Below are 57,671 nucleotides of genomic sequence, written 5' to 3'. Positions count from 1 at the left end.
TTCGATTGTTTTATCCGTGTTCGTCTCGTATGCCGGAATCTGTTTCATTTGGTTTTCGATTTGAGCTGGGCGTTCTTCCTGCTGATGATCTTCACCAAACAGCTGAGCAAAAGATGCTTCATGTTTGTCCGCAAAAAAGTCGATTAGCTCTTGAATAGTCGGATACTCAAAAAACAGAGTCGGATTTAATTCGATCTTTGTCTCTGCTTCCATCTCCCTTGTCAGTGCAACCAATTGAGAAGAATCGATTCCAAAATCCATGATATGCGCTTTTGCAAGAGACAATTTTGACGGATCGGCCATGTTTACTGCCAGTTTATCTGTTACATAGCTTCTGATACGATCTTTCAGATTGCTGGCTTTGATGGCCTTATTTTGATTTCCTCTTTGATTCGAAATACGAAGCTGTTTAAGCGAGTAGCCCGAGTAGTGCAGCACTGTTTCTGACGACTCATTGATCACATCTACATCAAACAGCAGCATGTCACCTGTATTCTTAACCAATGTAATCAAAAGCCAGCAATCCCCTTTTATCGTTTGCTTTGTAAACTGGATATCATTGATTCCAAACGGCAGGAAGCCGCCTGTCATGTCAAACTGCTCTAAGAAACTGAGGATAGCCAAGTACGCGCTGTTTGTCATCAATGGGCTTACAATGTAATGGTGCCCGTTTGCCAGCCCGCTTTGGGGCAGGCGAATTTTTGCCAGTATAGACTTGTGATCTCTGTAGAGATGAGTAATTGTCTTAAATAACTCTCCCCATTCAGGACCGTTTCCGGTTTTATACATCTGATCGATGTGATGAAGCTTAGTTAATGAATGCTTAACGTTCTCGATATTGACTTTTTTTGGCTCAAAAGAACCGATTCCGCATTGTCCGATTGCGGCAGGCTTCCACAAACCAGAGGACGGCTCGCGATACATGATTTGCAGTTCTATGACTTGATCTTTTTGCAGCGGCTTTGCCTGAAGTTCAATGGTCTCGCCTTGTTTGATGACAATTGGACTGATATAACTTAATTTGCTGATACGGCCGCTGTTTTCCTCAGGGAACAGGTTAAAAAATGCTTCAATGGCCAGACTGCCATATGTGGCACCGACAAGCACCCGTTCATTGTTGAAGACGTGTCCTTGAACGTAAGGCTCATCATAAGTGAATTGATCTTGAATGACCGGCTGATTAATATTGTCTTCAACATCTGACGATTTCTCATTGATAGACGATACATCGAAATGAAATGATGTATTATGGTCAAATGCATAGTGAGGCAGATGAACCCAGCCTGTTCGGTTCCCTATATCAGCTTCTTTAAAAGCAATCGATGCCCCTTGTACCCATTGCTCTGCTGCGTTTATTTCTCTATCCCTAGATGCTGATTCCGCACATGGCTGTAAATCGAATGATGTATAGATGCCTTGCTGGAGTGAGCTTTCTCTTGATGTTCGGAACACCTTTAGTTTTTCGAACAGCTCTTGAGTCGATGTCACTGTAAATGCAGCCCTATGCTCTAAATTATGGTTTCTCCTGTGTAAAGCCTGTACAACGGGTTCAATATCCAGAGAAGCTTCCTTCTCTAAAAACAATTGCATATTTTCTAGATAGCTAAGCAGGCTCCATTTTGTTTTGGCTGAAAAAACGGCAGTGAATTCCTGCTGGCGGGGAGCGATATGTTCTTTCTCAGGGGCCGTCTCCATATATTCTTCTATAATAAGATTGGCATAGGCTCCCCCCGCTCCGAAGGAATTGATCATGCTTCTGCGCGGCAATTGTTTTCCAGTTTCAGGATCATTCAAGCGATGCCATGGCTCTGTTTCTTCCTGAAGATAGAAAGCCGTGTGTTCCAGCTTAATATTTGGATTGACAGGCATCGCATTAATTGTCGGCACCAGCGTCCCTTTCTTCATCTGCAGCAGCACTTTTGTCAGCTGAGAAATACCGGAAGCCGCCTCTAAATGCCCCAGATTGGATTTGACAGAGCCTATCGCACAAAACTGTTTCTTGTTTGTATATTGTTGAAACGCGTTTGTTAAGGCAATTACTTCAATAGGATCGCCCAGCGCCGAACCATTTGCCGCCGATTCAATATAGCCGATAGTCTCTGGATCAATGCCCGACTTCTGAATCGACTTGACAATTAACTTTGCTTGCTGTTTCGGGTCCGGAGCTGTATACATCTGTCTTCCGCCGCTATGGTTGGCAAAACTGCTTTTGATCACAGCGTAAATATGATCCTGATCTTCCATTGCCTTCGAAAGCGGTTTTAACAGGACAGCTCCAATGCCTTCCCCGGGAATAAGCCCGTTTCCTGTGCCAAAACTTTTGCTTTGATTGCCGCTTCCCAGCAGATTGGCACGCTCCAAAGAATCATATTTAGAAAGATCGAGTGTTAAATTGACACCCCCAGCAATCGCCATTGAGCAGTTTTTCAATTTCAGGCTTTCACACGCAAGATGTATGGCGTTTAATGAACTAGAGCATGCTGAGCTGACAGCGATACTCGGTCCGGTCAGGTTAAAAAAGTGGGAAACGCGATTTGCAATGTGCCAGTCTCCCCCATTTGAGCTGAGGACTGCCTGCTCTAAAGATGGGATATTCCAAAAATACTGGTTATACATATTCCCTATAAAAACACCTACTCCGTCATCATCCCGCAATTTATCCAGCCGGGTTCGCGTATAGCCGCCGTCCTCAAACGTTTCCCAGACGGTTTCTAAACATAAACGGAGTTCCGGTGTCATTTCCATCACCCGGTTTTGCTCCACCTCAAAAAGCTGATGGTCAAATGCCTCTATATCTTGTAAAAATCCGCCATAGCGTTTCTTATTTGCCGGCTTTTTTGGATCTTTTGATAATGTTTTCAATAAAGATGTGCGCCATCTTGATTCCGGTGCCTCTGTAATACAATTGTCTCCGGCGATTAAATGCCCCCAAAGCTCTTCTAAACTGTTAGACATCGGATAGCGCCCGCTTACCCCGATTATTGCGATATCTTCTGTACTAGAATCATTAAAATGTGTTCCTTGCAAATTACTTGTCTTTTCTTTTTTTGGTGGTTCGGTATTTGCTAGCTGAGTTTCAGTGACTTCCTGCTCTGTAACAAAGCGGCGTGTATGAAAAGTAAATGGCTTATTAGGATCTGTACGCTCTGTTTGAAGTGGAGCTTCATTTTTTGCAGGCTTCGTTTTTTCCTTTAACAATGCTGTCCGGAGCTTATTTTCATGCCCCTTTACTAAATATTCGACGAGTTCTTTTGTGTTGTTATGTTCAAATAAAATGGTTTTTGGAAGCTCTCCCGTCACTTTTTCTAATTCACGAATGAAATTCACCTGCAAAATCGAATCAATTCCATACTTCTCAAATGTCGTATCTTCGTGAATACGTTCTGGTGATAGTTTGATTGATTTTGCCAGCGTATGCTTCACAAATTGTGCCGTTTGTTCGATGAGAGAATCGCTTTCCTGTGAATGATCGATTTCAGCATTCATTTGTATATGGCTTGGATCTTCTTCTGCCCCCGTTCTCTTCTTTTGACGGACGACTCCGTTACTTTCAGCGGCAATGATCTGCTGGCCGAGCTGATGCGATTGTTCAGCCATAAAGGAAACATAGCGAAATCCTTCACTCTCAAGCACCGTTTTCCAAGTATCCGGATACAGGCCCGGGCAGCCCGGAATGCGGAGATCAGGATCCTCATACAGCCACCAGCCCTCTAAAAGGCCGAACGTCAAATGCGAATATATATTATGATCACTTATTTCATTTAAAAGGAGCAGCCCGTTTTTTTTCAAAACTGCTTTTGCATTTCGCAATGTCTGCCGGATATTTTTTGTGGCATGAAGCACATTTGCCGCGATGACCGCGTCGTAGCCTCCCGCATCAATATGCTGTTCAGACGCCGGCTCCTCGACATTAAATCGTTTATATGTCAAATATGGATTGTCAGGACCATACTTATTTTCTGCATGCATTAAAAAAGCTTTAGACAGATCTGTATAACAATATTCTTTTATATGTGTCTGCCATGCTTTCAATTTTTGAAAAACAGCCGCGCTTGTCCCGCCGGTCCCGGCTCCGATTTCTAATATTCGAATCTTCGCCTCAGGCTCTTGCTTCAGACGTTCTTGCAGATAGGCTGTTAACGTATCTGCAAGAACATCATTAAAATAGTCTGCGATTTGATTGTTTTTATAGACCCCTTCTACTAAATCCATAGATGAATTCGGAAACAGGATATCGGTGGCTGACGCCTTGCCGGTCAGAATCTCCGGCAAGGCTTTAAGTGCTGTCTCCACCAATGTCACCATGGCTTTCATATTATTGTCTTGAAGCAGGTCAAATTTTTGTTCATTCCATTCTTTCCACAGCTCGCTCATGGTGCCTATTGAGCGTGTTGGAACATATCCGTTCTCCGTTCGCTTGAGAAATTGATGCCGTTCTAAAATCGATTGGCTTTCTTCAAACCATCTGCCATAGAAATTCTCCAATACCGGCTGGGATTTACTTTCTGTGAAAAACCCTATGGACTGTAATTGTGCGAAAAGCATTTTACAGAGAATGTCTTCTGTGTTCAGCATTGGCGCTTCCCCTCCTATAACAGTTGTTGAATCTTTGTGCTGTCACCCGGATGATAGCTTCGCAGCTTTTGAATGGCGGAGCCGTGAGTTTCCGGGTACACTTCAATCGTTTCTTCTGCCTGTTCCGCTTCATCATTCGTTTCGTTTGCCATTTTCATCATTACTAGCTGCTTCAGCGGTCCCCCGAGCAGCAATTCCAAAGCTTCCATTGCTTCAGGGGCTTCAATTGAGCCTATGCCTGCCTGAGACATTCTCTTCTGGTAATCCTGTGATGAAACAACACCAATGCTTCCCCAATAACTCCAATTCATCACGGCTACTGTACAAGGCCATACGTGAGATAGCCGCTGTGCAAAAGCATCCTTAAAACTGCAGCCCGCAGCGTAATTGCTTTGTCCGGAAGCTCTTGCAAACGATTGTACGGAAGAGAAAAACAAAACAAAATCCAGTGGTTCATGCCGGAAAACTTGAGCCATTCGCACGCTTACATCAACCTTTGCAGCAAGAACGTTTCTGAAACATTCCTCACTCATATTCATCAGGCTTCGGTCTTGTAAGACAATCGCAGAATGGATGATGCCGTTGATTTCTCGATGCGTTTGTTTCATTGTTTCATACGCTCGTTCTAATTCCTCTCGGTTAGCCGCATCAGCTTGAATGTAATACGGAGCTGGCCCTAGACGCGCAAGTCTGTCCAGCTTGCTTTGAATGGCTGCATCCTTTTTCCTTCTGCCAATCCAAACGATCTGCGCCCGATATGTTCTGATCATATATTCACTCCACGCCTCACCAATACCGCCAGCTCCGCCTATGACAACATAAACACCTCCGTGCTTATACTTCGTGTGCACCGGTTGATTGTTGTGTACTGGAATTAGACGAAGCTTATGCCAAATCTTGTTTCGATAGGCCCACGTATTCCCTTCTTGATCGGCAGGCAAGGAAAGGAGTTGAGATAACGGCAGGTCTTCGTATTTTTTAACATCGATCAGCTTTGTCTGCCAATTTGGATATTCTTTTGACATTGAACCGATCAGGCCGTGCACCCCGGCATCGACCGGGTCGACAATATCATGCTGATCAACATATTGTGTATTCACCGTCACGACCGTCCAGCTTATCTCCTTCTGTCCATAGCCTAAAGAAAGCATTGCCTTAATGAGCCTATACATTTGAATGACGCCTTGATCTTGGGCTTCAATCATTTCATCGCCGACTTCGCACTCTGTCACACGAGAAGGAGACATCCACACGATGTGGTCAAACGATCCGAGTGCTTCAAGCTGGCCTGTAATTCTATGAATTGATGCGTTCGGCTCAATGTACAGCTCCTTGGCAAACGGAAACTCCCTTTGAACAGCTTTTCTGCTGTTGTCATCCCCTCCGAGGATGACAACACGCTCATCAGCAGGCGAAATGCTCCTCTTCTCCAGCTGCACTCGATCCCATATCGGCGCCATAAGAAGCGCTCCGTTAAGAGTTGCTTTGGAGTTTCCTAGTGATGTCGGCCCGTCTGGCGGTTGTATGCCTTCTTCCAGCAGCCTTGAGGTAATCCCCTTGATTCTTACACACACTCGGCCTTGTTCATCACACAAATCAATATCCAGTCTCTGTATTTTGTCCTCATTAGGACGAGATGTCACAGACACCCACATTTTATTTGTACACGGGCTGAATATTTCTAGCTCTTGCAGTGCAAAAGGCAGAGAAAGCTGCTCGTCACCGGAATTCAGCTTTAGCCCGATCGACGCTTGTAAAGCAGAGTCGGCCATACTTGGATGAAGAACGAATTCATTCAGTGTGTGAGTTACACCAGCAGGCAGAGAAAGCTCTGCCAAGGCTTGATTGCGGCCGATGTAAAGCCGATCTATCCCTTGAAAACCAGGTCCGTAGTCAATGCCGATCGCCTTAAACAATTCATAACACTGGTCGTGTGAGAGTGTGCTTAAACTGCATTGGTCTTGAAGCGCGCTGATATCCTGGACTGGAATGTCTCCTGCCCCGCGGATTGAAGCACTGCCTTGACAATGTATCTTTCGATCATTGTGTGCAGCCTCTGTATAGACGTTAAAAGCAATCTCGCCGTCCTGCTGGGGATTTAGACTGATATCCACTTGCACAGGCTGGCCGTCCGCCACAATCGGCTGCACCCACACAACATTTTTGATGTGAATAACAGATTGTTGATCTTCGGTTCTTCTCACTGCTCTTGTAACGGCAGCATGAACCATCTCAAGATATGCCACGCCCGGCATAACCGGTTTCCCCTTCACCTTATGATCGGCGAAAAAGAACTCAGCACCTGTAAAGGCCGAGCTGAAACGCTGCTCTGACAAATCAGATGTGTTGACATGTATCAATGGATGCAAAGCTGCTGATTCGACTGTTTTTAAAGCTGTTTGATGGGCGGCTGCCTCCTCTTTCGTATCCGTTATCCAGTAGCGTTCTTTCGCAAATGGATAGGTAGGGAGGCTGATGCGTTTCGGCTGTTTGCCGTCATACAGTTTACTCCAGCCTATTTCCATGCCTTTTACCCATAAATCAAGCAGTCTTTCATATATGTGAGGCTCCCAGCTATTGTTGAGCGTTTTCTGTACTTCGTCATCTGATCTCAATGTTTGTGCGATACCTTTTTCTGCTCTGCCTCTGTACATGTACTTCGCATTGGTGCCCCCTTCTATAAAGAGGTTCAGTTTTTCCAGCAAGTCCCCAGTCGAGACAGCGATGATCCCTAATCTCTCCTCCATTGCATCACGCCCCTCTTGGAGTGTATAAGCAATATCAGTGAGGTCACGAGCAGTGATAGATCGCTTGCTGATAAAGTCTGCTAATTGCCGGGCTTGGTCTTTCAGACGATCTTCATCCTTTGCCGACAAAATAAAGATGCCCGGGTGCTGCGCTGTCACAGCTGGTGCTGTTGCAGGATGGGTTGTTTCTTTCGGAATATATTCCTCAATGACCACGTGGGCATTGACGCCGCCTATCCCGAACGAACTGATGCCTGCGCGGCGCGGCAGCTCTCGGCCGGCTTCATCCCGAAGCGCCTGCCACTCTCTCGATTCCTGCACAATATAAAACGGGCTGTCATCCAGTCTGATATATGGATTAACAGTTTCACTGTACAGACTTTTGACAAGCGTTTTATGCTTGAGCTGCAATAACACTTTAATGACACCCGCCACACCGGCCGCCAGCGATAAGTGACCGATGTTTGTTTTCGCTGATCCAAGTCCGCAATGGCTGCCATGAACAGCCGGGTCCCCCGTTTTTTCATACAGCTCTTTAAATGCCGCTTTTAAGCCGTTGATTTCTACTGGATCGCCCAGCTCGGTTCCAGTCCCATGCGCTTCAATATAAGTTACGGTTCTTGGATCAATTCCCGCTTTTTCATATGCTGTTTTTACGACATCCGCCTGAGCTTTCGGATTAGGAGTCGTTAGAGAATTTGCGCGGCCACCGTGGTTTACCGCACTTCCTTTAATGACACCGTAAATATGATCACCGTCTCGTTCAGCCGCTGTCAGCTTTTTCAGAAAGAGAATGCCGGCACCTTCACTGACTGCGAATCCATCGGCTTTGTCAGAAAATGTTTTGCATCTTCCTTCTTTGCTCAGCGCCCCGGCCTTATCATAGGCGATATGGCCTTGCGGAGTTACGACCGTGTTGACCCCTCCCGCAATCGCCATTTCACAGTTTCCATTTTCAATGGCGCAAACCGCATGATGAATGGCGACCAAAGAGCTTGAGCACGCAGTGTCGATCGGTTCACTCGGTCCATGAATGTTCAGGAAATAACTGACTCTATTCGGTCCTGCAGAAGGACTCATATTCGCAGCCGCTGAGCCTTCGATGTCTACATTTGACAGAAGTGAACTGTACCCTGTGTTTCCTGTCCCGATGAAGATGCCCGTTTTGGTTCCTGCCAGGCTTCTCGCTGAGTGTCCCGCTTCTTCTACCGCCTTCCACGCATAGGTCATTAACAGGCGCTGCTGAGGCTCCATCTGCTCAGCCTCCAGCGGAGATATGCCGAAGAACAATGGATCAAAGTCAGCTACTTCATCAATAAAACCGCCCCATTTGACGTTTGTTTTATTCGCTTCTTTCAGAGGGTCTCCGTAATACTCCTGCCAATCCCAGCGATCTTTTGGAACCTCTGTAATACAATCTGCGCCCGATGACAGGTTCTTCCAATATTCCTCAACGTCTTTTGCCTTTGGGAAAACGCCGCTCATCCCCACAATCGCAATAGGCTCAGGCTTGTGATCAGCTTCCTTTTGCATTGGTGTTGCCGAAGGTTTTACAAAGCGGTTTTCGGTCGAAAACATCATATTTTTTATATTCTGTTCGACAGGCTGCATCAGCACCTCAGCTTTGGCAGGCGTTTGAGCTGTAAAAGCATTTGGATATTCTTCTGACAGATACCCTGCAAATGCATAAACAGTTGCGTGCTCAAAGAAGATCGTAGGCGTAAGATCCAGCTTGTACTTCTCATTCAGTGTATTTGCGAATTCAGTTAACGTAATCGAATCAAATCCATATTGATTAAACTCCATGTCCGGGTCAATCTCTTCAGGTTTGATTTTGAGCAATTGAGAGATTGTTTGCTTTAAAACTTCTTGAATGTGATCGAACATATTCCCTTGATCCATTCTTGCTTCAGATGTCACGGGTACTTGCACTGTTTTCATTGGCACTTCATCAGAAGACGGCTTTTGAGTCAGCTTTTCCCTCATCATGTCTTTGATTCCTTCCATGACGATGACTTGATCTTTGCCAAATGCCAAAGCTTTATACAGCGCTTGAATGCCGGTCTCGGTCCGCATTGGAGTCACACCTGTGTTTTTCAACGTCATGTTTTCAATTTCTTTATTCGCGCGCATGCCGCCTTCTTTCCAGAGCGGCCAATTGATTGACAACGTTTGTCCGTGCCTGTACATGGCGGTTACAAGCGCATTCCGATAAGCAGCATAACTGTCCATAAATGCATTAGCCATTGCATAATCGGCCTGTCCCGCGCTGCCGGCAACACTTGATATTGAAGAAAAGAGGATAAAGAAATCTAACGCAAGATGCTCGGTTGCCTCATCCACATTCACAAGCCCTTTCACCTTAGGAGCGAGAACTTGTGTCAGCTCTTCATTGGTTTTGCTCATAAGATAGTTATCTTTAATCAGCCCAGCGCTGTGAATGACACCATTCAAGTCTTCGTAATCAGACGTAATGCTTGTGATAAGCTCGGAGGCTGCTTCCGTTTGTGTCACGTCAATCTGCCTGTATTCTGCGCGAGCCCCTAATTGCTGAAGTTCGTTAAGCTCCGCCTGCTGATCCGCATTCAACGCGGATCTGCCTGTCAAAATGAGCACAGGCTGTTCGGCTTGGCGAGCAATCTCTTTTGCAAAAATAAACCCAAGTCCTCCTGCGCCACCCGTGATGAGGTATACACCTTTATCTCTCCACGGCATGCTTATTTCCCGATCATCTATTTGCATTTCATCCAGATCATTGATGTACCGTTTGCCTTTTTCATATTTGATGTGCTGATCTTCTGTGTGCCTTTTATTCTCTTTCAGTTTTTCTATCACACTTTCAATATTTTCATGTGAATCGATTTCAATCGTCTGGCCGATTAGTTTTTTATTCTCCATACCGGCGGTTTTAAGGAGCGCCGATAGCCCTGAGAATGAGTACTGCTTTCTTTGTGCAGAGGTAAGCAACTGGATCAGAACATTGCCCTGAGGTCTGCTTTTGAGAAGACCCTGGACCGTCTCAAGCGCTTGTTCGGCATAATCTTGGAACCTCTCTGCAAGTCCTTCGCGGAATGACTCCAAAACGATGCATTCCGCTCCTGTCATTCTTGATTCAATGCGATCTTTTGAGAGGCCATTCATGTCGCAAAGCATGACAATGTGCCGTTCGTAATGAGGCTCCGGACTTTCTTTTTTAAAATCCTTAGGCACCCATTTTTCTTCAAACATCAGGGTTTCCAGCGTTTGATCAGATTCCGCCGATCCAGAGCCGCCTTCCGCTGCTCTGAAAGATAATCCTTTCATCCGTACGCAAACATTGCCGCTCTCATCTAAAACATCAATATCGCGCTTTTGCACCTTATCAGTTGCCTTGCTGCCTTGGCTGTATCTTGCGTAGACCCACATTTCTGACGAACATGCTCCGAAGACTTCAAGCTCCTGGACCGCAAAAGGCAGTGTCAGCTGGTTATCCCCGGCGCCTGTCAAAATGCTTGACGCCTGCAAAGCAGAATCCATCAGCCCAGGGTGCATTTTGTATTGGCTGAGCGTATCTGCAGCTGACGGATGCAATGACAATTTTGCCAAAACAAATTGTTCAGCTGTATAGATTTTTTTCACTCCGCGATAAGCAGGACCATATTCAAATCCAATCATTCGATAGGTGTCGTATACTTCGTTTACGCTGAAATGACTTTCCTGACACTGCTCCCGCATAGATTGCAAATCAACCGCCGGCAGACTTTCAGCAGGATTCAATACCGCGCTGCCTTGACTGTAGACGATTGACTGTTCGCCAGTAACGTCTGAATGACCATAGATTTCATAAGAGATCTCACCATTTTCTCCCGGTAAAAGCCTAATGTGTACTTGCTGTGGCTGATCCTCTACAACAATAGGCCGCACCCACACCGCATTCTTTAGCTTCATGGTGCACGGTACACCTTCTACCTCTGCGGCCTGCTCAACAGCTGCCCGCGCCAATTCAAGATGAGCCACTCCCGGCAAAATCCGTTGGCCTTTCACAACATGATCAGCAAGGAAAAACTCTTCTCCCGTATAAATAGAGCTAAACCTTTGTTCCGAGAGATTCGATGTGTTTTGATGCATTAATGGATGCAGCATGGCTCCGCCAAGGCGGGAGGCTGCTTGATTAGCATCAGTGCTGCTGCTTTTTTTAATATGATCAGAGATCCAATAACGGTCTTTTGCGAAAGGATACGTCGGCAAGCTGATGCGCTTTGGCAGATTCTCGCCATACAATTTCGTCCAGTCTACATCAAGCCCCTTTACCCATAATTCAAGCAATTTTGCATACTTTCCCCGTTCCATCCATTTCTCGATGGCTTCTTGAATCTCTTCGTCCTTTGTCAGCATTTGGAGTGTGCCTTTATCAATCCTGCCTTTAAATACATCCTCCACACCGCTTTTGCCTGCTGCAAAGTCTTTTAACTTTTGCTGTACATCCTCAATGGAACCGGAAATAATCCCGAGACGTTCTTCCATCGCATCCCGTCCGGCTTGCAGTGTATAAGCGATTCGGGCGAGATTTACGTCACTATATGTTTGCTTATCAAGCGCATCTGCCAGCTGCTGTGCATGTTCTTTTAGCCGCGCTTCATTTTTAGCCGATAAAACGAAGATACCCGGATGTTCCGGCGTGATGGATGGTATATTCTCATCGGATGCTTCCGGAATATATTCCTCGATAATCACGTGGGCGTTTACCCCGCCGATTCCAAATGAACTGACACCTGCCCGTCGAGGAAGCTCTTCTCCCCGTTCATTTTTCAGCGCTTTCCATTCTTCCGTTTCCCGTACGATATAGAACGGACTGTTTTTCAGCTGAATGTATGGATTCACGTTTTCGCAATGCAGACTTTTCACTAAGGTTTTATGCTTAAGCTGCAATAATATTTTAATAACTCCTGCTGCACCGGCTGCCAGCGATAAGTGGCCGATGTTTGTCTTTACAGACCCTAATCCGCAGTAAGGATTGGCTGATGTGTCTCCTTCATTTACATCTAATGCTTTAAAAGCTGATTTCAAACCGTTAATTTCAACCGGGTCTCCAAGCTCCGTCCCGGTTCCGTGGGCTTCAATGTAGGTCACGGTTTTCGGATCGATTCCCGCTTTTTGATATGCCGACTGAATAACATCTGCCTGCGCCTTCGGATTGGGAGTCGTTAAAGAGGCTGCACGGCCGCCGTGATTGATTGCACTGCCTTTTATGACTCCGTAAATGTGGTCTCCCGCTTCTTCAGCCGCTTTTAATTTTTTCAGGAACAGTATGCCGGCACCTTCCCCATGTGCAAAACCATCGGCTTGATCTGAAAACGTCTTGCATTTTCCTTCTTTGCTCAGTGCTCCCGCCTTATCAAAGCTGATATACACCTCAGGAAGGATAATCGTATTTACACCGCCGGCTAATGCCATGTCACAAGTGCCTTCCTCAATTGAAGAGATGGCATGGTGGATCGCCACTAGTGAACTTGAGCACGCTGTATCAATCGGTTCGCTCGGCCCGTGCAGATTAAGGAAATAACTGACCCGGTTCGGACCGACCGATGGGCTCGTATTGGCTGCCGCTGATCCTTCTATTGCCGAATTCGCTTTAGATAGAAGAGAGCTGTATCCTGTATTTCCCGTTCCGATGAAGACGCCGGTCTTTGTGCCTGACAACCTTTTCGCCGAATATCCTGCATCTTCGATCGCTTTCCAGGCGTAAGTCAGCAGTAAGCGCTGCTGAGGTTCCATTTGTTCAGCTTCACGCGGGGAAATGCCAAAGAATAATGGATCAAAATCTGCAATACCATCAATAAAACCGCCCCATTTCACGTTCGTTTTATTGACTTCCTTCGCCGGATCACCTTCATATTCACGCCAATCCCAGCGATCTTTCGGGATTTCCGTCATGCAGTCTTTGCCCTCTTTTAAGATGTTCCAGTACGCCTCAACATCTTTCGCCATAGGGAAAATCCCGCTTATGCCCACAATGGCAATTGGCTCAGGCCCAGCATCGCTCTGTATGGCGTTTGGCAGCATGACTTGCTGCTTTCTGCGTCTTTTAGCTTTGGCACGCATGGCTTGTTCCTGTTTCGCAGCAGGCTGAAGCTGAGCCGATGCAGCGCGCACAGCAAATGTCTTCGCAAATACCGATTGATATTCTTCTGACAAATGCTTGCCAAACGCATGAATCGTCGGGTGGTCAAAAAATACGGTTGGCGTCAGCTCTAACTGATAGGCGCGATTGATATGGTTGGTGAATTCAGTCATGGAGATAGAATCAAAACCATACACCGTCATCTCAGCATGATCATCAATCGTTTCAAGCTTGACCTTTAACAGCTTAGCGATCTCTCTCTTTAACATCGCCTTTACTTTATCCAGCAAACTGTCTGTATCAATGCTATTTATTTGTTCAGTCATGTGTTCTGCTTCCTTCTTTTCCATAGGTGCTGAGGCGTTTTTGGCCAGCATGTTTAGTTTTATTTTCTGCACATCGCCTTCGATCACCATTACTTGGTTTGCCTCTGAATGAAGTGCTTGATATAATGCCTGAATTCCTTTTTCCGCCCTCATAGGAACAATGCCGGCCAGTTGCACAAGCCTTTTCTCAGTTTCTTGATCGACCTGCATGCCTCCATCTCTCCATAAAGGCCAGTTTACAGAAAGCGTCTTCCCATGCCGCTGGCTGAGGCCGGCAAGCCTATTTCGATAGCCTGCATACATATCCATAAATACATTGGCTGCCGCATAGTCAGACTGGCCAATGCTCCCTAAACTTCCTGAAAGAGATGAAAAGAGAACAAAGAAGTCTAAAGGCAAATCCTTGCTCGCTTCGTCTAGATAAACAAGCCCTTTTACTTTAGGCGCCAGTACATCGTGCAGATCTTTTGCCTGTTTATTAACCAGGTAGCTGTCCTTGATGATTCCGGCACTATGAAGAATACCGTTCAGACGGCCATATCTTTTTTGAATGTCGTCAATGAGCTGATAGACTTCAATTTTATTGGTAACATCTGTTTGCCGGTAGGTGATGTCAGCCCCCTTGCTATGAAGCTCTTCCAGCTTTTTGCTTTTGCTTTCGCTAAGAAGTGAGCGGCCTGCCAGAATGACTGTCGCATTTTTCGTTTGTTCCGCAATTTCCTTTGCAAAAATATGACCTAGTCCGCCGGCACCTCCTGTAATGAGATAAACGCCATTGTCTTTCCACGGTTTGCTGCCGTCTCCTTTTGCCTGTTTGATTTCACGCCAATCAGCAATATACCGTGTCCCGTTTTGATATTTGACATATGAATCGCTGCTCATTTGATTTTCTAACAGTTTGCCAGCAATGCTTTCTCCACTTTCTTCACTGCTGACTTCAATCATTTGGCCGGTTAGTTTGGCATTTTCCTGACAAGCTGTTTTCAGCAGTCCTGTCAACCCTGAAAACAATTGCTGTTCTCCCTCTGCAGAGGTTACGATCTGAACGAGAATGCCGTCCTTCGGTTTCGTACGAATGATCTCTTTTACCTTTTTAAACACTTGTTCTGTATAAGAATGGAAACGCCCATCTACTGAAGAAGGCCTTGCTTCCAGGCTGTATACATGGACATCCTCGATGGCTGCTTCAATCTGTTCTCTCGTCACATGATCATATTCACATAGGAACACGAGATGCTCTGCATATTTTTTTGCTGCCGCGCCTTCAGCTGCCTTTTGTTCTTGCCAAACGGGCTGAAGCAATAAAGTTTCAGCGTTGATTTTTGATGGTTCGGTTTGTATATCTGCCTCCATCACTCTCGTCGAAAATCCTTTCAGCCGCACGCAGATCATGCCATGCTCATCACATAGGTGAATATCGACTTTCTGTATCAAATCTCCTGGTTTGTTTTTCGAGTTGAATTGAACATAAACCCACATGTCAGAAACGCACTGACGAAAGACCTCAAGTTCCTCCAGGGCAAATGGCAGTGCTGCCTTAAAGTCTTCAGTGTCTGAAAGTTCCGCTCTGACGACATTTTGCAAATATTCAGCCGCCTGTAACGCCCCGTCCATTACACTTGGATGAAGAACATAATCGCCCAACGTATGTGCAACAGATTCTGGCAGTGATAATTTGGCAAGCAGCTGGCCGTCGCCTTTATATACGGCCTCTACACTCTTGTAACCTGGACCGTAATCGGCGCCGATCATCCCTTCATAAAACGAGGCAGCATCCATTCTGCTTTGATCACATTGTTTCTTGATCTTAGAAAGATCCAGTGCTTTTTCTCGCTTTAACTGAATCAATTCCGCTATACCTTGGTTATATACAACTGGTTCTGCATCAGCGGATTCCGGCTCACCATACATCCGATAAGCAATGTGTCCGCCATCTTCATCGTAAAGTCCGATATTTACCTGAACCGGCTCACTTCCTGCTACAACCGGGCGAATCCACACGACATTTTTCAGCCTGATTCCAGTTTCATGATCCTCCAATCCGCCAATTCCTTGTTCTATAGCGGCTCTTGCCATTTCAAGCGTGACCGCCGCCGGCAAAATCGCCATGCCTTTAATGATATGCTCGGCAATAAAATACTCTTGTCCTGTGAAAATAGAGCTGAAACGCTGCTCTGACAGAACCGATGTATTATGGTGCACCAAAGGATGCAAACGAGATGGTTCAATTGTTGTGATAGCGCCGGTGCTGCTTTCAGGCCAGTATCGTTCTTTGGCAAAAGGGTATGTCGGCAAGCTGATGCGGCGTGGCTTTGTATTTGGATAGAGCCTGCGCCATTCAACGTGAAAGCCATTTGCCCACATCTCGGCAAGCTTTCTCAATTCTTCTTTTGATATCCGTGATGAAGCCATATCATCTGCTTCAGCATTTCCAAGCAGCTGTTCAGCGGATGTCATTCTCGTTTTTTCTCCTTGGATACAGCCTTCTGCGAGCGGCTTTCCAGTCACAAAAGCTTCCAGCTGATGTTTCCACTCTTCCAGATCGTTCACTATAAAAACGATCCTGTTATCCATTGCTTCACGGCCGACTTGGAAGGTATATGCAATATCTCTTAAAGAGAAATGCCTTTGCTCGTCTTGACTGATATAGGACAGCATTTCCTTCGCGTATACTTGGAGCCGTTCACTATTTTTTGCTGATATAGGAATGATGTAAGGCTGATTGCCTTCGTTTTCGGTACCTGCATCAGAAATGTTTTCATATTGCTCAAATATTGCATGGGCGTTAGTTCCGCCAAGGCCGAATGAGCTCAGAGCCGCCCGATGGACACCTGCGTGTTTCTCTAACGATTTTCGTTCACGGACAACATAAAAAGGAGAGCTTTCAAACTTTATATCCGGATTCGGCTCCGTACAGTTGATGGTCGGTGCAAGTTCATTATGGTATAAACTCATCGCAACTTTAATGCATCCGGCTAACCCCGCAGCTGTATCCAAATGGCCAATATTCGTTTTCACTGAACCAATTCCGCAAAATTGTGTTTTGTCGGTGTATTGCTTGTACACTTTATTTAGAGCAGACATTTCAATAGGATCGCCTAATTTCGTTCCCGTACCGTGTGCTTCAATATAACTGACCGTTTCAGGATGGATCTTGGTTGTATCCAATACATGCTGTATCACTTCTGTTTGGCCTTTTACACTAGGCGCATAGAAGCCGGCCTTCTCTGCCCCATCATTATTGATGCCTATTCCGCGCATAATGGCATAAATATGGTCTCCGTCTTTTACGGCATCCACAGCTTTTTTCAGCAGGATGACTGCTACGCCTTCACCTCCGGCCATTCCGTCAGCCGAAGCATCGAACGCCTTTACATGCCCGTCGCTTGAAAAATTCAACCCGTTTTGGTGCACGTAGCCGATCGCTGATTGTGCGTGCAATGTTGCGCCTCCGACAAGCGCATATTGTGATTCGCCCGATGTCAGGCTTTTGTATGCTTGATATAAACCGACTAGTGATGAAGAACAGTTAGAATGAACAAAATAGCTTGGCCCTTTTAATCCGAGCTTATGTGAGATCATTGTGGGAATGGTTCCGCTTTGGGCTAAAACCCATGAGACATAGCCATCCGGTGATTCATGTCCTTCTGTTGTCTCCTTCGGCAATAACGTTCTATATGAATTGCTGCTTGCAGACATATATACACTTGTTGCCGGAATCTCCTTAGCCACATATCCTGCATCTTCAATCGCTTTCCAGGAGTGCAGCAATAAGAGGCGGAGCTGAGGGTCCATATACTCAGCATCTTTTGGCGAAATTTGAAAGAAACCGGGATCGAATAAGTCTTTCCCTTCGATCACAGATTGCACCGGCACATAGTCAGGATGCTGTATCAATTCTTCGGGAACTCCATTTGCGCGAAGCTCTTCTTCAGAAAAGAATCGTATGCTTTCTTTGCCTTCTTTGATGTGGTTCCAGAAGTCATGATGATTTTTCGCACCCGGGAACTGGCAAGATATCCCCACAATCGCAACACTGTCGTCAAAATAAGGAGGAATCTTCTGTTCTAGGTGTTTTCTATCTTTTTTGATATCATAATGATCTACATTTTGTGTCCCGGCTAGATCTGAGTTTTTCATCTCCAAAATGTATTCACTGATTGCACGGATCGTGGAATACTCAAACAGCTCAGTAACATGAAACTCACAATCGAATTCTTTTTTGATTCGTTCAGCCACAGCTACAGCCAGAAGCGAATCGCCGCCCGCATCGAAAAATCCGTCTTCCGGCCCAAATCCGCTGACCTTGAGCGTTTCCTCCCAAATGCGCAACACCTGATCCTCTATTTCCGTTAATTGCAAGTGATTTGGTTTCCTTCTGTTGAACACGATCTCGCGTTTTTCTAATTCTTTACGGTTCACTTTTCCGCTGGGCGATAATGGAAGCTCATCTAAGCGGATAAAGTGTGAAGGTATCATATATTCGGGCAGACTCGATTTTAGATGAAGGCGCAGATCTTTTGGATTGGCAGAGGCATGTCCGCTTTCCTCTGTATAATAAGCAGCGAGCTGTTGATGGCCCTCCAGCTGCTTCACCACTACCGCCTGATCTAAAATGCCCGGAAATTCACTCAGCTTTGTTTCTATTGCGCCCAGCTCTACGCGAAAACCGCGTATTTTGACTTGGCTGTCAATCCGTCCCAAGTATTCTATGTTGCCGTCAGGAAGCCACCTTGCTGAATCACCCGATTGATATAGCTTCGTCCCTGATTCAAAGGGATTATCAATAAATTTTTCAGCCGTAAGCCCCGGCTTTTTAAAGTAGCCTCTTGCTAAGCCGGCTCCAGCGATGCAAAGCTCACCAGGCTTTCCGATCGGGACAGGCTTCAAATGCTGGTCCACAATGTAAATTTTCGTGTTGGAGACAGGCTTTCCAATCGGTGTATGGTGACTCGCGATATCTCCTTTTCCGCATCCGAAATACGCAGCGTAAATGGAGGCTTCCGTCGGTCCGTATATATTTTCAACACGGCAGTTTGTAAAGAGTGATACCGCCTTTTTCACTAATTCTTTAGGGAAGGCTTCACCTGCAACCATCATATACTTCAGCGGACCATCCTCTGTGAATCGCTTGTTGTCTTTCGCTATTTCTAAAAAAACATGCAGCATGGCCGGCACAAAATTAATGTGAGTCACTTTATATGTTTCAATATAATCCATGCAAAGCTGCGGTGATTTCTCCCCATTAGGCGGAAGAATCACTAGACGGCCGTCTCCAATAAACCATCCGAATAATTCTGAGATCGATACATCAAACACATAGTTCGTCTTCAATAAATATGCATCCTCAGCCGTTACAGGATAGTGAGATTCAAGAAAATTCAGGGTATTCATAATGCTCCGATGCTCTACCATAACCCCTTTAGGCTCTCCAGTGCTTCCCGATGTATAAATAATATAAGCGAGGTGTTCCGGTTTTACTTCCCGCTTTAAACCGCTGCTTTGCTGGTCTGTATAACCGTTTCGGCAAGCTAACTCGATATTGATCGCTTTTACATGGCTGCCAGTTAATCCGATGATCCTATCATGAACGTTAGGTTGGGTGAGGACAATGGATGCCTGACTGTCTTTGAGCATGTACTCTAATCGTTCTTGCGGAAAACTTGGATCTAACGGCACATACGCTCCGCCAGCTTTCAGTATTCCTAAAATTCCGATGATCATATCAAACGAACGCTCTGCACAAATGCCAACGGGCTGTTCAGGTCCAACACCCTGATGTTGAAGGTAGACTGCCACAGATGTGCTTTTTTCATCTACTTCTTTATATGTAAGTGATCTGTCTTCAAACATCACAGCAACCGCATCGGGGGTTTGTTTCGCTTTTTCCTCAAACACCTCATGTATACACTTGTCATTTGCGATGTTTGTCCCTGTCGCATTCCATTGTTCCAGCAAACTAGTTTGTTCTTGATTTAATTGCAAAGAGTAGGCTTCAAGCGGCAAAGACGGGTCCTCCATCATGTGCTGCGCGAGCTTCATATAGTTCTCCATCATGCTTTCAATGGAGGACAGTTCATACAAATCAGGGTTGTACAGAAGATGAAGCACTGTTTCATTTTCTTGCTCATATATTTCGAGCGCCAGCTCAAATTCACCCTCTTGCCGAATGTCTTCAATATATTCGATGCCAAGCGTTTGATACGGTTCGAGCACTTTTTGCAAGCCTGTTGCCTGAAAAAAGTTTTGGTACAGAAAAGCTGTTTGAAAAACCGGAGAATCCGCGGCAGAGCGGTCTACATTCAGCTCTCTTACCAATGCAGGGAACGGAAACGCCGCATGATCCAGGCCGTCAGCCACTGTCAGCTGCAGTTCCCGAATAAATGCTGTTAATGGCTGAGATCCGATATTCTTGCTCCGAACAGCCATCATATTGATAAAATAACCGATTAGGGTTTCAAATCTGTCTTCTTGCCGACCCATTGTCGGAACGCCAACAATGATATCCTTTTGTTTTGTATAATGATGCAGCAGTACTTTGTAAATGGAGAGAAACACAACCGATTCATTCACATGATTGGTGCGGGCAAACGATTTAATTTGATTTTTCAGGTGATGAGGGAGCAAGCTTTTATAAGCTTGCCCCTTGAATTTTCGTACTGAAGACCGCGGACGGTCAGCAGGCAAATCAAGAACTGGCAGACTCCCAGACAACTGTTCTTTCCAGTAAGAGAGATGCTCTTCCCCTTCTCTGCCAGTCAGCATCCGTTTTTCCCAATCGACAAAATCGTAATAATCAGCTGTTGATGGCTGCTGCAAGGGTTCAATCCCATTCAGCAATTGTTGATACGCTTCGAATAGCGCCGATATCAATGTCAGCATCGACACACCATCAAATATGATATGGTGAATTATTATAAGAACAATGCATTCTTCTAACCGATGAAAAAGGTGTGTGCGCCATAACGGACCAGCTTCCAACTGGAAAGGTTCTTTTGCTTTTTCTTTTAGAAAAGGAAAGATATCTGCTGATTTCATTGCTGATATATCCTCTTCCACAAAATAAAGATCCTTTGATAACTGAACCGATTGAAATGGAATGCCATTCTCTTCTTGAATCACACTGGTTAAAACCGGATATTGTCTCTGTACAAACAGAAGGGCTTTCTTGAACGTCTCTGCATGTATTGGTTTGCTGAAGCGAAAGCATAAAGGAATGTTATATGCACTCATCCCAGGAGACATTTTTTGAAGCATCCACAGCCCTTTTTGCCCTTCTGAAAGCGGGCTTTTCAACTGCCGCTTCATGCCTTTAAGATGTTCTTCCACCTCAGAAATGGTTAATTCTCCTGATCTGAAGGCATCGAGAATTTCTTTATGATTCATACGATTTACTCCCTTCTATGATGTTTTGCACACTCTTAAAATCCAATTTCCCTAGCGCCACCTCTTGCATTAATCCGATGATTTGCTCGTCTGTATACGTGCCCTTTATGTGATGTGCTGCTGCGCTATGATTTTGTTTTTCCGCTTTTAAGGCCAAATGGTCAGATAGAGCTTGGACTGTCTGACATTCAAGGATTTCCCGGCCGGCCATCTTCAGCTGCGTGGTTTTTTCGATATGCCGCATCAATTTTCGGCCAAGAATTGAATCCATCCCATAATCCAGAAAGTTTCTTTTGAAATTGATTCGATCCTCAGATATGCCCAATTCTCGTGCTAAAAATTGAACAATGATCTTTTGAATATGGGTTTTTCCATTCGGCTCGTCAATCTCTGTTTTCATATCTTGTGAATGCTGTTTAACGGCCTCTGATTGCTGAGTGCCTGACGAAATCCAATACCGTTCCCTTGCAAATGGATAACCAGGTAAAGAAACCATCCGAACGTGATCGCCATCATGAAGGAGTTCCCAAGGAATCTGATATCCTTTCACCCAGCATTCCGCGATGTTTTCCAAATTTCTTTCTTTTGCGAGAGCTTGCAGAACTGCTTCATCTTGTTCTTCTAAAATCCCTTCTGTATATCCTGTATAAAGGGATCTCTGTTGGCCTGATACCCCACCATTCTTCATTGCTTCCACATATTCCTTCAATTTTCGCACCAATTGCTTCTGATTGTTTGCAACGATCGCGAGCCTTGCTTCCATGGCTTTTCTCCCAACCTGAAGCGTATATGCCACATGAGGTAAAGAAAGGTTATGATTCTGCTCCAGATACGCAATCATGCGGCAGGCAGCATCCTGAAGCCGATCGTCATTTTGGGCTGAAAGCACAATGATCTGCGGTGACCCTTGATGCCGCTGTGTGGACGGCTGATCATCCGGAATGTATTCTTCAATGACTGCATGTGCATTGGTGCCGCTGATTCCAGTCGTGCTGATCGTTCCCATCCTCGGCTTCTGATTTTTCCTGATCCACGAACGGTTTTCTTTGCAAAGCACAAATGGGCTTTCTTTAAACGGAATATACTGGTTTTCCGATTCACAGTGATGAGTGGCCGGAATGATCTGGTTTTTCATAGCCATCAGCATACTGATTAAAGCAACCGTTCCTGACGCTGCAAATGTATGTCCGATTAAAGGTTTAATTGAGCTGATCATACAGAATTGCTTCTGCTTCGTATATTTGCTGAACACGCTCGTTAACGCTTGGACCTCAAGTGGATCACCAAGATTCGAGCCGGTACTGTGCGCCATCACATATTGAATATCGAGCGGATTGATTTCATTTTTTTCATAAATGTTTTCGATCAATTCTGCCTGGCTAAAAGGATTTGGCGCAGTAATGCCGTTGGTTTTGCCATCGTAATTCACGCCGCTGGCTTTGATGCAGCCATAAATATGATCTTTATCTTCAATTGCCTTTGATAATGGTTTCAAGAGAACAGCAGCCACCGCTTCACCTGGCACAAGACCATTGGCATCCTGGTCAAACACTTTGCATTGTCCGTTCGGAGACAGCATTTCGGCCCTTGTCAGCGCCTCAAAAGACATGTGAGAAATATTCAAGCTGACGCCGCCGGCTAAAGCCATTTCACAATCCCCCTGACGCAGAGCTGAACATGCCTGGTGAATCGCCACCAGTCCAGATGAACATGCTGCTGTCAAAGCCATATTAGGCCCTTTTAAATCCAATGCGTATGCGATTCTCGCAGACAATGTGGCGTTTTGTGTTCCGTTAATGTAATCCGTATCTCCGGTTAGATGCGCATATTCCCCTTCTTCCACACCTACATAAACACCGCAGGATTTTCCTTTTATCCGATCTCCCATATAGCCGGCGTCTTCAAACGTGTGCCATGCTTCCTCTAGAAAAATGCGCTGGCGCGGGTCCATGCTTTCGGCTTCTTTAGGCGATATTTGAAAAAACAGCGGATCAAACCGGTCTATGTCCTTCAAAAATGCACCCCACCTTGGCACTGCTTTTTCTGGATCTCTGTTAGCTCTCCCCCAGTCCCGGCGTTCGCCCGGGATGTCAGAGATACACGATTTACCGTTTTTCAGATTATCCCACAGCTCATGGACCGAATCAGCTTGAGGGAACCTGCCGCTCATGCCGATAATGGCAATAGGCTCATCGTGAACCTGCCGAATGCTTTTTTTACTGGTTTCTGGTTCTAAAGCTACAGGAATTGCTGCATAAGCTTCAGGGGGCTTTTGCGCTTCTGATGCATCATCCCGGTAAAATGCTTCAATCAGCTCTTTATGATCGGTTAAGAAAAAGCCGATCAATTCTTGTAAAGTCGAATAGCCGAAAAATAAAGCCGGTGTCACTTCGATGTTGAAATGCTTTGATAACACATTCGAAAATTTAGCCAAATAGATTGAATCAAATCCGAAGTCGGCCCAATTTTTGTTCAAATTCAGCTTGTCCTTTGAAATCTTAAGCAATGTGTGAATATGCTCTTTCAAGTCGTGTTCTAAACGCTTTTCAACGCTTAACTTTTTTACCTCATCCTTGTTTTCTTGCGCTAGAGGGGCTTGAGTGGCCGGTTCTGGAATAGCTGGTTCAGTCATTCCTAAAAATCGGCTGACACGGCTGGGCTGACCGGCTATGACGAGATGCTGAGCATCCTGCTGAGCTAGGATGTGCTCAAACATACGGATGCCTTCCTCGGCTTCTAGGAAGCGTTGGCCGCTTGATTTCAGGTACATATCCGTTGTTTCCTCATCACCGATCTTCATTCCGCCATCCTTCCATACAGGCCAGTTGATGACAAACGTTTTACCGTTATGCAGCTCATTTCTGTATTGTGCGTAAGCCATCTGAAACCTGTTGCCAATCGCATAATCACAACATCCAAAATCCCCTAAAACCGCAGAAGAAGAAGAAAAATAACACATAAAATCAAGGACTTCATTTTTAAGCCATTCATCAAGCGCTATCGTGCCGTTGATTTTCGGTTCAATGATGCGCTGGAAGCTTTCGATCTTTTTGTCAAAAATAGCAGAGTCGCTTTCGATTCCGGCTGCATGAATGACACCGTTGATGGCACCGAATCGGTCTTTCCCTCTCTTTACGCAGTCTCCCATTGCGATAGGATCAGACACATCGGCTTCTGCATACATCGCTTCGCCGCCTAGATCCTTTAATTCTTTTATTTGCTTTTGCTTCTCATCATTAAAAGGCGACCGCCCTGTCAAAATCAGGTTTGCGGCATAGTTTTTGGCCAAATGCTTGGCAAATAAATAACCAAGCCCTCCTACACCGCCTGTAATCAGGTAAGTACCGCCAGACTTCAATTTGCTGTCGTCCGGTTGTAACGTTGTCTGTTCAATGTGATTTACATATCGTTTCGCATTCTGATACAAAACCGTTTGTTCAGCTGAAGCCTGTAATTCTGCCCATATATTACGTGTCCAATCATCCATCGATCCTTGTTCCGCCGGCTGAAAGATTCCAGTCACTTTTGTGTGCGGAAGGACAAGCCCGAGTGAACGTTCGAAGCCAATCCATGATTCCAGATAGCTTCTGTCAAGACCATCTTCAAAACATCCTGCCAGCAGCAGCCGTGAAGGATGAAGCTTTGCTGCGGACATACCTTGTAATAGGTAAACAATACAGGAATGGTCCTTTATACAGCGCTTGTCTTCCATAGGCCACATATAGAGGATTGCATCTGGTTCTCCAAGTTCTTCTTTAATGCTCTGGAAGGCCTTTTCTAAAGTAACGGGTTCTTGCCGCACAATCTGGTAGCTATATTCAGACTGTTTGCTGTACACTTCGCCCTGTGATATAAAAATGACCTTAGTGTCTTGATCAACGTTTTTCAGGGCTGAAGCAAATACGTTTTGCTTTTCTCTTTCAGTCAGAAAACAGATGAGCGTTTTGATACGTTTCGATGTGAGAGTAGCCGACTCTTCTTTCCACACTTCTTGAAAAGTCATAACCTTGAAAGGTTCTTCTGTTTGCTGATCATGATCCTGTTCTATAGACGCAGGAGCCTTTGCCGCGCCTGGTGCCCAGTAACGTTCTTTTGCAAATGGATATGCCGGAAGACTGATCCGGACAGGCGTTTGGGTGCCGTACAGCATGCCCCAGTCGAAAGACAAGCCTTTCACCCAAAGATCCAGCAGTTTCGTGTATTTCCCTTTGCTCATCCATGCTTCTATGATTTTTTCCGTATCCTCATCCGCTAATAAGACTGCTAACGCTTTTTTGTTATCATCGATGCGATCCAGATACAGGCTGTCTGCTTTGTTTTCGATAAAATCGTTCAGCTTTCTCTCAAGATCCTCTAGTGATTCCGCTATAAAGGCCAGCCGTTCCTCCATTGCTTCACGGCCTGTTTGCAAGGTATAGGCAATCCTGATCAGGTCTGTTTCGCGGTACCTTTTTTGTTTGATGGCTGTAAGCAGCTGTTTCGCTTTTTCTTGCAAGCGTTCCATGTTTTTGGCCGACAGCACAATCAGCGCTGGAGGATGGTCTTTCGGCGTTTGCGTCCCCGTTCTTGGAATATATTCTTCCAGGATGATATGGGCATTGGACCCTCCGGCGCCAAAACTGCTCAAGCCAGCGCGCCTAGGCACCTCTTGCTCGCCAATCACCGGGCGTTTCCATTCACCAAGTTGCTGCTGAACGACAAATGGCGTATGGCTGAACTCGATGTTCGGATTCAACCGCTGAGCATGCAATGATGGCGCAATTTGGCCATATTTAAACTGAAAAAGTATTTTTGTCAGCCCTGCAATTCCGGCTGCACTTTCACAATGACCGATATTTGATTTGCTGGAGCCGATCGCACAAAACTGTTTCTCCTGCGTATCTTTCTCAAATGCTTTTGTTAACCCCGCTATCTCAATCGGATCTCCTAATGCAGTGCCTGTTCCATGCGCCTCTAAATAACTGATGGTTCGGGCAGGAATGTCGGCGCGCTCCATTGCTTCTTTAATTACCTGTGCCTGTGCATGAGGATTTGGAACCGTGTATCCATTTGTTTTTCCTCCGCTATTAATGGCACTTGCCTTTATCACACCGTAAATATGGTCACCGTCTGCTATTGCTTGCTGCAGCGGCTTTAACACAATGGCGCCTACGCCTTCACCGTCGACAAATCCATCTGCATCATCGCCGAATGATTTACATGTATCACTAGCAGAGAGCATATTCATGACAGATAAATTCTGATAGTGAACCGGGTCGACAACTAAATTGACACCGCCGGCAATGGCACAATCACTCGATCCGCTATAGATGCTTTCCAGCGCTAAATGAATCGCTGTCAGGGAGGATGAGCAGGCTGTATCGACTGCAAGACTCGGGCCTTGGAAATTCAGTAAATAGGATATTCTGTTGGCGATAGACCAATAGCCGTAGCCGGTCGAATAATTTTTGTTCATGACTCCGGCAAAGACGCCGATTTTTCTGCTTGAACAGAGCGAGTCAGGCGTGTATCCCGCGTCTTCAATACTTGCATAAGCGGTTTGCAGAAATAATCGCTCCTGAGGGTCCATTCTTTCTGCCTCAAGCGGAGAAATCTGAAAGAATAATGGGTCAAACTTGTCCATATCCTTGATAAATCCGCCCCATTTCGTATAAATTGATCCTTCTTTTCCTTTTTCTTTATCGTAATAAGCTTTCCAATCCCAGCGATCTTTCGGAATTTCCTCAATACAATTTCTTCCTTCTTTTAGGTTGTTCCAAAAGTCTTCTGCTGTTTCCGCCTGAGGATAGCGTCCAGAAATGCCGATAATGGCAACGTCACGGCTTGCAAGAGTGTTTGTCGGTGTTTCTTTCTCCCCGCTGAAGCCAAGCTTGCGATAGCGCCGTGTTCTTTTAGCGGCCTGATCAGGTTTCTGTGAAGATTGGGTTCTGCTTTCGGCCGGTGTCTGTTGTAGAACTTGACGGTCAAGACCTGTTAATTTCATCAGCGCTTCTGTTTTTGTTTTGATGAAATGCTCCACTAATGCGTCAATGGTCTGGTACTCGAAAAATAAAGTGCTGCTTACATGGTCAAATTCTTTACGCAATGTATTCGTCAGCTGGACAACAACGATAGAATCAATACCGTACTTTTCAAGCGGTTCAGATGCCTCAATCTTTCCAGCAGGAATTTTCAACGTTTCCCCGATTAGTTTTTTCATATATTCTGTGCTTTTTTCTCTTAGGAGAGCATGTTTTGATTGTCCAGCTTCCTCTGAATCTATGGTATGAATGTAGGCTGGCTCCTGATTAGACGCTTGTGAAACAACCTTCTCCGGCAAGATCACATTTTTCATCATACGGCGAACCAGCCCGTTGCTTGAGGCTGCGACGATTTGGTGACTCAGATCATGTGCCGCCTCGGCCGGGAAAAAGACAGATTCAAAGCCTTCGCTTTCAAGTGCCGCTTTCCAGCTGTCAGGATGTAAGCCTGGACAGCCGGGAATCCGCACTGCAGGATCTTCATACAGCCACCAGCCTTCCAAAAGACCAAAGGTGATGTGAGGGAACAGGCTGTTTCCCGCCATTTCATTCAGCAGCAGCATTCCGTTGTTTTTCATTACTGCTTTTGTATGCCGCAGTGTTTGACGGATATTTTTTGTTGCGTGAAGGACATTAGCGGCAATGACGACATCATAGCCTCCCGCTTCAAATTCCTGCTGATCAATCGGTTTTTCCACATCAAAAAGCTGATATGTCAGGTACGGATTTTCCGCCCCATATTCCTTTTCTGCATGCAGCAAAAATGCTTTAGACAGATCTGTATAGCAATATTCATTGATGTGCTTTTGATATGGTTTCAGTTTTTCAAAGATTCCGGCACTCGTGCCGCCTGTGCCTGCGCCTATTTCCATAATGCGAATCGATGCCTCAGGGTCGTGCTTCAGACGTTCATCCAGATAAGCTAATAATGTATCGGCAAGCACTTTATTAAAATAGTCTGCCACTTGGTTATGCTTATAAATGCCTTCCACCAGTTCCATCGAGGAATGCGGGAACATGATATCTGTTGCAGGGACTTTCCCTGTCAAAATATCCGGTAATGCTTGCAGCATGGTCTCTGCTAATACAACCATCGCCTTTGTCTCGCTGTCTTTAAGCCACTTTTCTTTTTTCGCGTTCCATTCTAGCCAAAGCAGCTCGATATCCTCTGCTTGGTCCTTCCTCACCAATGAATCTCCAACTTTCTTAAGATAGCCATGCTGCAAGAGAAATTCGCTGCTTTGCCGAATCCATTTTCCATAAAATTCACGAGTCTTATATTGTTGAAGACGTTCAACCGATAATGTATAACCATCAAACAGCCCGGCTGTTTGCAGCTGTCCTAACAACAGCCTGTAAAGAAGATCATCAAGCTCTTCATGTGTCACTCTTTGAAATCGTCCCGTAGTCGGCAGACGCTCCATCAGGCTCTCTGCATCTGCTGAAGGTTGCTCTGGATAAAGAGTGATGAATTCATTCTGATTCACGCCTTCGACTGCTACAGGCTTTGTCGTATGAATGAAAGCTGTTTGGCTGACTGGCCCAGAAAGCAGGGCTTCCAGCGCCTTCATAGCCTCCGCAGGCTCAATTAAACCTAAGCCGATTTGATTCATGAGCTGTACATAATGTTCATCCTCAGCCGCTTCACTATTCCCCCAATATCCCCAGTTCATGACTTTTACAGGGCATGCCCAGCTCTGAGAAAGCCGGTGAGCAAAAGCATCTGCAAATGTACAGCCAGAGGCATAATGGCTTTGCTTCACATTTTTGATATGGGCTACAAGCGAAGAGAAGAATAAAACAAAATCTACATTCTCCTGGCGGAACACTTGGGCCATCCGAATACTGACATCGATCTTCGCCGCCAGTCCAGCGGTGAATTCTTCCGGCTTCATTTTTTCCAGGCTTTGCTCAAATAAAACCATCGCAGAGTGAACAATCCCGTGAATATGAGGATGGCGCATTTTCACTTGATCATAAGCCTGCTGCAATGAATGCTTATCGGCTGCATCGGCTGCAATGTAGAAAGGCTCAGGGCCAAGCGCCGAAAGTCGGTCTATTTTTGACTGGATGGCAGCATTAAGTTGACTTCGCCCAATCCAAACGATTTGCGCTTGGTAGCGGCGGATCATGTACTCACTCCACGCCTCTCCGATATACCCGGCTCCTCCGATGACCACATAGACTCCGCCTTTCCGATACAGCGTGTCGCCTGACAGTGAGTGCCGATATGGGATCAATTGCTGCTGATGCCATTGCTGATTACGATAGGCCCAAGCATGGCCAAGGCGGTCAGCTGGGAGCGCAAACATGTGATTTATCGGCCATGTGCAGCCTTTTTCAAGATCGAGAAGACGGATTTTCCAGTGTGGATATTCCTTTGCCATTGTGCCGGCAAGCCCATGAATGCTTGCATGAGCGGGTTGTACTGCTTCATGTTGCGTAACCGGCTGCGCTTGGACGGTCACAAGAGACCATTCAAGTTGTTTCTCGCCATAGCCTAATTGCAGGCATGCTTTCACAAGCTTAAATAAGTGAAGAACAGCTTCTTCTTGTCCATCACTACCTATACTTCCCCGGTGTGACGGGGCAATCCACAAAACATGGTCAATGCTTCCGTACGCTTGCAGTTTGTCCGCTATTCCCTCAATGTCATCTGCAGGCCGGATATCGATAAAGGATACTTGCGGATAATGATGCTTTATTAATGCCCGATCAGCTTCAGCAGCACCGCATAAAACAACTCGTGTACCAGCAAACGAAGCATTATCCTCCGTATCTGAAGAGACTGGTTCCCAGACAGGGATCATCATCGTATGCCCGGTCAGCTGAGAATCAGTTAATAGTTGCGGCTTTGAATGCTGCTCTCCATCAAGTGCCCGCATCGAGGCACCCTTCATTCGCACACAAACATGTCCGTTCTCATCACATAAATCAATATCATACTTTCTGACTTTGTCCTCCGCTTTACTGTCTGAACTGTATCGAATATAAGACCATATCTTCTCTGGACATGGGCTGAAAATATCAACCTCCTGTAACGCAAATGGAAGAGACAGCGTCTGAGCTTGTCCAGCGGCATTGACTGAGCTAACGATAAAACCGACTGTGGCATGGAACGCGGAATCCATCAAACTCGGGTGGAGCGCAAAATGCTGCTTGTCGTTTTTTAGAAAAGCGGGTAACGAGATTTTTGCAAGCAATTGATCTTTGCCGACATAGACTTTTTCAATCCCTTGATAGCCCTCTCCATAGTCAAGCCCAATCTTTCGAAACGCTGCATAGCATTGTTCTGACGTCACTGTGTCCAGGCTGCATTCTGTCTGTATTGATGAAAGGTTTAAAATGGAAGTGTCCGCTTCATCTGAAATGACAGCGCGGCCTTGGCAGTGTATCGTCAGGGCTTCTTCTTTATGTTCAGAGCTGCTATAAATGTCAAAGGAAATGTCCCCGTTATCCTCAGGAAAAAGGCCAATATGTATTTCTTTTGGTTCACTTTCTATCGTGATAGGCCGCACCCACACAATGTCTTTAAGCGACACCACTCTTTGTTCGCCGTCCAGATCGCCTGCAGCTTTTTCCGCTGCTTCCCTTGCCATTTCTAAATAGGCAACGCCCGGCAAAATCTTCTGTCCCTGTACAACATGATCTGAAAGGAAAAATTCCGTGCCTGTAAATACAGAGCTAAAGCGCTGCTCAGTAAAGTCTGATGTATTGCGGTGCACCAGCGGATGTAAGATATGATTCACAGTGCTGGTTTTCATTTCAGGAACCGGGATCCAGTAGCGCTCCCTTGCAAACGGATAGGTCGGAACACTGATCTTAAGCGGCTTGCGATCTCCGTATAGATCGTCCCAGGTGACCCGCTTTCCTTGAACCCATGCTTTCGCCATTTCCATCATTTCGCTGTCTTTTATCAAATGGTTATTCAGCGCATTTACCGATGTCGGCCCAGCCGCCTCCTGATTCTCCTTGGCTTGTCCGGTCCAGCAGCCCTCGATCTCTTCTTCTCCATTGGCAAACGCCCGAAGTTTAGCCGTTAAATCTTTTATGTCTTTTACGATGAAGGCCGCACGCTCCTCCATTTCAACCCGCCCTGCCTGCATGGTATAAGCTAACGCTAAAAGATTGACGTCCTCGCTAAGAAAATCAAGAAGTTTAAGAGCGTAAGCCTGCAGACGATCTTTGTTTCTCGCAGACAAAGGTATCACTATTTCTTCATTTTTCGTTAAAATCGTCTCTGAATGGCTCTCTGCCGGAATATATTCTTCCAAAATAAGATGCGCATTTGATCCTGAAGCGCCAAACGAACTTAAACCGGCACGGCGGGGATATGTGACGTCCACCCCGTTTTCTGTAAAAGATGGCTGCTCCCATTCCTTTGTTTCATGCTGGACAAAAAATGGGGTTTGATCAAGCTTCAAATAAGGATTCAGCTCTTCTGAATGTAATGAGGGCACCAAGGTTTTATGATGCAGCTGCAGGACAGTCTTCGTTAAGCCGCTAATGCCGGCTGCAGCTTCAGCATGGCCAATATTTGATTTCACAGAACCGATTGAACAGAATTGCTTGTCCTGCGTATTGCGGCTGAAAGCTTTTACTAACCCCTGTATTTCAATCGGATCTCCCAATGAGGTGCCAGTGCCATGGGCTTCAACATAGCTGATGGTGCGCGGATCAATTCCTGTTTTTTCTAGACATGCTTCGATTACATCAGCTTGAGCTACCGGGCTCGGTACTGTAATCCCGCTTACTTTCCCTACATGATTTATCGCACTGCCTTTGATGACAGCATAGATTCGGTCACCGTCCTGTTCAGCTTTTCGCAGCGGTTTTAGCAATACTGTGCCGACACCTTCTCCAGATACGTAGCCATCCCCGCCTTTGCCGAAAGTATGGCAATAGCCGTCACTTGAGTGCATCCCTACACTGCCATAGCTGATATATTTAGCCGGATGCAGTGACAAATTGACGCCTCCGGCAAGCGCGGCCTCGCATTCTCCATTCCGGATGCTCTCTATTGCCAGATGAACCGCAGTTAATGAGGAAGAGCAGACCGTGTCCACCGCCATGCTTGGGCCGTGGAAATTACAATAGTAAGAGACCCTGTTGGCGATTTGCGCATAATTCAGCGATAAAGGAAATGGATTGTGTTCTGATAGAGCTTCAGCTCCTATAAGGGAATAGTCCTTATGCATAACGCCGGCAAACACACCGACATGCTGTCTTTTATTTTCTCCCTGCGGTGAAGCAATTGTCTCTGGTGTATAACCCGCATCTTCAATAGCTTCCCAGCACGTCTCTAAAAATAACCGTTCCTGAGGGTCCATCATTTCCGCTTCACGCGGAGAGATTCTGAAAAATTGAGGATCAAAACAATCAGCATCCTCGATAAACCCGCCCCATTTTGACAATGGCTTGCCCGAAGGTGAATCCAGTCCATTGTTTTCTTTCCATTCCCAGCGTGAGTTTGGAATCTCTGTGATGCAGTCGGTACCCGCTTTAAGCTGTTCCCAAAATTCCTGTATATTTTTCGCCTTAGGATAGCGTCCCGCCATTCCGATAATGGCTATGTCCTCCCCGATCTCTGGTGAAGAGGTAACACCATCAATTGGTAAAGGAGATTGGCGGACAGCATCGTCCGCCTCTCCAATTGAATAGTGATCAGCAAGATGAGCAGCTAGTTCTGCAATTGTTGTAAATTCAAACAGCAGTGTCGGAGCAAGATCCGCTCCAACCTTATCTCCAATTTCCTGAACCACGGTAAGCAATGACGGAGAATCCAGACCAAGCTCATAGTACCCAGCGTGGATATCCATTTGTTCTGCCGGCCTTTCAAGCTGCTTAGCAAGCAGCTGACGCAAATACATTTCAAATGCGGGATAGTCCCGACTGATGTTCTGAGAGATAGCAGCTCTTTCTTCTTGAATTTCTTGTGCGGAATGAAAGTCTGACATATTCCGTACAGACTTGCCTGCAAATTGTTTCAGCTCGGCCACTTTTTGTCCTGCTGAATTAAAATATTCAATCGTCATATAAATGAGCTCTTTCTTTTGGCGCACAGATGAGGAGAAGATCCGTGCTGTACATCCTTTTTGCAATCGTTCTGAAGCAGAAAACGATTCATAATACAATGGCAGGTACATCGTTTGATCTGGGAGCAGGCAGCTTGACCCTATGCCGCTCCCGTCAATAAGCGTCGGATGAAACAGAAAAGCTTCAGAATGGCGCAGGGCTTCCTGTCCAACTGCTAAATCAATTAAAGCACCCTCTTTGGTTTCATAAATCTGTCCTTCCGCCTTCATCATGCCGGTATGCACTAACTCTTGAGAGCGGCATTGTTCATATATTTCATCTAAATTCAGAATCCTGTCAGCTGTATTTTTCCAATGATTAAGGTCTATTGATTCGGCAAAAGAAGCTTGCTCTTTACGATGCATGTCAGCAGTCACATATTGTCTCTTGTCAGATAGCGACTCTCCATGCTGTTTTTGTCCGTCGATGATGATGGACCATGTCCCTTCCTTTCTTTCAGACACGTGAATGGTCAGGGCAATGTCATATGACTCATCTGCGATCAAAGGGTAAAAAATGGTCAGGTTTTTTAATTCAAGCTCTTGGTATGCATAACCATGTTCCTGGAATACTTGGTAGATTAAATCTATATAAGCAAGGCCGGGTAATAACGCTTGTCCATATACCTTGTGGTTGGACATGATTGGATTATTTAATGAAATATGCAGTTGTTCAGTTATCATTTTCCCACTCCTCTCTTATTTGAAAGTTTTCCAAAACATATCTTTAGAAGCCCCTGTGTCTGAATGCACTTTTTCCTGCACGTTTTGAGCTGATGGTTTGATTAAAACGGGCTGCCTATTTAATTCCGGCAAAGGCAGAGGTTTTCTTCTAATTGGACGAGCAACCGATTCATTCCAGGCTTCTATAATGAGATGGGCGTTCGTTCCGCCATCTGCAAAACAATTAATTGCCGCAGCCGGCGTTGTCTCCTTCCACTCGGCTTGCGATCTGCTGAAATACAAATCTGTCTTTTCTATATCAAAATACGGCATATTTTCATTACCTGACAGGAATGGAACCAATTGTCTATTCTTCAGCATTAAAGCTACTTTAATCAGGCTCGCAATCCCCTCTGCACATAATGGATGGCCGATGTTAGGTTTCACCGATCCCAGCCCTAACGGAGCATTTGATTCAGAACGGTAAATGGACTGGATTGCCTTTAATTCAAGTAAATCTGTTACTGCCGACCCCGATCCGTTCGCTTCGAGATAGCTGATCTCTTCAGTCTTTTTGCCGCTTTTTTCAAGCGCTGACAGCATGACGTCCTTTTGTGCCTCGAGATTCGGAGATGATGGGCCAGCCGTTCTTCCATCATTATTAATTGCTGCAGCCTTAATGACTGCATATATGGAATCTCCGTCTTCAAGCGCTTGGCTGACGGTTTTGACGAGAACCATGCCCACGCCTTCTCCTAAAATGACACCGTCTGCCCGCTTATCAAAAATATGGAATGACGGTTTGTCACATAAAAGTCCGCGCTCATAAAACATTCGATGCGCATCAGCATCAAGCAAACTGACGCCGCCTACAACCGCTGCCTCAATATCTCCGCTTCGCAGAGCCTGAATGGCCATATTCAGCCCCACCAGCGCAGAGGAACAAGCTGTATCCAGGACAATACTCGGTCCCTTCAAGTCAAAAAATTGTGAAATGTTAGCTGCTAAATAGTTTTGTCCGCCAGCGACTATCGGATTTCTTGCTTTTGAAAGACTGACCGGATCAGGCTTGTGCTGGCTGCGGCCTCCTATATAAACACCAGCCCTCATGCCTTTCACTTCTTTCTCTGTATAACCGGCGTGATACCACAGCTTCAAGCTTTCCTCCAATACAGCCAAAGCTTGAGGGTCCATCGCTCTGACATCGTTTTCGGACATCATGAAGAAATCATGATCAAATTGGTTCATTTCATCAATGAGGCCCGCGTAATTTGAGCTGGAGTTCCCGAATCGTTCAGGCGGAACAGGCACAATCGCAGACCGTCCATCACGTATTAGTTCCCAGTATTCCTCTAGGGTTTCTGCTCCTGGGAACCTGCAACTAAGACCGATGATAGCGATGTCCTCAGCAAGAAGTGCCGTTTTTTCATGGCTTATCTGTTGCGGCCGCTGTTCTGGCACCAGCTTCTGTTTCATTGCTGATTGCGGCTTGAGAGGTGTCTGTTTCTCAGGAACAGATGGCTGTAAAACAGCTGATATGTCATATTTCGAAATGAGCCAGTGTGCAAAGGATTCTATTGTCGGGTATTCAAACAAAATTGACGGATCAATATCTCCATTTAATTGTTGGTTCATCTGCTGTACCAGCTGGGCCAATATAATCGAGTCGATTCCGTATTCTTGGAAAGGTTCATCCGTTTCAAAGTCTTCTGCAGCTATTTTCAGTTCATCTGAAAAAAGAGTTACGAGCCAGTCGACTGTTTCAGGGAACAGGTTGCGAGTGCCGGTTTGCTCTTTCGTCTCAGGATGCGAGAGAGCTTCGACAGGCAGTGACGGCTTCATTAGCTTATCCGGCTTCCAAACGTTTGTATCTGGTACTGCCGGCAGCACGACAGCATACTGTCTGTCTGATAGAATCTGGTCAAGCAGCTGTAATCCCTCGTCGTTTGTCAAACTGATCAATCCAGTTTGTTCTAAAGCTTTGCTTCGAACCTCGCCTAAACCGGTCTCCTTCCAGTTAGGCCACTGAATGCTTACAATGGGACATTTATCTTGATGAGCCTCCGCAAAATAATCCATAAAAGCATTTGCCATCGCGTAATCAGCTTGTCCCGCTGCTAGTGCAGGGATGGCCGCTGATACTGATGAAAACAAGGTGAAAAACGCCAATGGTTCATCTTGAAGCAGGTCAAACAACGTTTGCAGACCTTCGACTTTCGGTTCAAGCACCTGTTCGATCTCTTCTAGTGATTTTCTGATAAAAGCCGGGTTTTGTTTGTTCACCATCCCGGCACAATGGATGACTCCGCCAATCGCCCCCATTGTTTCGTGTATTGTCTTCAGGCTCTGTTCGACAGCAACCCTGTCTGTCAGATCCAGAGACAGCACCTGAACTTGCGCACCCATGTCTTCTAGCTCTTGAACGGCTTTTATTTTCTCGGCAAGAGAGGCCATTTTTACCGAATTCCACTGGTCACGCGGCGGAAGCTCTTCACGACCGATAAGGACCAGCCGCTTAACGCCGTATGTTTTCACAAAATGCCGCGCACACAGCAAGCCGAGACCTCTTGTCCCGCCTGTAATAAGCAGGACTTTGTCTGTTGAAAACAATACTTGCTTATGACTAAGAGCGGCTTCTGCTGGCTGCTCTGCCAAATATGCGCGATATCGCTGTCCGTTTCGATAACAGACTTCTGCTTCTGTGCTCTTGGCATAAAACTCCGCTGCAATCAGTCCGGCCAGCTCCTCATGAGAGGCTTCGCATTCCATATCTGCATGTCTTGAAGTAAGGTGGCTGTACTCGCTTTGAAGCATGCGGTATAAACCGGCCCGCGAAGCACCAGACAAATGAACAGCGTCATTTGCATAGGCCTCCAGCCCCTTTGTTACACCCAAGATCGTCAAATGATGCTTGCTTGTACGTCCTTGCTCAATCAGCTTTTGGAGCCAGTTTATCCAGCCCATAGAATGCTCATGGCTCATTCCGCACCCGATCAGATCGATTGCTCCAGCAACGTGTTCATTGTCAGCAGCAGATACCCGATCCAGCTCTTGGCTGTCAAATATACGGTAATTCGAGAAATACGTCGAAAGCTCTTCCGCTAATGCCATTGTCTCCTCATTTGCCAAAATCGCGACGATTTGATTCGTCATTTTGGCCGGTTCAATCGGACAAGGCTGCCACTGTTTACGCAGAAAGCAGCGCTTTGGCATCAGTTCGGATTGAGGCAGAGCTGTAGCAATGGTTTCGGGTTCACCTTCTTGAGTTGGCAGCCAGTAATACTCTTCCGCGAACGGATAAGCAGGCAGGCTGATTCGGCGAGGCGTGTATTCTCCATAAAGCTCATTCCAATCTATCTGCAGCCCTTTCACCCATAGCTCTGCTACTTTCTCCAGCCTTTTTTTCTCTATCCATGTTTGCAGCAATGCTTTGGCATCATGATCCGTTTCAAACAGCTTGATTTCGCTCTTCTTCGTTTTCACGTGAGCAGCAAATATGCTGCCGTTCGGCATTTCAGCCAAATAATCATCTAAAGCTTTGATCAGCATTTCTCTCGAATCCGCCAAAAACGCCATGCGATAATCCATTGCTTCCCGGCCCGTCTGAAGTGTGTATGCCATATCCTCCAGATCGATATCTTCATTGGAAGTTACGAAATCTTTCATTGCTTCCGCATAGGCCTTCAATTGCTTCTCTTTTTTCGCTGAGAGTACAAATAATGCTGAGCGGTGCTGCTTTGTTAATCGATCGTTCCTCTTGTCAGGCTGATATTCCTCTATCACAATATGGGCATTCGTTCCGCTATATCCGAAGGAGCTTACACATGCTCTCCGCGGTTTTCCATCAGCCGTTTCCCAAGGCTTAAGCTCCGTATTTACGTATAAAGGAGAATGCTCAAATTCAAAATGCTCATTCGGTGTCGTGAAGTTCAATGTCGGCACAAGTGTTTTATGATTCATGCACAATAACACTTTTTGAACCCCGGCTACTCCTGCCGCCGCGGATGTATGACCAATATTGCTTTTGACGGAACCGATTGCGCAAAACTGCTTTTTGTCTGTTTTTTCTTGAAATACGGTGGACAGAGCTTCTAATTCAATTGGATCGCCTTGTTTTGTTCCTGTGCCGTGCATCTCGACATAACTGATACTCTCAGGATGTATGCCGTATGTTTCATATATGTCTCTTTCCAGATCCATTTGGCTTTTTGCACTCGGTGCCGTGATTCCGTTTGTTTTCCCGTCCTGATTAATACCCGAGCCAATGATAATGCCATAAATATGGTCACGGTCCGCTTCTGCATCTTTCAGCCTTTTCAGAACCAGCGCACCCGCACCCTCGCCGGGCACAAAACCATTCGCGCTATTGTCAAATGCTTTACATTGTCCATCAGGTGAAAGCATGCCGGCCTCACACATACTCATGTAAGATTCCGGCGTCAGGTATAAGCTGACCCCGCCGACCAGCGCCATATCAATTTCTTTGTTTATAAGTGCCTGGCGCGCTAAATGTGTGCCGACCAATGAAGATGAACATGCGGTATCAATAGGAATCGCTGGCCCTTTTAAATTAAGAAAATACGGAATACGCGCCGCAGCGATCGCAAAGCTGTTCCCGGTAGCATTTGCTCTTGCCTGCCGGTTCAGCATAACTCCATATTCATTGCTCATAATCCCAAGATAAACGCCGCATTTTTTCTCATTTAATGTTCGGGCATTATATCCGGCATCCTCAAAGGCTTTATAGCCTTCCTGCAAAAAGATTCGATGCTGCGGGTCCATCAGTTCCGCTTCTGATGGCGGAATATTAAAAAACAATGGATCAAAATGTTCAATATCATCCAGCATCCCCATTGATTTGCAGTAGACTTTCCCTTTTTTGTTGAGGACAGGATCATAGTATTTGTCTACATCCCACCGTGATGTTGGAATGTCCCGAATGGCATTTCTCGCATGAACCAGGTTATCCCAGTACTCTCTTACATTACGAGCGCCCGGGTATCTTCCCGACATCCCGACAATCGCTATCGCATCCTCCGGGCGGTCTTGATGAACAGGAACCGTTTTCTTCACATGTTCTTTCTTTATTGGATGTTGAACAGGCTGAAGGGGCCGTTCTGCCGGCTTTGGATTAGATGATGCTGCTGGCTTTTGCTGGGCTGCTTCGAAAGAGTCAGTATGCTCTATCTTTCTATCAAGATGAGTTCCAAGCTCGGACTTTAGCATTTCGGCAAAATCACGTATCGTTGGATAATCATATACTCTGGTTACCGTAAAAGACGTTCCGTATTGCTTGTTCACCGCTTTTATCCATTCGAGTCCGGTAATCGAGTCCATTCCGATATCTATGAACGCTTCGTCAATATCCACCTCGTATGGCTCCATGTATAACACGTCTGCTATGCTTTCCCTCAAGTTTTCATGCAGCGTTTCAATTGCTACAGTATATTGTCTTGATGCAGATATTTCTGCCGCTGCATATTGAATCGTTTCTTCAGCTTCCTCTTGCACTGGCTGATGATGTTCTAACGGCTGTAGAGATATATTAGCCGGTTTAGCAGCAGGTACTTCTGTTTTTTGTCTGATCGGCGTGTACGTCTCCGTTTGTTTTTTCTCCCCAGCTTGTGTGCTTAACTCGTGTGCTAAGTAAACAGCGAAATCACGTGTTGTCGGATAATCATATACCTTTGTGACATTTAGTGATGTGCCATACTGTTTATTTATTGCTTTTATCCATTCGAGCCCGGTAATCGAGTCCATACCGATATCTATGAATGCTTCGTCTGGATCAATCTCTTTTTGGTCCATGTACAGCACTTCCGCTAAGCCCGCTGTCAGTTCATCGCACAAGGCTTCCGCCGTGATCGTCTCTGTTTCTGTATCTGATGGAACCAGAGATGCTGTCCGCTCCAAACGATCCTGATTGGTCATTAAAGGCTGTAACGTAATATTGGCAGGCTTGCCGCTGGCTTCTCTGTCTACAGACGGCTTTGGAATGACGGGCTGTACTGGAGCGAATGGCTCCTCCGTTCTTTTTTCCTCAGCCTTTGCATGTACGTCTATCCAATAGCGATCTCTTGAGAAAGGATAGGCAGGTAAACTGATGCGCCGCGGTTTTTGATCCTGATATAGCGTGCTCCAGTCGATTCGCAAACCTCTTACCCATAGGTCTAAAACCTTCGCATATTTGCCTTTTTGCAGCCATGCCTCAATTGTTTTTGACATATCCTCATCAGCAGCAAAAGCAGCAATGGCTTCTTTGTCGCGCTTTACTTGTCCGCGATAGACATATTCACGATTTTCTGTTCCGGAGATACATTCATTCAGCTTTTCTTCAAGCTCCCGCATCGATTCCGCAACGAACGCCAGCCGTTCGTTCATCGCTTCCCGTCCGACTTGAAGCGTATAGGCAATTCGGTGTAAATCTGCTTCAACATATGTTTGTTCACGAATGGCATGCAGCAATTGCTCCGCGCGTTTCTGAAGTCTTTCCTCATTTTTTGCTGAGAGCACAATGACAGCCGGCTGTTTCCTCGCTGGTAAACGTTCCTCCACAGGTTCCGGAGCATACTCTTCTATTAAAATATGGGCGTTCACACCCCCGGCACCAAATGAAGAGACTCCTGCGATTCTCGGTAATTCGATGTCTTTGCCATTGACACTGATGATCGGCCTCTTCCACTCTTCTAGCTCTTGCTGTACTTTAAACGGCGAGTTAAGGAAATCAATATTCGGGTTCAGCACGTTTGAATGCAGGGAAGGCGCAAGCTGCCTGTATTTCATTTGGAGCAATACCTTCGTTACTCCTGCGATACCTGCCGCACTCTCACAGTGCCCGATATTTGATTTGGCTGACCCTATTGCACAAAATTGTTTGTCATCGGTTTCTTGCGTAAACACTTTGGACAGCCCTGTGATTTCAATAGGATCACCGAGAGAGGTTCCCGTGCCGTGGGCTTCGATGTAACTGACTGTCCGCGGATCAACCTTCGCTTCCACAAACGCCTTTTTGATGACATCTGCTTGGGCATTCGGATTGGGCACTGAGTATCCGTTTGTTTTTCCCCCGTGGTTAATGGCAGTCCCCTTAATGATTCCATAAATGTGATCACCATCTTCAACTGCTTTAGACAATGGCTTCAGAAGCACTGCTCCAACGCCTTCCCCCGGCACATAGCCGTCTCCGCCCTGTCCGAAGCTTTCACACCGGCCTTTGCTGGACATAAATTTGTTCTGCCCGAGCATCAAATATTTATTTGGATGGATTGACACATTCACGCCGCCCGCGAATGCCGCCTCACACTCTCCGCGCTGCAGGCTTTGGCAGGCCAAGTGGATAGCCGTTAAAGAAGAAGAACACATGGTGTCTAACGCAATACTCGGTCCGTGAAAATCAAAATAATAAGATACCCGGTTTGCGATGGATGATGGATTTCCCGTTAAAGCCAGAGACCTTCCCCGCACCTGCTCTTGTGCCCCGTACAGCTGATATTCTTCGTACATGACACCGACGTAAACACCGACGCTTCCGCCAAGCTCAGCATCACGCTTACGGCCGAGGTGCTCTCTTGTATAGCCTGCGTCTTCCATCGTTTCATACACGCACTGCAAAAATAAACGCTCTTGCGGGTCCATTAATTTTGCCTCACGCGGCGATATATGGAAAAACTGCGGATCAAACTTGTCTACATCCTTCAAGAAGCCTCCCCACTTGCTGTAGGTTTTTCCAGGCTTGTCTTTATCTTCATCATAATAAAGACTGTGATCCCAGCGGTCTGCAGGAATTTCAGTAATACAGTCTCGACCGTCTCTCAGGTTTTCCCACAATTCATCAATGTTGTCTGCCTGCGGATAGCGACCTGAGATACCGATGATCGCGATTTCTTCCGTTTCCTTTTCTCTTAACTGCTTCTGCTCTTTATCTTGTAAAGGAAGAAATCCAGACTTTCTTGGGGTAACTGGTATTTCTTGTTTTTCAGGTTCTAATTTTCTTTCAACAGAAGGTTTTCCTGTTTCAATTCCCAAGATGTCCAGCAGGTTTTCTCTGCGGGAATCAATAAAATACCGTGTTAATGAGCGAATATCCTGATATTCAAAGAACAGCGTCTTGGACAAAGAACCGAATACTTTTTCTAATTGACCTGTTATATGCATGATCATGATAGAATCGATCCCGTAATCCTCGAGAGGAGCTTCAGCATCAATCTGGCCGGCTGGCAGCTTAATCACCGAAGAAAGCACCTGTTTAAAATAGTTCTCCGTTTTTTCTCTTAGTATCTCTTCATCAATTTCCCCGATCATGTCTGCTTTTTCTGCCTCCTGATTGAGACTGCTTTTTTTGATATTGTGAGATTTGCCTTTGCCATGTCCCGTTTCATGTAAAAATGCACGAATCCGATCAGTAACACCGGAAGCAACTAATACTTGCGGGTTTCCTGACGTCCAGCCATGATATAGCGCCTGAATCCCACGATCTGTTTCCATGGCCACCATGCCTGTTTCTCTTTTCAGCATCCTTGCAGTTTCCGCATCAATTTGCATGCCCCCGTCTTTCCACAGCGGCCAGCACACTGAAAGAGTTTTTCCGTAACGCTTGTGCAGCTCTGCTTGGCCATTTCGATATTCGCTGAATGCATTCATAAATGCATTGGCCATTGCGTAATCAGCCTGTCCCGCGCTTCCTACTGCTCCGGCACCTGAGGAAAAAAGGATAAAGAAATCGAGCGGAATATCTTTCGTTGCTTCGTCAAGGTGAACCAGTCCTGTGACCTTTGGAGCAAGAACGGTTTGAACCTCTTCTTTCTTTTTCTTCATAATGAAATTATCTTTTATTAAACCGGCGCTATGAATGATGCCATCTAAGTCTCCGTAAACGTTTTGGGTTTCTTTTAATAAGGCATCAACCGCTTGTTTGTCAGCCAGATCAGCTTGTCTGTAAATCACTTGGATGCCAAGTTTCTGTAAGGCTTGAAGCTTCTTCTTCTTCCTTTCATCAAGCGGAGAGCGTCCTGTCAGGATCACAACCGCGTCATTCGTTTGGTTCGCAATTTCAGTTGCAAAGATGAATCCAAGACCGCCTGCACCGCCTGTGATCAGATACACGCCTTTATCCTTCCATGGCATGTCAGCTCTTAGGTGCTCACCAGACACTTCTTTCCACTTGCTTACAAATCGCTTCCCTTGCCAGTGGCGGATATGCGTGTCACGCGGATAGCGTCTGTTTTCCTCCAATATTTCGAATAGGTCACCAGCTGACATCCCGGTCTCTATTTCGATCAACTGTCCTGTCAGTTTTGGATTTTCCAATTCAGCCGTTTTGAGCAATCCAGTTAAGCCGCTTAATAGCTGAGGCTCGTCCAACGCAGGCACCGCCACTTGAATGAATGTATGTCCCCCTGTTTTTGAGTGCATTAGCTGTTTGATTTCTTCAAATAACTGTATGGCATAACCTTCAAACCGTTCATCAATTGTCTCTGTATCATGCTGCAGAACTGTACAGTCAAGATGATTTTGGAGGCTTTCCATTTGTTCTCCAACATCACAGACAACGACTTTATGCGTGTCGTACTCTATGAGCTCTTGCCTCTCTGCAGCACGTTCTTCCCAAATATGTTCGAACAGTAGCGTGTCAGTCGCTTCAGAAGGACCTTCTTGATCTGTTTCTAACACTCTTGCAGAATAGCCCGTCAATCGCACGCAAACCTGCCCCTCTTCATTGCATAAATCGATATCAAGCTTCTGCATACGATCCCCAGCTGTACTGCCCTCGCTATATGTGATCCGCGCCCACATAGATGCCTCGCAGCCTTTGAAGATGTGGACATCCTGTATGGCAAAAGGCAGCATTGCCTTTCTGTCTTCTAAACTCGCAGCTCCTCCCAGCCTCAAACCGATAGATGCTTGAAATGCCGAATCTATCATGCTCGGATGCAGAATATAATGGTCTTCTGTATCAGAGATTACAGGAGGCATCGTCAATTTCACTAGAACTCCGTTTTCGCCTGCATATAGGCTGTCGATCGCTCTGTGGCTGTCACCATAATGAATACCCATTTCTGTATAAGCCTCGTAGCAATCAAAAGGTGACAGCGTCCGGCCATTATAGCTTGCCTTCAATTCTTCAATGTTGATAACCGGATTTTCACCAGCCTCACAAAGCACTGCACTCCCTTGCCCATATACAATCGGCGACTCCTCTGCGCTTTCAGGGTCCCGGCAGATTTCAAATGTAATCTCACCATTTTCCTCAGGATATAGACGTACATCTATATCTTTCTGCTGTTCCGTGACGGCGAACGGCCGGACCCAGACGATATTCCGGAGCCGGAATCCTGTCGGGAACTGATCCGCAGCTGCCCTTTCCACAGCTGCCCGAACCATCTCCAATAAAGCTGCGCCAGGTAAAACGTGTTCGCCCTTTATGACATGATCCTTCAAGAAAAATTCACGTCCTGTAAACGCTGAACGGAAGCGGACACCCGATATGTCGGACACATTTTGATGCAGGAGAGGATGCAGGATGTGTCGCTCCTCCTTTAAACGATCAGTCTTTTTCTCCGCTTTCGGCACCCAATAACGCACCCTCTCAAATGGGTAAGTCGGCAGGCTGATCCGCTTTGGTTTGTTTCCGTCGTAAAGCAACTTCCAGTCAACCCCAGATCCGTTCGCCCACTGCTCCGCAATTTGATCGAGTTTTCTTTGCTCCAGCAATTTATGTACCGATTCGGCGGGACGCGATGGTTCGCTTCCTCTTGACACGCGGCCCTTCCAGCAATGCTGAATGGTTTTTTGTCCTTCTATAAAAGCCTTCAATTGGTCGCTTAATTCTTGAATTCCGGATGCTAAGAAAGAAACCCGTTCTTCCATTGGTTCACGGCCTACCTGCAATGTATACGCCAAATCTTTAATCTGAATCCCATCATGAAGAAAATCCAAGAGACGTTTTACATATACACGAAGACGTTCTTGATTACGGGCAGAAAGCGGAATAACTGCGGATATGTCAGAATCTGAGGACAAAGAAACGTCCTGCTCCGCTGCTTGAGGAATATATTCCTCAAGGATAATATGTGCGTTTGAACCAGTTGCTCCGAAGGAACTGATACCAGCCCGCCGCGGATAAGGGACCTCTTCCCCATTCTCCTTGATAACAGGCTGCTTCCACGTTTCTGTTTTATGCTGTACATAAAATGGAGACTTTTCAAAATCAACGTAAGGATTCAGTTCTTCCGAATGCAAAGAAGGCACAAGTTTTTGATGGTGAAGCTGAAGGACAACCTTGCTTAAACCGCTGATCCCCGCGGCGGATTCGGCGTGCCCAATGTTTGACTTTACAGAACCGATTGAACAGAACTGCCGATCCTGCGTATATTGGCGGAACGCTTTGACTAATCCCTGTATTTCGATAGGGTCTCCTAAGGACGTGCCGGTACCATGGGCTTCCACATAACTGATCGTCCGCGGATCGATTCCCGTTTTCTCCAAGCATGTCTCAATCAGATCAGCTTGAGAAACAGGGCTCGGCACTGAAATGCCGCTTACAGTGCCCACATGATTCACAGCACTTCCTTTAATAACTGCATAAATGCGATCTCCGTCTTCCTCCGCCTGGCGCAGAGGCTTTAATAAAACCGCGCCTATACCCTCGGCAGGCACATAACCGTCTCCATCCTTTCCAAACGTACGGCAGTGTCCGTCAGTGGAAAACATATCCCAGACCCCGTATGTCATATATTTATTCGGGTGCAAAGACAGGTTCACTCCGCCTGCTAACGCAACATCGCACTCACCGTGACGTATGCTTTCCAACGCCAAATGCACTGCGGTCAAAGAGGATGAACATACCGTATCGACAGCCATACTCGGACCGTGGAAATTACAAAAGTAAGAAACACGGTTGGCGATTTGCGCATAGTTGAGCGAAAGAGGAAACACATTTTCTGCTGATGCTTCTTCAGCTCCGACTAATGTATAATCCTTGTGCATGACACCGGCAAAAACTCCTACATGCTGCCTTTTATTTCGTCCTTTAGGCTTGGCCAACGTCTTTGGCGTATAGCCCGCATCTTCAATAGTTTCCCAGCATGTTTCTAAAAACAGCCGCTCTTGAGGGTCCATTGTCTCCGCTTCTCTTGGCGTGATTCTGAAAAATTGAGGATCGAAGCAGTCGGGATCATCAATAAATCCTCCCCATTTGGAAATGTCCTTACCCGAAGGAGATGTGATTCCTTCAAGTCGCTGCCAATCCCAGCGCGACTCAGGAATCTCGCTAACGCAGTCCTTCCCCTCTTTCAGATTGTTCCAAAATTCATGAATATTGGCTGCCTTCGGATACCTGCCCGCCAAGCCGATAATCGCAATATCGTCTGCTGCCTCAATAGGTGCAGGACGAGAAGCTTCAACAGTCTTATGGTCGTTTATGCTGTCGGAAACCCGTGCTCTTTCATTCTGGCCAAGAGAACCAGCGGCACAAAAATGCTCAGCATATTCCTCGGCAAGAAACGCTGACAGCTCCGCTATGGTGGTATGCTCAAACAGAAGAGTCGGCGAAAGACTCTCACCGATCTTATCACTGATCGTTTCTACCACCTCAAGCAAGCCCGATGAATTCAGCCCCATTTGGTAATAACCGACATGTTTTTCAACTTGTTCTACCGGCTTATTGATTTTCTCTGCGATTAATTGACTTACGAACTGTTCAGCCCCACTAAAGGAATTAACGGGAGAAGATACCATGTCAGCAGGTTTATCACGCTCAGCAGTGTCCGCTCTTGTCATCTGTGTCTTCGGTGCATCTTGATGTTTTCCGCTAATCAGCTCCACTTCTCGCACCAATTTGCTTGTGAAGTTTTTCAATTCAGCCACTTTTTCTCCCGACGGATTAAAAAATTCAAGTGTTACATAAATCAGCTCTTTTTCCCGCCGGACGGAGGAGCGCTTAATTCTTGTCATGCAATCCGTTTGCAAAAGTGCAGAAGCTGAAAAGGATTCATAGAACAGAGGCAAATACAGCCTCTGTTCTCCTTTAAGCAAAGATGTGAGCAAATGATTGGCACCCACCCCGCTCCCGTCTATGAGAGTCGGGTGAAACATAAAGCCTTCTGCGTGAAGCATGGCTTCCGAACCGAGAGAAAGCTCAAGAAGGACGCCGTCTTCCTCTTCATAGATGCAGCCACTTGCTTTCATATATTCGCTGTGCACCAATTCCTGACGTCTGCATTGTTCATATACATCATCAAGCTGAACAACGTTCTGTGCAGATGCTTTGATTTGACTGAGATCCAGTGTTTCTTCAAATATGGCTGGGGAGTCTGCGTGCATGTCAGCCTTCATATAGAGCTTTTCTTCTGAAGCTTCTTTCCCATCACGTTTTTCAATTCCCTTGGCTGTGATTTGCCACTGTCCTTCTTTTTTCTCCGCGCATTGGATATTCAAAACAATTACTGCATCCTGTTCCGCCGTCAATGGCTGATAGATGGATAAATTCCGCAGCTGAAGCTCTGAGCAGGAGAAACCGTGTTCCCTGAATATCTGGTAGATTATATCGATATAAGCCAATCCCGGCAGGACATTTTGTCCGTAAACCACATGGTGATAAATAAACGGATTTTTTAACGATAATGTGAGTTGTTTCGTTATCTTTTTCACGTTAGACCTCCACCTCATAAGTATCCCATATGTTTGCCGCAGTCATTTTTGAAGTCTCCGCTTCCAGCTTTGGCTCGCCTGGCGAAAGCATTCGTTTCTTTAATTGAGGAGGCGATATTGGACTGCGCTTGATGGCGTGTTTTTCATCTTTTTCCCACGCCTCTACGATGACATGGGCATTCGTCCCCCCATCGGCAAAGCAGTTAATAGCCGCAGTAGGCTGCGAATCTGTCCATTTTTCCAGGGCTCGGCTGAACGTGATGTTCGCTTTCTGTTGATCGAAATGCGCCATCTCTTTTTCACCTGATAAAAATGGGACAAAGCGGCGCTCTTTCAGCATCAGCACAACCTTAATGAAGCTGGCGATCCCTTCAGCACATAGCGGATGCCCGATGTTCGGCTTGATTGAGCCAAGAGAAAGAGGCGATGAGTGCCCAGAACGGTACACTGATTGGATCGCTTTTAGCTCAAGGAGATCGGTTACGATTGAACCTGACCCGTTTGCCTCAAGGTAGCTGATGTCCTCTGGTTTTTTTCCGCTTTTGAAAAGCGCATCTTTCATGACTTCCTTTTGCGCCTCAAGATTAGGTGTTGCAGGCCCCGCCGTTCTTCCGTCGTTATTGACCGAGGCCGCTTTCACGACAGCATATATGGTATCTCCGTCTTCCAGTGCCTGTTTTACGGTTTTTAGCATAACCATTCCGACGCCTTCACCTAACACAACTCCGTCAGCACGCTCATCAAACACATGGAAGGATGAATGCTTGCTTAAAATGCCGCGCCGGTCAAACAGCCTGTGAGAGGCATCTGAGCTCAGCAAGCTGACACCGCCTACTATGGCGGATTGAATATCTCCGCCACGCAGCGCCTGAATGGCCATATTCATGCTGACCAGAGCTGACGAGCATGCGGTATCAACTACAACACTCGGGCCGCGGACATCAAAAAATTGTGAAAGATTAGCCGCTAAATAATTTTGGCCGACTGTCACGATCGGATTCTTGGCATGATCAAGGCTGTCTTCATCAGGTTTGTGCTGGCTTCTGCCTCCGATATAAACACCGACGGGCTTGCCCTTTATTTCCTCAGGTGTATAACCGGCGTGATACAAGAGTTTCAGACACTCTTCCAACACGAGCAGTGCTTGCGGATCCATCGCCCTTACGTCTTCTTCGTGAAGCAAAAAGAAATCAGGATCAAAATAGCTGACGCCATCAATCACGCCGGCATAATATGGCGTCTTACAGCCCCAACGCTCTGCCGGAATCGGGCCGATTGACGAACGCCCCTCGGATAGTAACGACCAATATGATTCCAATGTATCTGCTCCAGGGAATCGGCAAGAGAGTCCGACAACGGCAATACCTTCTGCATGAGAGTCCGGTGACAAAATCGCTGGCGCCTGAATCTGAGGTGTAAGAGCTCGGTCCTCCGCAGGAACAGATGCCTCCGCCTCTATTTTGTTCTCCAAAGGTGCTGATGCATTCGATATCCTACCTCCGAATAAAGCGGACAGCCTTTCGGAATAAGAACCGATCAGCCAATCTGCGAACCTTTGAATTGTCGGGTATTCATATAGAATCGATGGATCGAGCGCTGCCTCTAATTTGCGGTTTATACGCTGGAGCACCTGTGCCAAAATGATCGAATCCACGCCATAATCCTGAAACAACCCGTCAATCTCGAAGTCTTCACGATCTATTCTCAGCTCTTCGATAAACAGATCAACAAGCCAGGACTGTGTTTCAGATAATAATCCATCACTTTTGGAAACTTCATCGGCCTCTTCAATGTCTCTGGCTGGCGGGCTCTGTAAAGCAGCTTCCTGCAAACCGCCCTCATGCGGTTTCCTCCTCTTCATCAGCAGTTCCGGCTCCCAGTTTGTTTGATTCGCCATTGCAGGGAGAACAACCGGTCCGAACATTTTCGATACAATTTGATCTAGAAAACGTAAGCCTTCTGAATTCGTAATGCTCAACAAGCCGCTTTCCCGATACGCTTGATTTGTCACTTCACCCATACCGGTTTCTTTCCAGTTCGGCCACTGAACACTGATGATCGGCGCATGTTTCTGATGTGCTTCTGCAAAATAATCCATATAGCTATTGGCCATCGCATAGTCAGCTTGTCCCGCCGAAAGCTCCGGAATAATGGCTGAAACAGAAGAAAATAAGACAAAAAACTGTAAAGGCTCGTTACACACATGGCGATATAACGTTGTAAGACCTGACACCTTAGGTTCCATCACCCGCTGAATATCATCTGAAGTTTTTCGGATAAATGCCAGCGTATCCATATCCGTCAAACCTGCACAATGAATGACACCGCCAATCGGTCCTAATGTTCGCTTGATATGTTGCAGCGTTTGCTCAACCTGAGCTTCATCAGATAACGTCAGCGACAGCATCTCCACCTGTGCACCCTTCGCTTCCAGCTCCCGCACTGCCTGGATTTTCTGGGCAACTGATGTGTTCGAGGTGTCAAAACGAGTCCATTCCTCTCGCGGAGGAAGCTGTTCTCGTCCGGTCAGCACCAGTTTTTTCACCCCATAGCACTCTGCAAAATGACGGGCGCATAATAGTCCGATGCCTCGTGTGCCGCCTGTAATGAGAAGCACATGATCTTTCGGGAAGACCGCGCTCTGTTCCGTGGCCTTACCTGTTTCCGGATGAGCTTTTAAAAAAGCTTGATACCGTAAACCATCTCTGTAGCAAACCTCGGCATCATGAGAATCGGAATAAAACTCATCAGCGATCAACTTCGCGAGACGGCGATGATCAGTAACCTCCTCAGCATCCATATGCCTTGATATAAGATGGCTGTACTCGCATTGGAGCATTCGATACAACCCAGCCCGTGAGGCGCCAGCCATCCGGACAGATGTGTTTTGAAACGATTCGAGCCCCTTCGTCACACAAAGCAGCCTGAGCCCCTCTTTATGCCCGAATTCAACCAGTCTTTGCACCCATTCAATCCAATCCAGCCGGCCCTCATCATCCTTACCGCATCCGATGACATCCACTAGGCCGTCAAACTCTTTCCAATCAATGTCTGACTGATCATTTTCTATCCGGCTCACATCTATTAAGAGATGATTCGGAAAATACGAAGACACTTCTGCTGCTAAATCTGCTGTCTCTTGATTGCTCAGGATGGCAACAGTTCTTGTCCCCGGCACTGCTGAGCCAATTGGACTCAAACTCCATTGTTTCGTCAAAAAACATGCATCCCGATCTTCAATCGCATTAACCAGTTCTTTTTTGTCTCTTTCTGAATGTTCCTTTGCCGGCACCCAATAGTGATCCTTCGCAAACGGATATGAAGGGAGGCTGATCAGGCGTGGTTTGGTCTCTCTGTATAATGTGTTCCACTGGATTGAGACCCCTTTGACCCATAAATCAGCAAGTTTGGCGTATTTTCTTTTTCTGATCCAAGCATCAAGTGCCAACGCCATATCTTCATCTGCTGTAAATATAGTCTGGGTCTCTTTATTTCGATGAGACTGTCCCCGGAAAAATTCGTCTGTTTCTTCCTTACCGTCAACAAACGCCTGCAGTTTCTCTTCAAGTTCCTGCATCGTCCCCGCAACACACGCCAGACGCTCATCCATTTCCTCGCGCCCGACCTGCAGGGTGTAAGCGATGCGGTGCAAATCCTGATCTGTATATTTTTTATTGCGAATCGCCTCAAGCAATTGCGAAGCACGATCCATTAGCCTGCGTTTATTTTTAGCCGACAGCACAATCACGTTTGGCTGTTCTGTAGCCGTGTGTTCTGAATTGGCTTTTGGCATATATTCTTCAATCACAATATGCGCGTTTACTCCGCCAATCCCAAACGAACTGATTCCGGCACGGCGCGGAAGCTCGTTTCCGTCACGATCTGTGACAGACTTCCATTCCTGTTTTTCCTGAACGATGTAAAACGGACTGTCAGTCAGCTGAAGATAAGGGTTAAGCGTCTTGCAATGCAGGCTTTTCACTAACGTTTTATGCTTCATTTGCAAAAGCACTTTGATCAAACCGGAAATACCTGCTGCTAGCTCTAAATGACCGATATTGCTTTTAACTGAGCCGATGCCGCAACGGCGATCCGGAACATCCGGCTGGCTATCGCCTCTCATATTGGATAGTTCCTTGAACGCGGCTTTCAGCCCATTTATTTCAATCGGATCGCCCAATTCCGTCCCTGTTCCATGTGCTTCGATATATGTGACAGTGCTTGGATCTATGCCTGCTTGGCGATATGCACGCACCAACAAATCAGCTTGTGCTTTCGGATTAGGCGATGTCAGGGTATTGGCTCTTCCGCCGTGATTTTCCGCCGTCCCCCGAATAACGCCGTAAATATGATTTCCGTCGCGCTCGGCATCTTCCAGATTTTTCAACATGACCATTCCGACCCCTTCGCCTCTGACATAGCCATTCGCATCGGCGGAGAAGGTTTTACACCTGCCGTCTTTGCTGAGCATACCCGCCTTGCTGTAGCTAATATGCGCCTCCTCGGTTAAGATCGTATTCACGCCTCCAGCGATCGCCATCTCACAATCACCGTTTTGCATCGCAGTCACAGCACGGTGAATGGCTACAAGAGAACTGGAACAAGCCGTCTCTACTGGTTCGCTCGGACCATGAATATTTAAAAAATAACTCATTCTATTCGGGCCTACCGAAGGAATCATATGACCTGTAGCAGCATGGCCTTCAATTGGAAGATTCGCTCTATGGAATAGATCTTTATAACCGGTGTTTCCCGTACCGATAAAGATACCAGTCCCTGTACCCGAAAGGCTTTGCGGCGAGCAACCCGCATCTTCCAGTGCCTTCCACACGTATGTCATTAACAAGCGCTGCTGAGGGTCTACATAATCAGCTTCTCGCGGCGAAATACCAAAAAACAACGGATCAAACTCTGCGACACCATCAATAAACCCGCCCCATTTGATGTCGGTTTTATTGACGTCAGTGTCTGGGTTTCCATAATGCTCCCGCCAATCCCATCGATCTTTTGGAACTTCTGTGATGCTGTCTTTTCCTTCTTCTAGGTTTTTCCAAAATTCGTCTATATCCATAGCGCCAGGGAATCGGCCGCTGATGCCGACAATTGCAACCGGCTCAAAATCGGCAGCCTGCTTTTTGTTTCTTTCTGCTTTTGCAATAATAGGCTGTGTAAAGCGGCGCTTTCTACGTGATGTGATTTTCGGCGCTTCAGATGATTTTGTCTGTAACTCTTCCTGCCCCTCTGGTTTTTCTCGCTCCTGAACCAGGGTGTCCTCATGTTCAGCAGTCAAATACTCAGCCAGGCTTTGGATGCTTCCATATTCAAAGAAAATGGTCGGCGTTAGCTCCAACTGAAATTCTTCGTTGATCTTGTTTGTAAAGACCGTAAATGTAACGGAATCAAATCCGTATTCACTCAGCTCTGTATTGACATCAATATCTTCACTATTTACTTTTAAAATTGCACTGACCATGTTGCTTAATGATGCCTCTAGGCTGCTTAAACTGTGCACTAAGTTTGTTCTTTCATCTATGCCTTTAGCAGTAGTATCTTGATTCCATTCGCCCTGATACGCAGCAACTACATATTCAGCCAGGCTTTGGACGCTACCATATTCAAAGAAAATGGTCGGTGTTAGCTCCAACTGAAATTTTTCGTTGATCTTGTTTGTAAAGACAGTGAATGTAACTGAGTCGAATCCGTACTCACTCAGCTCTGTGTTGACATCGATATCGTCAGTGTTTACTTTCAAAATTGCGCCAACCATTTGGATTAAGGCTGCTTCCAATTTTCTAGTTTGTCCTTGATCCTGATCCGCCTTTCTCTGATCGTTCCGCTTGGCTTTCGATCCTGTGGAAAGCAGTTTTTGCTTCATTTTCTGAAGCTGTCCTTCCATCACAAAAACTTGCGGCTTATCAGATGCTATCCCCTGATAAAATGCTTTCAAGCCACTATCTGTCGGCATCGGGACCATTCCAGTCGTTTTCAGCATTCTCTTTTCATCTTCAGCGCCGACTTGCATACCGCCTTCTTCCCATAACGGCCAATTGAAGGAAATGGTGGAGCCGAATCTCTTTTTTGATGCCGCAAGAGAACGGCGGTATTCAGCAAATGCATCCATAAACGAATTGGCTGCCGCATAATCGGCTTGTCCAGCGTTTCCTAAACATCCCGAAACAGATGAGAAGAAAATGAAAAAGTCCAATGGGAAATCCTTGCTGCATTCGTCTACATGTAACAACCCGCTTACTTTTGGCTGCAATACTTCTTGAAACTCTTCATTCGTTTTATGAATGATGAAGTGATCTTTAATGCTGCCTGCACCGTGAATAATTCCATTGAGAGTGCCATATCTTTCTTTGATTTCCTCAAAAAGATGACGAACCGCATGCTGATCACTTACATCAGCCTCCCGATAGACAACCTCCGCTCCGATGCTTCGAAGAGCCTCCAGCTCGTTTTCCTTATCCTCACTTAAAACAGATCGTCCCGTCAGCACAATAGTAGACCGGCCAGTTCGATTGGCAATTTCCTTTGCAAACAGAAGGCCTAAGCTTCCTGCTCCGCCTGTGATTAGATAAACGCCTTCGTCTCTCCACGGCATGTGAAGCGTATCAGCTGAAGGAAGCACCATTTCCCTCCAGCCTTTCACAAAACGGTGTCCAGCCTCATATCGAATCTGTTTGTCAAATGGTCTCCGGCTGTCGTCTTTCAGCTTGAGGTGAAGGTCTATCATCTCTTCAGGTTTCTCAATTTCGATGACCTGAGCAGTCAGTTTGCTGAACTCTATTTCTGCTGTTTTAAACAGACCAGAAACGCCGGCAAACAATTGCTTCTCTTTTTCCAGCGGAACAATCGCTTGAATGATGATACGGCCTGCAGAAAGCTCACGGACCTTGCTTTGCAGGAGTTCAAAAATGTTCTGCGTGTAACATTGATAACGTTCATCAATATGTCCTTCAGCTTCATTCAGAGTAATCACACGGACATCTTTCATGTGGGAGGCAATGCTGTCTGTGACACTTCGTTCAGTTTCGAAGAGAACAATGATATGCTCCGTGTACGAAGGATCTTCGTCCTCTCGTTCTTCATTCGGTTTTTCCCACACCGGTTCAAGCATTAAGCGTTCGTGCCGTGATGAAGGCTTTGAAGGATGAACCTCTCCTTCTAATACTCTTGTTGAGAATCCTTTGATCCTGACACATACGCTTCCACTCTCGTCAATGACATCGATATCCGCTTTCTGGACACCCCCTCCGGAGCGGTCGCTGTCACTTAAGCGAGCATAAGCCCACATAGAAGACGAACAGCCTTTGATCACCTCAAGCTCTTCAAGCGCAAATGGCAAAATCAGCTTTTGATCCGCTAATTCCTGCATGATGCATATCGTTGCTGTCTGCAAGGCGGAGTCCATGATACTTGGGTGCAGCACAAACTGTTCATTCGTTCCAGAAACGATTTCCGGAAGCTGCAGCTGCGCCAAAACCTCTCTGTTTCCTATATTCACATTCTTAATTCCTTGAAAGGCCGGACCATGGAACATTCCTCTGCTTCTGCCTTCTTCGTAAAATTGATCAGGCGACATCTTTCCTATGCCGCAGCGGCGTGAAATTTCAGCGAGATGTGCGACCGGTGTTTCGGCGGCAGATGCCAGCTCCGCGCTGCCTTGACTATGAATAACAGGGTCGTCCCCGTCTTCCTGTGTACTATAAATGTCAAAGGTGATTTTTCCATCTTCTTCAGGAAAGAGACTGATATCCACTTGAGCTGAATGTCTGTCAACCACAACAGGCTGAACCCAGACTGTATGATTCAATCTGATTCTGACATCTTGGCCAATTTCACTTCCTGCCGCCTGGTTTATAGCCGCGTACGCCATTTCAAGGTACGCAACACCAGGAAGCACAGGCTTTCCTCTTACCACATGGTCTCTCAGGAAAAATTCGTCACCAGTGAAAACCGAACTGAATTTCTGTTCAGAAAAATCAGATGTATTCTGATGAAGCAATGGATGAATAGTGCCGATCCCTGTCTGATTTCCGGATATCTGCGCCACCGGTTTGCGGTCATCCTGCGACGGCCAGTATCGTTCCTTTGCAAATGGATAAGTCGGCAGACTCATTCTGTTTGGGCGCTCACCCTTGTAAAGCTGCATCCAATCTATATGTGCTCCCTTGCTCCACATTTCTGCAAGCTTGTTTACCTTTCCTTTGGCCATCCACTTACGTATGAGTTCAGCGCTGTCCTCATCCTCCGTCAGCCATGAAACCTCTCTGGCATTGTGCTTACTTCCTTGAAAACAGCCTTCAATCGCTGTTTTTCCATTGATAAAATCTGTGAGCCTCTGTTTTAACTCATTTATATGATCGGCAATAAAGACAACGCGATGCTCCATCGCTTCGCGCCCCACCTGAAGGGTATACGCAAAATCAGGCAGATGGCTGTTCTCAAGCCCTCTTCTTTCAAAATAGGCCAGAATGTCTTCGGCATACTCTTGCAGCCTCTCTTTATTTTTCGCCGAGATCGGGACGATGCAAGTCCCGTCTATCTTTCTCTTATTAGAATCCCTTTTGAATTGTTCAAAAATAGCATGGGTATTTGTCCCGCCAAGCCCGAACGAGCTAAGTGCAGCCCTGTGCGTTTTGATCTCACGGCTTAACGTTTTCTTTTGATCGACGACGTAAAAAGGAGAGCTGGCTAAGTCTGTATTTGGATTCGGCTCCTTATAATTGATACTCGGTGCAAGCTCTTGATGATAAAGACTCATCACGACTTTAATGCAGCCCGCAAGACCGGCGGCTGTATCTAAATGTCCGATATTAGTTTTCACCGACCCAATGCCGCAAAATTGCGTTTTATTTGTATATTGCCTGTAAACGTTTGTTAAAGCCGCCAGCTCGATCGGGTCCCCCAGCTTCGTTCCGGTTCCGTGTGCTTCTACATAGCAGATGGATTCAGGCTGTATCTTCGTTTGATTCATGACCTGTTGAACCACGTCAGCCTGGCCTTTAACGCTTGGAGCATAAAAGCCGACTTTGTCAGCGCCGTCGTTATTTACACCAATGCCTCTCAGCAAGGCATAGATATGATCCCCGTCCTTTACTGCATCAGCTGCTTTTTTCAGCAATACAACAGCAACGCCCTCACCGCCTATCATTCCGTCAGCTGAAGCGTCAAAAGCTTTAATATGTCCATCACTCGAAAAGTTCAGCCCCGGCTGATGCACATATCCGATATTTGACTCAGTATGCAGCGTTGCCCCGCCAACTAAAGCATAATCAGATTCACCCGACAGCAGGCTTTTATAGGCAGAATGCAATCCAATCAGAGATGATGAGCAGTTGGCATGAACGAAATAGCTTGGCCCTCTCAGCCCGAGCTTATGAGAAATCATTGTCGGAATCGTCCCGCTCTGTGCAAGCACCCACGAAACATAGCCGTCCGGCGTCTCCAGGCTCTCTGTTGTATCTGACGGTAACAGCGCGCGATAAGAATTATTGCTTGCCGACATAAAAACACTGGTTTGCGGAATCTGTCCCGCAGCATAACCGGCATCTTCTATTGCTTTCCATGAATGAGTCAGCAGCATCCGAAGCTGAGGGTCCATAAATTCAGCGTCTTTAGGAGAGATTTGAAAGAAGCTTGGATCAAATCTGTCTTTCCCCTCAATTGAAGCTTTAGCCGGGACATAGTCGGCATTCTCTGCTATCTCCTTTGAAATGCCAAAGCGCTGAAGCTCTTCTTTATTGAAAAACGCAATGCTTTCCTTGCCGTCTCTGAGGTTCTCCCAAAATTCATCATGATTTTTTGCCCCTGGAAATTCACACGATATGCCAATAATCGCCACACTATCGTCATAATAGTCCGGGAGATCACTCATCTCGGTAGACTGATCTTCTATATGAGCTGGCGGTTCTGTCGGCATATGGTCACTTGCATCGCCCATTCGCTGTTCAGTGATGTACTGGCTGATATTTTTAATGGTTGAATACTCAAACAGGTCTGTGACAGAAAACTCACAGGATAGTTCATGTTTGATACGATCAGCCACAGTGACCGCGAGAAGCGAATCCCCGCCCACATCGAAAAATCCGTCATCCCATTCAATATCACTCGTTTTCAGCACTTCCTGC

General features: G+C 46.2%; 5 protein-coding genes (2 of these 5 cut by a window edge). All 5 read right to left on the bottom strand.

Going from position 1 to position 57,671, the window contains the following annotated elements:
- Positions 1 to 4,575, bottom strand: the 5' portion of a protein-coding gene (locus tag KXZ66_RS09170; protein WP_151870231.1) for a beta-ketoacyl synthase N-terminal-like domain-containing protein. 3,057 nt of this gene lie to the left of the window's left edge; 4,575 of the gene's 7,632 nt are visible here — the first part of the coding sequence; its start codon is at positions 4,573 to 4,575; the stop codon falls past the left edge of the window.
- Between the two features lie 14 nt (positions 4,576 to 4,589).
- Positions 4,590 to 21,056 (bottom strand): non-ribosomal peptide synthetase, encoded by a 16,467-nt coding sequence (locus KXZ66_RS09165; RefSeq protein ID WP_219144970.1) that lies wholly within the window; start codon positions 21,054 to 21,056, stop codon positions 4,590 to 4,592.
- Positions 21,057 to 21,123: 67 nt separating this feature from the next.
- A complete protein-coding gene (gene pksM / locus KXZ66_RS09160; RefSeq protein WP_219144878.1) occupies positions 21,124 to 33,912 on the bottom strand; it encodes a polyketide synthase PksM in 12,789 nt (4,262 codons plus the stop codon).
- A 15-nt stretch (positions 33,913 to 33,927) separates the two neighbouring features.
- Positions 33,928 to 47,556 (bottom strand): polyketide synthase PksL, encoded by a 13,629-nt coding sequence (gene pksL, locus KXZ66_RS09155; protein ID WP_219144877.1) that lies wholly within the window; start codon positions 47,554 to 47,556, stop codon positions 33,928 to 33,930.
- Positions 47,540 to 57,671, bottom strand: partial view of a polyketide synthase PksJ gene (gene pksJ, locus KXZ66_RS09150; RefSeq protein WP_151870234.1) — the 3' portion only. 5,000 nt of this gene lie beyond the right edge of the window; 10,132 of the gene's 15,132 nt are visible here — the last part of the coding sequence; the start codon falls outside the window, past its right edge — the gene reads right to left on this strand; its stop codon occupies positions 47,540 to 47,542. Before pksJ ends, pksL begins: the two co-directional genes overlap by 17 nt.

It is taken from the genome of Bacillus sp. LJBS17, assembly GCF_019334685.1.
GTDB lineage: Bacteria > Bacillota > Bacilli > Bacillales > Bacillaceae > Bacillus > Bacillus subtilis.
The sequence above is the reverse complement of the archived record's forward strand: the minus strand, read 5'-3'. Positions and strand labels throughout refer to the sequence as shown.

Bases quoted from the DNA above. Each gene is read 5' to 3' on its own strand.
- KXZ66_RS09165 (WP_219144970.1), bottom strand. From the start codon at position 21,056: ATGAAGCGGCAGTTGAAAAGCCCGCTTTCAGAAGGGCAAAAAGGGCTG.
- pksL (WP_219144877.1), bottom strand. From the start codon at position 47,556: ATGAGGTGGAGGTCTAACGTGAAAAAGATAACGAAACAACTCACATTA.
- pksM (WP_219144878.1), bottom strand. From the start codon at position 33,912: ATGATAACTGAACAACTGCATATTTCATTAAATAATCCAATCATGTCC.